At 41.1% G+C, this 57671-nt stretch carries 60 protein-coding genes, 1 pseudogene and 1 riboswitch (2 of these 62 cut by a window edge); of the genes and pseudogenes, 41 read left to right on the top strand and 20 right to left on the bottom strand.

Annotated elements, in window-relative coordinates:
* Together ade and ACXAEO_RS19135 are read right to left on the bottom strand one after the other, a co-directional pair.
* Positions 1-1051, bottom strand: partial view of an adenine deaminase gene (gene ade, locus ACXAEO_RS19140; protein ID WP_474883729.1) — the 5' portion only. The gene continues 680 nt to the left of window position 1, outside the view; the window shows 1051 of its 1731 coding nt (coding positions 1-1051); its start codon is at positions 1049-1051; its stop codon lies off the left edge, out of view.
* A gap of 75 nt (positions 1052-1126) precedes the next feature.
* Positions 1127-1228: riboswitch (purine riboswitch) on the bottom strand.
* 102 nt (positions 1229-1330) lie between these two features.
* Positions 1331-1558: a DUF1128 domain-containing protein gene (locus ACXAEO_RS19135; protein WP_474883726.1), complete on the bottom strand. Its 228-nt coding sequence runs from the start codon at positions 1556-1558 to the stop codon at positions 1331-1333.
* 307 nt (positions 1559-1865) lie between these two features.
* Between ACXAEO_RS19135 and ACXAEO_RS19130 the strand changes: the two genes are divergently transcribed.
* From ACXAEO_RS19130 to ACXAEO_RS19120, 3 genes are read left to right on the top strand one after another with little or no spacing between them, the layout of a single operon-like run.
* Complete coding sequence (locus tag ACXAEO_RS19130) at positions 1866-2333, top strand: low molecular weight protein-tyrosine-phosphatase (protein WP_474883724.1); 468 nt, start codon at positions 1866-1868, stop codon at positions 2331-2333.
* A gap of 41 nt (positions 2334-2374) precedes the next feature.
* Entirely contained in the window at positions 2375-2722 is a 348-nt protein-coding gene (locus tag ACXAEO_RS19125; RefSeq protein ID WP_474883722.1) for a YtxH domain-containing protein, read from the top strand.
* A gap of 16 nt (positions 2723-2738) precedes the next feature.
* Positions 2739-3578 carry a YihY/virulence factor BrkB family protein gene (locus ACXAEO_RS19120; RefSeq protein WP_474883720.1) on the top strand — a complete coding sequence of 280 codons (840 nt, stop codon included), beginning with the start codon at positions 2739-2741 and terminating at the stop codon, positions 3576-3578.
* Between the two features lie 228 nt (positions 3579-3806).
* On the opposite strand, the gene ACXAEO_RS19115 is transcribed toward ACXAEO_RS19120, so the two are convergent.
* Positions 3807-5702, bottom strand: coding sequence for a heavy metal translocating P-type ATPase (locus ACXAEO_RS19115; protein ID WP_474884292.1), 1896 nt, complete (start codon positions 5700-5702; stop codon positions 3807-3809).
* Between the two features lie 240 nt (positions 5703-5942).
* Positions 5943-6089: a BH0509 family protein gene (locus ACXAEO_RS19110; RefSeq protein ID WP_474883718.1), complete on the bottom strand. Its 147-nt coding sequence runs from the start codon at positions 6087-6089 to the stop codon at positions 5943-5945.
* A gap of 280 nt (positions 6090-6369) precedes the next feature.
* On the opposite strand from ACXAEO_RS19110, the gene ACXAEO_RS19105 reads away from it, so the two are divergent.
* Positions 6370-6753 (top strand): OsmC family protein, encoded by a 384-nt coding sequence (locus ACXAEO_RS19105; RefSeq protein ID WP_474883717.1) that lies wholly within the window; start codon positions 6370-6372, stop codon positions 6751-6753.
* Positions 6754-6804: 51 nt separating this feature from the next.
* Here the strand turns inward: ACXAEO_RS19105 and ACXAEO_RS19100 are convergent, their stop codons facing one another.
* Entirely contained in the window at positions 6805-7221 is a 417-nt protein-coding gene (locus ACXAEO_RS19100; protein WP_474883715.1) for a pyridoxamine 5'-phosphate oxidase family protein, read from the bottom strand.
* A gap of 521 nt (positions 7222-7742) precedes the next feature.
* Between ACXAEO_RS19100 and ACXAEO_RS19095 the strand changes: the two genes are divergently transcribed.
* Positions 7743-8555, top strand: a complete 813-nt coding sequence (locus ACXAEO_RS19095; RefSeq protein WP_474883713.1) for a YfkD family protein — start codon at positions 7743-7745, stop codon at positions 8553-8555.
* Positions 8556-8602: 47 nt separating this feature from the next.
* On the opposite strand, the gene yfkAB is transcribed toward ACXAEO_RS19095, so the two are convergent.
* A complete protein-coding gene (gene yfkAB, locus ACXAEO_RS19090; protein ID WP_474883712.1) occupies positions 8603-9727 on the bottom strand; it encodes a radical SAM/CxCxxxxC motif protein YfkAB in 1125 nt (374 codons plus the stop codon).
* A 219-nt stretch (positions 9728-9946) separates the two neighbouring features.
* On the opposite strand from yfkAB, the gene ACXAEO_RS19085 reads away from it, so the two are divergent.
* The 4 genes from ACXAEO_RS19085 (at position 9947) to rlmD (ending at position 14390) form a co-directional block, all read left to right on the top strand.
* Positions 9947-10129 carry an SE1561 family protein gene (locus ACXAEO_RS19085; protein WP_474883711.1) on the top strand — a complete coding sequence of 61 codons (183 nt, stop codon included), beginning with the start codon at positions 9947-9949 and terminating at the stop codon, positions 10127-10129.
* A 218-nt stretch (positions 10130-10347) separates the two neighbouring features.
* Positions 10348-11877 carry a fumarate hydratase gene (locus tag ACXAEO_RS19080; protein WP_474883710.1) on the top strand — a complete coding sequence of 510 codons (1530 nt, stop codon included), beginning with the start codon at positions 10348-10350 and terminating at the stop codon, positions 11875-11877.
* Between the two features lie 145 nt (positions 11878-12022).
* The gene (gene pdaA, locus ACXAEO_RS19075) at positions 12023-12841 is read left to right on the top strand and encodes a delta-lactam-biosynthetic de-N-acetylase (protein WP_474883708.1); all 819 of its coding nucleotides are present in this window, start codon (positions 12023-12025) and stop codon (positions 12839-12841) included.
* Positions 12842-13004: 163 nt separating this feature from the next.
* The gene (gene rlmD / locus ACXAEO_RS19070; protein WP_474883705.1) at positions 13005-14390 is read left to right on the top strand and encodes a 23S rRNA (uracil(1939)-C(5))-methyltransferase RlmD; all 1386 of its coding nucleotides are present in this window, start codon (positions 13005-13007) and stop codon (positions 14388-14390) included.
* Positions 14391-14512: 122 nt separating this feature from the next.
* On the opposite strand, the gene ACXAEO_RS19065 is transcribed toward rlmD, so the two are convergent.
* A complete protein-coding gene (locus ACXAEO_RS19065) occupies positions 14513-15175 on the bottom strand; it encodes a TetR/AcrR family transcriptional regulator (protein WP_474883703.1) in 663 nt (220 codons plus the stop codon).
* A 244-nt stretch (positions 15176-15419) separates the two neighbouring features.
* Between ACXAEO_RS19065 and ACXAEO_RS19060 the strand changes: the two genes are divergently transcribed.
* Positions 15420-16202 carry an SDR family NAD(P)-dependent oxidoreductase gene (locus tag ACXAEO_RS19060; protein ID WP_474883701.1) on the top strand — a complete coding sequence of 261 codons (783 nt, stop codon included), beginning with the start codon at positions 15420-15422 and terminating at the stop codon, positions 16200-16202.
* Positions 16203-16774: 572 nt separating this feature from the next.
* Here ACXAEO_RS19060 and ACXAEO_RS19055 read toward each other — a convergent pair.
* The 5 genes from ACXAEO_RS19055 to ACXAEO_RS19035 form a co-directional block, all read right to left on the bottom strand.
* Positions 16775-16969, bottom strand: coding sequence for a YfhD family protein (locus ACXAEO_RS19055; RefSeq protein ID WP_474883699.1), 195 nt, complete (start codon positions 16967-16969; stop codon positions 16775-16777).
* A 92-nt stretch (positions 16970-17061) separates the two neighbouring features.
* Positions 17062-17190 (bottom strand): YfhE family protein, encoded by a 129-nt coding sequence (locus ACXAEO_RS19050; RefSeq protein ID WP_474883697.1) that lies wholly within the window; start codon positions 17188-17190, stop codon positions 17062-17064.
* 191 nt (positions 17191-17381) lie between these two features.
* Positions 17382-17939: a GNAT family N-acetyltransferase gene (locus tag ACXAEO_RS19045; RefSeq protein ID WP_474883695.1), complete on the bottom strand. Its 558-nt coding sequence runs from the start codon at positions 17937-17939 to the stop codon at positions 17382-17384.
* Between the two features lie 262 nt (positions 17940-18201).
* Entirely contained in the window at positions 18202-19329 is a 1128-nt protein-coding gene (locus tag ACXAEO_RS19040) for an amidohydrolase (RefSeq protein WP_474883693.1), read from the bottom strand.
* Between the two features lie 25 nt (positions 19330-19354).
* The gene (locus ACXAEO_RS19035) at positions 19355-20230 is read right to left on the bottom strand and encodes a TIGR01777 family oxidoreductase (protein WP_474883692.1); all 876 of its coding nucleotides are present in this window, start codon (positions 20228-20230) and stop codon (positions 19355-19357) included.
* Between the two features lie 166 nt (positions 20231-20396).
* On the opposite strand from ACXAEO_RS19035, the gene recX reads away from it, so the two are divergent.
* Positions 20397-21206, top strand: a complete 810-nt coding sequence (recX, locus tag ACXAEO_RS19030) for a recombination regulator RecX (protein WP_474883690.1) — start codon at positions 20397-20399, stop codon at positions 21204-21206.
* 48 nt (positions 21207-21254) lie between these two features.
* Here recX and ACXAEO_RS19025 read toward each other — a convergent pair whose 3' ends face one another.
* A complete protein-coding gene (locus ACXAEO_RS19025; protein ID WP_474883688.1) occupies positions 21255-21911 on the bottom strand; it encodes an SDR family NAD(P)-dependent oxidoreductase in 657 nt (218 codons plus the stop codon).
* A gap of 135 nt (positions 21912-22046) precedes the next feature.
* On the opposite strand from ACXAEO_RS19025, the gene ACXAEO_RS19020 reads away from it, so the two are divergent.
* Complete coding sequence (locus tag ACXAEO_RS19020) at positions 22047-22361, top strand: YfhH family protein (RefSeq protein WP_474883686.1); 315 nt, start codon at positions 22047-22049, stop codon at positions 22359-22361.
* A gap of 125 nt (positions 22362-22486) precedes the next feature.
* On the opposite strand, the gene ACXAEO_RS19015 is transcribed toward ACXAEO_RS19020, so the two are convergent.
* Together ACXAEO_RS19015 and ACXAEO_RS19010 are read right to left on the bottom strand one after the other, a co-directional pair.
* Positions 22487-22648 (bottom strand): YpzG family protein, encoded by a 162-nt coding sequence (locus ACXAEO_RS19015; protein ID WP_474883684.1) that lies wholly within the window; start codon positions 22646-22648, stop codon positions 22487-22489.
* A gap of 29 nt (positions 22649-22677) precedes the next feature.
* On the bottom strand, positions 22678-22836 hold the full coding sequence (locus ACXAEO_RS19010; RefSeq protein ID WP_474883682.1) for a small, acid-soluble spore protein K: 159 nt from the start codon (positions 22834-22836) through the stop codon (positions 22678-22680).
* 135 nt (positions 22837-22971) lie between these two features.
* Between ACXAEO_RS19010 and ACXAEO_RS19005 the strand changes: the two genes are divergently transcribed.
* Positions 22972-23241, top strand: coding sequence for a YfhJ family protein (locus ACXAEO_RS19005; RefSeq protein ID WP_474883680.1), 270 nt, complete (start codon positions 22972-22974; stop codon positions 23239-23241).
* Between the two features lie 110 nt (positions 23242-23351).
* On the opposite strand, the gene ACXAEO_RS19000 is transcribed toward ACXAEO_RS19005, so the two are convergent.
* Complete coding sequence (locus tag ACXAEO_RS19000; RefSeq protein WP_474883678.1) at positions 23352-24332, bottom strand: metal-dependent hydrolase; 981 nt, start codon at positions 24330-24332, stop codon at positions 23352-23354.
* Between the two features lie 227 nt (positions 24333-24559).
* Between ACXAEO_RS19000 and mutY the strand changes: the two genes are divergently transcribed.
* Entirely contained in the window at positions 24560-25663 is a 1104-nt protein-coding gene (gene mutY / locus ACXAEO_RS18995) for an A/G-specific adenine glycosylase (protein ID WP_474883676.1), read from the top strand.
* A gap of 44 nt (positions 25664-25707) precedes the next feature.
* On the opposite strand, the gene ACXAEO_RS18990 is transcribed toward mutY, so the two are convergent.
* On the bottom strand, positions 25708-25932 hold the full coding sequence (locus tag ACXAEO_RS18990; protein ID WP_474883675.1) for a hypothetical protein: 225 nt from the start codon (positions 25930-25932) through the stop codon (positions 25708-25710).
* 149 nt (positions 25933-26081) lie between these two features.
* Between ACXAEO_RS18990 and fabL the strand changes: the two genes are divergently transcribed.
* From fabL to paaX, 24 genes and pseudogenes are all read left to right on the top strand, one after another.
* Positions 26082-26831, top strand: a complete 750-nt coding sequence (fabL, locus tag ACXAEO_RS18985; protein WP_474883673.1) for an enoyl-[acyl-carrier-protein] reductase FabL — start codon at positions 26082-26084, stop codon at positions 26829-26831.
* 62 nt (positions 26832-26893) lie between these two features.
* Complete coding sequence (locus ACXAEO_RS18980) at positions 26894-27085, top strand: gamma-type small acid-soluble spore protein (protein WP_474883671.1); 192 nt, start codon at positions 26894-26896, stop codon at positions 27083-27085.
* A gap of 183 nt (positions 27086-27268) precedes the next feature.
* On the top strand, positions 27269-27514 hold the full coding sequence (locus tag ACXAEO_RS18975; protein ID WP_474883670.1) for a YgaB family protein: 246 nt from the start codon (positions 27269-27271) through the stop codon (positions 27512-27514).
* A gap of 257 nt (positions 27515-27771) precedes the next feature.
* On the top strand, positions 27772-28305 hold the full coding sequence (ntdP, locus tag ACXAEO_RS18970; protein ID WP_474883668.1) for a nucleoside tri-diphosphate phosphatase: 534 nt from the start codon (positions 27772-27774) through the stop codon (positions 28303-28305).
* Between the two features lie 158 nt (positions 28306-28463).
* Positions 28464-30215, top strand: coding sequence for an ABC transporter ATP-binding protein (locus ACXAEO_RS18965; protein WP_474884290.1), 1752 nt, complete (start codon positions 28464-28466; stop codon positions 30213-30215).
* Positions 30216-30732: 517 nt separating this feature from the next.
* Complete coding sequence (locus ACXAEO_RS18960) at positions 30733-31749, top strand: ABC transporter ATP-binding protein (protein ID WP_474883666.1); 1017 nt, start codon at positions 30733-30735, stop codon at positions 31747-31749.
* Complete coding sequence (locus ACXAEO_RS18955; protein ID WP_474883664.1) at positions 31724-32692, top strand: ABC transporter ATP-binding protein; 969 nt, start codon at positions 31724-31726, stop codon at positions 32690-32692. Before ACXAEO_RS18960 ends, ACXAEO_RS18955 begins: the two co-directional genes overlap by 26 nt.
* Before the next feature lie 59 nt (positions 32693-32751).
* A complete protein-coding gene (locus ACXAEO_RS18950) occupies positions 32752-34335 on the top strand; it encodes an ABC transporter substrate-binding protein (RefSeq protein WP_474883662.1) in 1584 nt (527 codons plus the stop codon).
* Between the two features lie 216 nt (positions 34336-34551).
* Entirely contained in the window at positions 34552-35556 is a 1005-nt protein-coding gene (locus ACXAEO_RS18945; protein ID WP_474883660.1) for an ABC transporter permease, read from the top strand.
* An 11-nt stretch (positions 35557-35567) separates the two neighbouring features.
* Positions 35568-36465: pseudogene (gene nikC / locus ACXAEO_RS18940) on the top strand (nickel transporter permease).
* Positions 36466-36591: 126 nt separating this feature from the next.
* On the top strand, positions 36592-38469 hold the full coding sequence (locus ACXAEO_RS18935) for an S-layer homology domain-containing protein (protein WP_474883657.1): 1878 nt from the start codon (positions 36592-36594) through the stop codon (positions 38467-38469).
* Between the two features lie 342 nt (positions 38470-38811).
* Positions 38812-40137 (top strand): phenylacetate--CoA ligase PaaK, encoded by a 1326-nt coding sequence (paaK, locus tag ACXAEO_RS18930; RefSeq protein WP_474883655.1) that lies wholly within the window; start codon positions 38812-38814, stop codon positions 40135-40137.
* 89 nt (positions 40138-40226) lie between these two features.
* Complete coding sequence (paaA, locus tag ACXAEO_RS18925) at positions 40227-41183, top strand: 1,2-phenylacetyl-CoA epoxidase subunit PaaA (RefSeq protein ID WP_474883653.1); 957 nt, start codon at positions 40227-40229, stop codon at positions 41181-41183.
* Between the two features lie 23 nt (positions 41184-41206).
* Positions 41207-41560 carry a 1,2-phenylacetyl-CoA epoxidase subunit PaaB gene (paaB, locus tag ACXAEO_RS18920; protein WP_474883651.1) on the top strand — a complete coding sequence of 118 codons (354 nt, stop codon included), beginning with the start codon at positions 41207-41209 and terminating at the stop codon, positions 41558-41560.
* Positions 41557-42369: a 1,2-phenylacetyl-CoA epoxidase subunit PaaC gene (paaC, locus tag ACXAEO_RS18915; protein ID WP_474883649.1), complete on the top strand. Its 813-nt coding sequence runs from the start codon at positions 41557-41559 to the stop codon at positions 42367-42369. Before paaB ends, paaC begins: the two co-directional genes overlap by 4 nt.
* 25 nt (positions 42370-42394) lie before the next feature.
* Positions 42395-42895, top strand: a complete 501-nt coding sequence (gene paaD, locus ACXAEO_RS18910; protein ID WP_474883647.1) for a 1,2-phenylacetyl-CoA epoxidase subunit PaaD — start codon at positions 42395-42397, stop codon at positions 42893-42895.
* Between the two features lie 15 nt (positions 42896-42910).
* Entirely contained in the window at positions 42911-43216 is a 306-nt protein-coding gene (locus ACXAEO_RS18905; RefSeq protein WP_474883645.1) for an EthD family reductase, read from the top strand.
* Entirely contained in the window at positions 43213-43989 is a 777-nt protein-coding gene (locus ACXAEO_RS18900; protein WP_474883643.1) for an enoyl-CoA hydratase/isomerase family protein, read from the top strand. The genes ACXAEO_RS18905 and ACXAEO_RS18900 overlap by 4 nt, the downstream gene beginning before the upstream one ends.
* A 12-nt stretch (positions 43990-44001) precedes the next feature.
* On the top strand, positions 44002-44775 hold the full coding sequence (locus ACXAEO_RS18895) for an enoyl-CoA hydratase-related protein (protein ID WP_474883641.1): 774 nt from the start codon (positions 44002-44004) through the stop codon (positions 44773-44775).
* Positions 44776-44792: 17 nt separating this feature from the next.
* Positions 44793-46310: an aldehyde dehydrogenase family protein gene (locus tag ACXAEO_RS18890; protein ID WP_474883640.1), complete on the top strand. Its 1518-nt coding sequence runs from the start codon at positions 44793-44795 to the stop codon at positions 46308-46310.
* A gap of 205 nt (positions 46311-46515) precedes the next feature.
* Positions 46516-47391, top strand: a complete 876-nt coding sequence (locus ACXAEO_RS18885) for a 3-hydroxyacyl-CoA dehydrogenase (RefSeq protein ID WP_474883638.1) — start codon at positions 46516-46518, stop codon at positions 47389-47391.
* Positions 47388-48593, top strand: coding sequence for an acetyl-CoA C-acyltransferase (locus tag ACXAEO_RS18880; protein ID WP_474883635.1), 1206 nt, complete (start codon positions 47388-47390; stop codon positions 48591-48593). The genes ACXAEO_RS18885 and ACXAEO_RS18880 overlap by 4 nt, the downstream gene beginning before the upstream one ends.
* An 86-nt stretch (positions 48594-48679) precedes the next feature.
* Positions 48680-49456: an enoyl-CoA hydratase-related protein gene (locus ACXAEO_RS18875; protein WP_474883633.1), complete on the top strand. Its 777-nt coding sequence runs from the start codon at positions 48680-48682 to the stop codon at positions 49454-49456.
* A gap of 101 nt (positions 49457-49557) precedes the next feature.
* Positions 49558-50454, top strand: coding sequence for a phenylacetic acid degradation operon negative regulatory protein PaaX (gene paaX / locus ACXAEO_RS18870; protein ID WP_474883630.1), 897 nt, complete (start codon positions 49558-49560; stop codon positions 50452-50454).
* 21 nt (positions 50455-50475) lie between these two features.
* Here paaX and ACXAEO_RS18865 read toward each other — a convergent pair whose 3' ends face one another.
* On the bottom strand, positions 50476-50991 hold the full coding sequence (locus tag ACXAEO_RS18865; protein WP_474883628.1) for a gamma carbonic anhydrase family protein: 516 nt from the start codon (positions 50989-50991) through the stop codon (positions 50476-50478).
* Positions 50992-51071: 80 nt separating this feature from the next.
* On the opposite strand from ACXAEO_RS18865, the gene ACXAEO_RS18860 reads away from it, so the two are divergent.
* The 3 genes from ACXAEO_RS18860 (at position 51072) to ACXAEO_RS18850 (ending at position 54282) form a co-directional block, all read left to right on the top strand.
* Positions 51072-52034 carry an NAD(P)H-dependent flavin oxidoreductase gene (locus ACXAEO_RS18860; protein ID WP_474883626.1) on the top strand — a complete coding sequence of 321 codons (963 nt, stop codon included), beginning with the start codon at positions 51072-51074 and terminating at the stop codon, positions 52032-52034.
* A 345-nt stretch (positions 52035-52379) separates the two neighbouring features.
* On the top strand, positions 52380-52727 hold the full coding sequence (locus tag ACXAEO_RS18855; RefSeq protein WP_474883624.1) for a DUF485 domain-containing protein: 348 nt from the start codon (positions 52380-52382) through the stop codon (positions 52725-52727).
* Positions 52728-52731: 4 nt separating this feature from the next.
* Complete coding sequence (locus tag ACXAEO_RS18850) at positions 52732-54282, top strand: solute symporter family protein (RefSeq protein ID WP_474883621.1); 1551 nt, start codon at positions 52732-52734, stop codon at positions 54280-54282.
* A 156-nt stretch (positions 54283-54438) separates the two neighbouring features.
* On the opposite strand, the gene ACXAEO_RS18845 is transcribed toward ACXAEO_RS18850, so the two are convergent.
* On the bottom strand, positions 54439-55527 hold the full coding sequence (locus ACXAEO_RS18845; protein WP_474883618.1) for an FUSC family protein: 1089 nt from the start codon (positions 55525-55527) through the stop codon (positions 54439-54441).
* Positions 55528-55706: 179 nt separating this feature from the next.
* On the bottom strand, positions 55707-57671 hold the final stretch of the coding sequence (locus ACXAEO_RS18840) for a glutamate synthase-related protein (protein WP_474883616.1). It continues 2505 nt past the right edge of the window; the window shows 1965 of its 4470 coding nt (coding positions 2506-4470); the start codon falls outside the window, past its right edge — the gene reads right to left on this strand; its stop codon occupies positions 55707-55709.

Below are 57671 nucleotides of genomic sequence, written 5' to 3'. Positions count from 1 at the left end.
CTGCTGCAAGGTTCCCGTCTTTGTACACTTGATGGATACTGACAGACTCTAAATTATCTAAAAGTAAAAAGTCTGCTTTGTAGCCGGGAGCAATGGCTCCTTTTCCTTTTAGTTGATAGCATTCCGCCGCGTTTAACGTAGCCATTTGAATGGCTAATAACGGATCAAGTCCTTCTTGAATGGCTAGACGCACATTATGATCGATGGAGCCTTCAAGCAGTAAGTCATCAAGGTGTTTATCATCTGTACAAAATAAGCAGCGGCGGGCATTTCGTTCGTTTACGGCTGGAAGAAGTGCTTTTAAATCTTTAGCAACAGAGCCTTCCCGAAGTAAGACATACATTCCTCTTTTCAAGCGTTCCAATGCTTCTTCTGCGGTCGTACATTCATGGTCGGTCGAGATGCCGGCAGTACGGTATATGTTAATGCCGGTTTCATCCAACCCGGCACCATGACCGTCAATGGCTTTTTGGAAGGAAGCGGCGTCTGTGAGTTTACGAATCATGTCAGGAGAAGTATCTCGTACAGAAGGGAAGTCCATCACTTCTGCTAAGCCGAGAACTCTCGGATGCTTATAAAATGGTTTTAAATCTTCGGCGTGCAAAACAGCCCCAGCGTTTTCGAATGGAGTGGCTGGTACACTTGACGGAAGCATCACCATCACATCGAGCGGGAGCTGGTCGGAATTTTCGAGCATAAACTGTAGACCTTTACTACCTGCGACGTTGGCAATTTCATGCGGATCGGTAATGACTGTCGTGACGCCGTGGGGAACAACCAGTTTGGCAAATTCTAAAGGGGTCACGAGAGAAGATTCAATGTGTACATGGCTGTCGATGAAAGCAGGTGACAAATACCGGCCTTGTGCATCGATGACGGTGTTTCCTTCAAATTGTCCAATTCCAACAATCGTTCCGTCTACAATGGCAACATCACCTTCTGTAATCACAAGGTTAAATACATCAATAATTTTCGCATTTTTAATGACGAGGTCAGCTGAAATTTGATTGCCGGCAGCTTTAATTTGGCGGCATAGTGTAGTTGTGTTCATGTTGTCTACTCCTTTCGAAAAATAAAGAAGTAGCTAGACTAAAAAAAGAGAAGAACGTATGGAAGAAAATAAACGTGTGGCATGTTCAACTCTCGTAGTCCAACTATTTACGGCAGTTTGGTAGAGACTCTTGGACCATATTTCCAAGATTATACGAGCGTGTTTTCTTTATTTTGATTTATTCTAAAGGTCAGACTTCTTTTCGTCAATCTTTTTTTCATGACTTCAATGAACAAAAAAATCGCCTCTATTCCTTTCAAGGAGATGGAGGCGATTTTTTTATGCTTGTTTACGCAAGCTTCCTAATTCTTCAGCGATGGCTTGCATTTCATTCGGGCTGAATGACGTTTTTTTCATAACTAAATCATAAATGTCACGCAGTTCTTCATACATTTCTTCATCGAAGTGGGAAGGCTTAATAGCGCCGAAATTCAACACTTTCAGTTTTTCTTTAATTGCTTCAATCATAAATTCAACATTTTCAGTCGTTTTTTGGGATAAATCCACTTGTTTCAGTCCCTCCGCTTGTTTTTAAGAATAAGAATGTATTGAGTACAAGGATGTTTGACTTACGGTGGAGAAGGTATTTTTTATGCTTTTTCTATCCTTCATGAACGGGCAATAAGACTCCTTTTCAAAACTTGGAGTAATGAGAGCCGTTTAAGTGGGAGATAAAGGGAACCTTCTGCCAATGGAAGTTTCCTTTATTATATCATGTTTTGTCGGAAAGAGAATCAGCGGGCAAAGGGGTGGCTTTCCATTTTTCTCATGATTTGTATATAATGTTTGTAAAATTAGTTAAAGGAGAACAAGCATGATCAAAGTATTATTTGTTTGTTTAGGGAATATTTGCCGTTCCCCGATGGCCGAAGCGATTTTCCGTCAATTGGTGAAGGAAAAAGGTTTGGAGGAGCATATAATCATTGATTCAGCCGGGACAGGGGATTGGCATATCGGGCACCCTCCTCATCAAGGAACACGTGACATGTTAACGAAGCATCAAATTAGTTTTGAGGGAATGAAAGCTCGCCAAGTTCAAGAACATGATTTAACAGCATTTGATTATATTATCGCTATGGATGCTGAAAATGTAGGGAATTTACGGAAGATGGCTGGATTCAGTCAAACTGGTTACGTAGGAAGGCTGCTAGACTTTGTTCCAGAAGAGGCATTAAGCGACGTCCCAGATCCTTACTTTACCGGAAACTTTGATCAAGTGTATGAGTTGGTGACAAAAGGGTGCGAAAACTTGCTTGAGGATATTGTAAGCAAGCATTTTTAAATGGTGAACGGAGACAGCAGCTGAAAAAGGAGGAGAGTACAATGGAGAAGAGAAGCAGGCTATGGGATGGGATTATCATTGGCGCTTTAGTAGGAGCGGCGGTTTCTATGTTGGATAAACAGACGAGAGAATCGGTCATGGAAGGAGGCCGAAAGCTTGGCAGCCAAGTAGTGAAGACTGTTAAGAACCCGAAAGAAACGCAGGAAGCCATTAAAGAAAAGTTAAGTGAATTTAAAGCGACAGTTGAGCATCTTTCGGAGGATGTATCGTTTTTAGCTGGAAAAGTAGATGAAATTCGGGAATTAACACCGCAAGTTGTGGATATTGTAAAAGAAACGAAAGAGGTCTTTGCGGCGGAAGAGTCCGATGAACACATGCCCCATTCTTGAAAGGCGGAGATAATATATGGAGAATATTGAGCGAACACATTCGTCTTCATGGTGGAAAGAATTAGCAATGAGGTTTCAGCAGGATGAAATTCCAAGCCGTGCCGCAGAGCTCGCTTACTATTTTCTTTTGTCTCTCTTTCCATTTCTAATTTTTTTAGTGACGCTCATTGGTTTTTTTCCGTTAGAGACTGAAGATGTCTTAAACTTACTTCGTGAATTTGCTCCGGAACAAACGATGAAAATGATTGAGACCAACTTACAGGTCATTATTGGTTCGCATAATGAAGGTCTCTTATCGTTTGGAATCATCGCCACCATCTGGTCAGCCTCCAATGGCATCAATGCGATCGTCAGGGCGTTCAATCGTGCCTATAATGTAGAAGAAAGTCGATCGTTTCTCGTTGCCAGGGGGGTGGCCATGCTGTTGACGATCGGGATGATTTTTGTAATAATTACCGCTTTACTTTTACCTGTGTTCGGGAAAATGATCGGATTGTATTTGTTTTCAACATTTGGGCTATCGGAAACCTTTTTAGCGATTTGGTCTGCTTCACGGTGGATTGTAAGTGCGCTCATTTTATTTATTGTGTTTACCGGGTTGTATTATTTTGCTCCGAATAAGCGATTAAAGGTAAGGGAAGTGACGAGAGGTTCTGCTTTTGCAACATTTGGCTGGATAGTGGCTTCGCTTATATTTTCGTATTATGTCGGGAATTTTGGGAATTATACCGCCACATATGGCAGTTTAGGGGGCATTATTGTCTTGCTGTTATGGCTTTACATTTCAGGTATGATCATTATTATTGGGGGAGAAGTGAATGCTATTTACCGTCAAAAGCATCTTTCCCGTTTATAAGTTGTAACACATATTACCAGGCAACAGATAGTGGCGGAATAGCCATACTAATGATGTAATCGAATATTTTTAGAGGAGGATTACATCATGGCCAAACATACGAAAAAAGGCGGTAGCCATAATAAGCAAAACAGTAAACAAAGCCCAAACCACAAAACAAGCAACAGCCAAAATGGACAAAACGGGTACCATTAAAAACAGCTCAGGATTTTTCCTGAGCTGTTTTTATTATTTTAAGAGGCGAAGACTATTTAAAATAACTAATATCGTACTGCCTTCATGTCCTATTACTCCAAAAGGGAGGTCGAGAAATTGCAAGAAGTTGGAACAAATCAGAAAGATGATAACCGCAATTGAGAATATAACATTTTGTTTAATAATTTGGTTCATTCGTTTGGATAGTTCCATGGCTTCGGCAATTTTGGATAAGTCGTTTTTCATGAGCACAACATCTGCTGTTTCTAAAGCGACATCGGTTCCTTCCCCCATGGCAATTCCTACATGGGCGGTAGCAAGAGCGGGTGCGTCGTTAATCCCATCTCCGACCATTCCGACGGTGCCAAACTGTTTTTGTAAGTCTTTTACTTTGCTTACTTTTTCTTCTGGAAGACATTCAGCAACATAGTGGTCGACATGGCACTCTTTGGCGATGGCTTCGGCAGTTTTTTCCCCATCCCCGGTCAGCATGACAGTATATACACCTAACTGTTTTAATCTTTCAAGAGCAGAAGCGGTTTCTTCGCGAACGATGTCCTTTAAGGCGAGGAGTCCAATGATTCCTGTTTCATCTTTGGCAAATACAATCGTTTTTCCTTCTTCAGCAAGGGAAGTCGCCACAGACTCATGAAAAGCAAGCGCTTCGTCTTTTCCAACAAATTCAGCTTTTCCGACCTTCCATTCCTCGTTCCCGACAGAGCCGATAACTCCCCAACCAGGCACGTCTTCTAAATAATCAGGAACCGTTAGTACGCAGCCTGTTTTTTGTGCGTATTGGACAATAGCCTGTGCTAATGGATGGTTGGATTGACGTTCGATGGAGGCAATCTTTTGTAAAAACTCTGTTTCCTCCATATTAGGACGTACAACGACATTCGTCACCTGTGGCTTTCCTTTTGTTAATGTTCCTGTCTTATCAAGGGCAATGGCTTGTAAGTGAGTTAACCGTTCTAAATGCATGCCACCTTTAAATAAAATGCCTTTTCGTGCTCCGTTAGAAATAGCCGATAAAGAAGCAGGCATAATGGATGCAACCAGTGCACAAGGTGAAGCGACAACGAGTAAGATCATCGCTCGGTAAAAGGTTTCAGTCCACGTCCATCCAAGTGCATAATGAGGAAGGAACATCATCACAAGTACTGCAATTAAGACAATTTTTACATATAAGCCTTCAAACTTTTCGATAAAAAGCTGGGAAGGAGATTTTTCACTTTGAGCACTTTGAACAAGTTGGATGATTTTTTGAAAGAGCGTTTCTTCGGAATTCTTGGTGATTTCGACTGTAATGGCACCTTTTAAATTGACGGTGCCTGCAAATACTTCTTCCTTTGCTGATTTAAATACAGGGACAGATTCTCCTGTAATAGTAGATTGATCAATCGTCGTTTCGCCTGTCACAATGATCCCATCAGCAGGAAGGCGTTCACCTGGTTTGACGAGAATCGAATCTCCGATGGACAATTGAGAGACGTGTACAATTTCTTCTTGCCCGTTGTGAATGCGAGTCGCTTCTTCAGGCTGAAGTTCCATCAATGAAGTGATTTCACGATGGCTTTTGTTCATGGTATACGTTTCAAGGGCACCGCTTAAAGCGAAAATAAAAATGAGCATAGCGCCTTCTGTCCAATAACCAATAATAGCGGAACCGATAGCAGCGAAAATCATGAGCATTTCGACATTTAATTCTTTATTTTCAATCGTTTCTTCAATGCCTTCTTTTGCTTTCGCATATCCCCCAATAACATAGGCGAGGATAAATAAGGATACAGATAGAATAGATTCCTGATTGGAGGAGGTGACCCATCCAACTAAAATAAGCAGTCCGCACACTAAAGCAGCTATTAATTCTCCATGAGTAGAAAGAACATTCATAAAAGATGGTCTTTCAGCTTCTTTTCTTTTGACCATTACATTGGCTTCCAATATTACCACTCCTTTTCATGTAATTGATAATTAGAATCACAATCATTACCCCTAAAAAAGCACGAAAGCTGCCATCTAAATAGATAGCAGCATGTTTCGGTGTTCATATAGTTAATTTAGTATATTATAGCATAGCTGACGAATCTTTGGAAAAATTATGTTTAGTTCATGGTATGAAAAGGTGTTTTCTTTGTGACTAGAAAAGCGGGGAAGGAAGGAGATTTATTACTCGATAATTTCTTCATGATAATAGTAGACCGCATTATAAATGTGCTCAATATCCGCATCCGTCATGTACATAAATGTTTGCTGGTCTACCTCTTTTACCTTTGAAATGAATTCCACCATGTTTTTTCGTTCTTGTCGACTCATTTTAAACAGCTCCTCTCATTTTTTCTTCTGTTTTAATACAGTTTATTATTGTTAGTTGTATTATATAACAGATTTCGGATTTTGTGTGTAGTTTTTTTTAAAAATAGGCAAAAAAATGAAAAAGGCATCCATACCGAAGGAAATGTTGTTATGAATGACGGAGTACAACAAACCTTTTTCACGTTAAAAAAGACCACAAGTACATAAGAAGGGCATGGTCAGTTTTATCATTTGTATGAGGGGAAAGGTTGTGCTATAACAAAGAAAAGGGGTGAGGAAAATGGAATTTAAAATGAAGCCTGAAACAGGATTCACGGCTCAACTTCCATATGGGGAGCTACATATTGCTGGAGACGAACAATACGGTTTTCGTCCATATCAGCTAATGGTTTCATCCATTGCAGTGTGCAGTGGAGGTGTTTTACGAAAAATTTTACAGAAAAAACGACTAGAAGTCGAAGATATGACCATTCAAACTGATGTGGTGCGCAATGAAGAGGAGGCAAACCGCATTGAAAAAATTCACATCCATTATGTCATTAAGGGGAAAAACCTCCCTGCACCTAAAATTGAGCAGTCAATGGAGCTTGCACGAAAAAACTGTCCAATGGTTCAATCTGTTATCGGCAGCATTGAAGTAACGGAAAGTTTTGAGCTTGTGTAAACAGCAAAGCCGGGAGAAATGTCCCGGCTTTTTTCATGATAGACCTGTCTTTTACTGAAGAATTTGTGGTTCGCTTCCTGCTTTTTCATAATAACGAATCGCTTCAGGGGTCATTTCAAGCAGGACATAATTCGGATCATCCGGTCCATTTATCCATTCTTTTAAGTGGTCATTCCAAAACTTCGTTTTTAATGCCTCATTATCGGAAATGTGGGCTTCTGCTTCGATTTCCACATAGGAATCATTCCATCCTTTTCCTTCATCACCAAGTAATACGTGAACGTGTGGGTTTTTTTGGATGTCTTCCACTTTATGAGTTTCTTGGTTCGTTGCGGCGTATAACACTAAATCTTCATGAAAAAACATCATGAATCGTGAATAAGGGCGATTGTTTTGAATGGTCGCCAATGTTCCAATTTTATGGTTGTCCAATACCGTTAAAATTTGATCTTTTAGTTGCTGTGACATATTAATCCCCCTTTTTACGGTCTGTTTTTAATCTTTCTGATTAAGAAGTATTTTAAACATCAAAATGAAAGTAAAGAATGGATAGTCAAGGAAGGAGATACTTATAAGTAAAAGAAAGCTAGTTGATTTGATGTAAAATGTATCCATGGACTCTATACACCACGTTAAGTTTCCTTTATTGATTTACATGTTTTTGTCGTCTAGTGACACATCGAGGGGTTTATCAACATAAAAAGGGAAAACACCCGTGCTCTGCAAGAAACAGAACACGGGTGTTTTCGTGAAGTAAGTATAAAAAGCGGCCCTCCTTTTCGATGTGGTTCGTTAACGGTTTTGTGCTCCTCCTTTCTTTCTGTCAAGATGTAATAACACTATATGGGCGTATGAAGGGTATTATACCTATTTTTTGACAACGCTTTCATTTTTGATGGAAATTAAACTTGTCCGCTGAAAAGAACGGATAAATAAAGCAGGTTTTGAAAAAACTATACGTGATGATTTGAATGGAAAGGAGCCTTCCTATGCTTCGGAAGATGTCATGGTTAATTATTGTTCTTTATTCTTTAAGTATCACGCCTTTTCAAGCATATGCCGCTGAAACGCCTCAGCAGCAACCGTCTTCTCAGGTCAAAATTCCGACCTCGACTTTAAATATTTCAAAAGAAAATACGTATCCGAACGCAACGCATGATATGCCGTATTTAGAGCCAAGCGAATTGGCGAAAGAACTAATAGACACATCCAACGTGAAAATTGAAAATCCAGATTTAATTCGCATCCTAAATGAATCGACCATTTCTAAGTCCATTTTAGGTCTTGGGTCTAGAGCCACCATTTTTTTAGGGCATTGGCCTTTAAATTACGAATCGGGAGAAACGAGTACGAATTGGGAATATCAGCGGATTAATGCCAATCTATTTGATAATCGTGGCGGTAAAATGCCATATCAAATCCGCTATAAGCAAGAGGAACAGAAGCAAATTAAAGGCGGATTAACAGCAAAAGTGCCAAACCCGGAGCACGTCAAGCAAATGATGCTATTAAAAGCGATGGCTAAAACAAATTTGCCATTAGCGTTTACGACAGTGATTGGAGCAGGAACGAAAAAGGATCAAGTGTATAATGTTCCTCCTAAAAAGGTCGGGTATTTGTATGGGTATGCGCCGGCAGTTAGTGAAAAAGGGAAAGTGACGTATGGGGAAGTTTATCTTGTCTTAAAAGGAACAAAGCGAATGATTGTCGTGAAAAATGTCACCTCTCAAGGAATCGGTGCTTGGATTCCCGTACAAGATTATGTATCATTCGGTTTTGCGGTGTATGATCATCATCGGTAAAAATAGTACAGACCCGTTCGGCTGTTGCCAAACGGGTCTGTTTGTCATTATAGCGATAATTTAGACGTCTTTTTAGTGAAGTCTTCCGTAGGGTAATAGCTGTTTTTTACTAAAATGTTTGGTCCAAGGCATTGAACAGCTGGGCAATGACAGCTTAATTCCGCAGCAAGAGAAGATTGCTGCCAAGTGTCGAAAGCTTGCTGAAGGGTACTAGTTTGAATATTGCCAAGCGGAGGCGTGTCTCCAAAGTCGGTGACAATAATATCTCCGTTGAAAATATTTACATTTAAGCGAGAGCGTCCATCTGGATCGTTACGAACGGTTACATTCTTACTTGTGTATAAACGTTTCAGCAAAGCTAAATCTTCTTCATTATTGTTACAAGGGTAAAACGGAAGGGTTCCAAACAGCATCCATACATTTTCATTGCGAATGTCCAAAAGCTGATGAATTGCGGAACGCATTTCCTCCAATGACAACGTTTCAAGGCTGCTAGCAAAATCGCTTGGGTACATCGGATGAACTTCGTGGCGCTGGCATTCCATCTCATGAACAATTTGATGATGAATATGTTTGATATACGGGAGGGTGCGTTTATTTAACATCGTTTCAGCTGATACAATGACACCTGCTCGAGATAATGCTTTACTATTTTCAATCATGCGCTCAAAATACTTCGCCCGTTGTTCATACGTTGGCTTGCGTTCCATCATCGCAAATCCGCCTTCTACAAAATCATCCATTGTGCCCCAGTTATGGGAGATGTGCAAAACATCTAAATATGGAGCAATCAGTTCATAGCGATTTAAGTCCAATGTAAGGTTTGAATTGATTTGCGTACGAATTCCTCGTTCTCGGGCATACTTTAAAAGAGGAAGAACGTAATTTTTGACCGACGTCATCGAAAGCATCGGTTCTCCTCCAGTAATACTCATGGAGCGAAGGGTAGGCACTTCTTCCAATCGCTTAATAAGCAATTCTAAAGGCAGAGCATTAGGGTCTTTTGGCTGTAACGTATAGCCAACAGCACAATGCTCACATCGCATATTGCAAAGCGTAGTTGTGGTAAATTCGACATTTGTTAATGTCGGTTTGCCGTATTGTTTTATGTCTAAATAAGCTTCCCATGGATCATAGGAAGTGGTAATAGGTTGAAGAGTGATATTATTCATAGAAGACTCCTTATTAAAAAAATGAAAGCCACCGCCTATTATGAAATTTATTGAAGGAAGTTGTCAATTATGAAATCATTCGTTACGATAAAATAGAATGTGATTTCGGGGGAAAATATGCGAAGTCCATGCTGTTATACAGCCATTATCTTTTTACGTGGATTATCTGATTATCGAGGATGATTGTTACCGTGAAAAGCAAGAAAGGAGAGAATACGTGTGGGCAATGCTGTTCAAGATAAAGATTCGCAGCTGGATTATTTAAAACAGCGTTTAAATATGTTTTTGGATGTTCTTGATGCAATTGAGCCAGAACATACAGAACTGGAAGATGTTGATCGTCTTATCCAAATGATCGATGATTTGGAAATGAAATGTGAACAATTTAAGAAACAATCTTAAACGAAAGTATCGTTTAACGAACAGATTGTGAATTGAGGTGGATGCGACTGTCTGAGACGAGGATTTTTCCTTTCCAGGCAGTTTCATCCTTTTTATTTTGCCTTTCGCTTAAAAATGCAAAGGAGTATAATATTGACTGTAAACGATTTACTATTCGTAACAGATGAGTGGAAAAAGAGAATAACGATACCATCAAGGGGATTGGAAGGAGACTGGAAATGGACAAGTTAAGGGAAAGTATGTATGAATTAATTGTTGAAACGTCTACAAAATTGCCGAAAGATGTTAGACGAGCGATTGCTCAAGCAAAAGCAAAAGAAAATGCGGGAACACGAGCGGCAATGTCTTTAGCGACGATTACAAATAATATTACGATGGCAGACGAAAACATTTCACCAATCTGTCAAGATACAGGCTTGCCAACTTTTAAAATTAAAACACCGGTTGGGGTCAATCAATTAGAGATTAAAGAAGCAATTTATTGGGCTATTGAAGAGGCAACCAAGCATGGAAAACTTCGCCCTAATTCTGTTGATTCTTTGACAGGTACGAACAGCGGCGACAATCTCGGAGCAGGAACACCAGTTATTAAATTCGAGCAATGGGAAAAAGATTATATTGATGCGCGTCTCATTTTAAAAGGAGGCGGCTGTGAAAATAAAAATATTCAATACAGCTTGCCGTGTGAGCTTGAAGGTCTTGGGAAAGCAGGTCGAGACTTAGATGGCATCCGCAAGTGTATTTTACATTCTGTTTATCAAGCACAAGGACAAGGATGCAGCGCTGGTTTTATCGGTGTCGGCATCGGAGGCGACCGTACATCAGGATATGAGCTAGCAAAAGAACAATTGTTCAGAAGCGTTGATGATGTTAATCCGAATGAATTGCTTCAAGAGCTGGAAGAGTATGTGATGGAAAATGCTAACAAGCTTGGAATTGGTACAATGGGCTTTGGTGGGGAAACGACGTTGCTTGGCTGTAAAGTGGGCGTAATCAACCGTATTCCAGCAAGCTTTTTCGTTTCAGTTGCTTATAATTGCTGGGCTTTCCGCCGTTTAGGGGTGAAGGTGGATGCACATACAGGGGCTGTCCAAGAGTGGTTATATCAAGATGGAGAGTTAATTGACTTCTCGAAGGAAAAGGACGTAGACACACCTTCAGAAGCCGAGGAAGTGGTGTTGCAAGCACCTATTACAGAAGAGCAAATCCGCAGCTTGAAAGTGGGCGACGTTGTGCGTATTACGGGCATGATGTATACAGGCCGTGATGCCATTCATAAATATTTAAGCGATCATGACTGTCCGGTTGATTTGAATGGCCAAGTGATTTATCACTGTGGACCGGTGATGCTGAAGGATGAGGACGGCAACTGGCACGTGGCAGCAGCAGGACCGACAACAAGTATTCGTGAAGAGCCATACCAAGGCGATATTATGAAAAAATTTGGCATTCGTGCGGTGATTGGAAAAGGTGGCATGGGGCCGAAAACATTGGCTGCCTTACAAGAGCATGGCGGTGTATACTTAAATGCAATTGGCGGAGCCGCTCAATACTATGCAGATTGCATCAAGTCGGTAGAAGGTGTCGATTTCATGGAATTCGGCATTCCAGAAGCTATGTGGCACTTACGAGTAGAAGATTTTAAAGCGGTCGTTACGATGGATTCTCACGGAAACAGCTTGCATCAAGATGTAGATAAATCATCTCTTGAAAAGCTTTCTGAATTTAAAGAGCCTGTTTTTAAATAAAGTAAAAATGTGGAATGTTTCATATGAAACATTCCACATTTTTCTAGTTGTTGAATGAATTTTCTGCATGTGATGGAAAAGAATGCAGGGCATGAATGATTCGTGGAAACAAACACTAAAAGAAAAAACAAAAGAGGTGGTTCCTATGTTTCGACGCATCTCTTCTTTCTGTTTAGCGATGTGGCTTGTTTCTTTCATTTTGCAGCCTGCTGTATTTGCTCATGCCTATTCAAATGAATCAATCAATTGGGGATTTTCAAAAAGTAAAAATCATGAACCTGCATCAGCGGGAAAAGAACTCGATGACCTTTTAGCCAAATATGATTCTTTTTATATTGGCCATACGAAGGAAAAACATATTTATTTAACGTTTGATAATGGTTACGAGAATGGATATACAGAAAAAGTATTAGATGTATTGAAGGAAAAAAAGGTCCCCGCTACGTTTTTTGTAACAGGTCATTATTTAAAGGATCAGCCGGATTTGGTTCAGCGAATGGTAAAGGAAGGGCATATTGTCGGAAATCATTCATGGCATCATCCGGACTTAACGAAGATTAGTGACGATCGTTTGAAAAAAGAACTGCAAAAGGTAAAGGATGAATATAAAGAAATTACAGGCCGTGACGATATGAAATATTTGCGTCCTCCACGAGGGGTTTTCAGTGAAAGAACATTGGCTTTATCTAAACGTGAAGGGTATACGAATGTCTTTTGGTCGCTTGCGTTCGTGGACTGGATTACAAATAAGCAAAAAGGCTGGAGATATTCGTACGATAACATTATGAGACAAATTCATCCTGGCTGTATTTTACTGCTGCATACTGTGTCAAAAGATAATGCAGAAGCGCTTGGGAAAGCGATTGATGATTTGCGCAAGCAAGGATATGAGTTCCACAGCTTAGATGAATATGTATTAAATGAAGCCAAAGTCAATCCGATGTTATTTCATCCAGGCAGATAAGTACAAGGGGATTTAAGAAGAGGAAGGAACTCTTTTTAAATCCCTTTTTCTTAATGGTATAATAAAATGAAGACGGGCGTTTTCTGCTTTACCGAGAGAAAACGCTATGGTAAGGTATGTAGATATGTAAAGTTGAAAAACAAATAAGTCGAGGTTTTAAACAATGAATAAACCAAATTCAGGCATCAAAGCAAAGGAAGGGCAAACCGTCTTGCTGACTATTAAACGGCTTGGCATTAATGGCGAAGGTGTCGGTTATTATAAAAAGCAAGTAGTCTTCGTTCCAGGTGCTTTGCCAAATGAAGAAGTATTTGTCGATATTACGAATGTTCAGCCAAACTTTGCGGAAGGCAAAGTAAAGCGAATTAAAAAGAAGTCTCCTGAACGTATCACACCTGCCTGTCCCATTTACGAACAGTGCGGGGGCTGTCAACTTCAGCATTTAAACTATGAATCGCAGCTGAAGCAAAAACGTGATATTGTCATTCAATCTTTTGAGCGGCACAGTTCACTCAAAGGAACGGATGAAAAAGTACTTTCCACGATTGGCATGGAAGAGCCGTGGAATTATCGAAATAAAGTGCAGTTTCAAGTGGGGCTTCATAATCAAAAAGTCATTGCCGGACTGTATGGATTGAATTCTCATCGTTTAATTGACATTGAAACGTGTCCAATCCAGCATAGTGCTACAAATAAAGTGACAGCGGTTGTAAAAAGCATATTGCAGGATTTGAAAGTTCCTGTCTATGACGAACGGAAGCGAAGTGGCATTGTTCGTACAATTATTTCAAGAGTCGGTTTTCAAACAGGAGAAGTCCAACTGGTATTAGTGACTACTCAAAAAGACATCCCGCGTAAAGAACTGCTTTTAAAGGAAATCCAGAAGCGTCTGCCAGAAGTGACGTCTATTATGCAAAATATTAACGGTCGAAAAACGTCTTTAATTTTCGGTGAGGAAACGGTTCATTTAGCAGGGGAAGAGGTCATCCAAGAAGTGCTTGGAGATCTTTCATTTGAACTATCTGCGCGTGCCTTTTTCCAGCTTAATCCGGTTCAGACAGTCAAGCTTTATGATGAAGTGAAAAAAGCAGCAGGCTTAACTGGGAAGGAAAAAGTAGCCGATGCATATTGCGGTGTAGGGACGATCGGTTTGTGGCTGGCGAAAGATGCGAAAGAAATTAGAGGCATGGATACGATTGCCGAATCCATTGAAGATGCCAAAAAGAATGCCCGCAATCACGGTTATAAGAATGCGCACTACGTTGTCGGGCAAGCGGAACATTGGCTGCCAAAATGGGTGAAGGAAGGGTGGAAGCCCGATGTTGTAGTCGTTGATCCCCCTCGTACCGGCTGTGATAAAGAGCTGTTGAATGCGATCTTAAAAGTAAAACCGGAGAAAGTCGTCTACGTCTCCTGTAACCCGTCTACTCTTGCTAAAGATGTGGACAAGCTTGGAAAATTTTATAAAATAGAAACCATTCAGCCTGTGGATATGTTTCCACACACCGCTCATGTGGAAACGGTGACGAAGCTTGTGCGCAAATTTTAATTGTTTCCAACATGTTCGGAATAAGGTTAATTATGCATAACGAACCAAAAAAATGCTTACAATCCATCAACGGATTGTAAGCATTTTTTTGGTTAAAAGAACACGTCTTCTGACAAACTGTTTCAGGAGGATGGGTACATTTTCGATAATTTCATTCCATTAATTAAAAAGACAATCGACTCAGTAAAGGAATCAATAAAATTAGGGAATACATAATGATAATTGGATAATTGAGTGGCCTCTATTTGAACGTCGCTTGGGTGACAGAGCGGGTATCTGGCGATGATATAGGTGAAAGACATATCAATAAGCTTCATAATATCTTCGCTGCTGAATTCAGGTAAGTTGTGCTGCATAATATGGAAAATTCGGCTGTTTTCAATGGCAAGATAATTTTTGAATTCCACTAAAGTGTCAAGCGATGCATTTTGTTCAATTATTGTGAATAACAGAGAAAAGAGCTTCAAGTAACGGGGGTGCTCATTTAAAATAGTAGCCCAAGTATGGACGAAAGTTTGTGTATCTAATTTTTCTGGTTGAATGAGCAATCTTTCCATTTCATCTACGACCCAAATAATCTCATCCATTAGTACGTAAAGGTATATATCTTCTTTGGAAGAAATGTATTTGTACAAGTTCGCTCTTGTAAAATTGATTTTATTTCCAATTTTTGTGAGGGTAATTTCGTGATAAGGCATTTCGTCAAACAGCTTTGTAGCTGCAGCTTTAATTTGTTCCAATCGAATCTTTTTGTTTTCTTCATTTCTCGCACGTTCAAATGACATCTTCTTCACCTCTTTTAAGACTCGTATTTAGTATAGCATAAATCAACTGAAATAATTAACGGAATGATACTAAAATTAAGGGGGGTTTATTTTAATACTCTTTTATATGTTATAAAAAGATTGACAAGTAACAATATGTTACTTATATTAAGATTGTAAGGAACATATTGTTACTAAAGATGGCGACTCAAAACGTCGGATGAATATATGTAGTAAACAACAATTTAAAGGAGGATGTTCATTTATGAAGAAAACGGCATTAATTACAGGAGCATCAAGCGGGATTGGGAAAGAATTAGCTCGTATTCATGCGGAAAAAGGTGGCAATCTTGTTATCGTGGCAAGACGTGAAGATAAGCTAATAGAATTAAAAAAGGAACTAGAAAGCCAATACAATATCGACGTAATGGTAATTGCGAAGGATTTGACTTCACCAGAGTCGGCAACGGAAATTTATCATGATGTGAATGCAGCGGGAGTAAAGGTCGATTATTTAATTAATAATGCTGGTTTTGGCGGACGAGGAAAATTTCATGAACGAGCTTGGGAGCAGGACTTAGCGATGATTCATTTGAATGTCGTTGTGTTAACAGCATTGACTCGATTATTCTTGCCTGATTTCGTAAAGCGGAACGAAGGGAAAATTTTGAATGTGTCGTCAACTGCTTCCTTAATGCCAGGACCGCTTCAAGCTGTTTATTATGCGACAAAAGCGTACGTTACATCGTTTAGCAATGCCATTGCAGAAGAGCTGCATGATACAAACATTACTGTAACGGCATTGTTGCCGGGAGCGACTGAGTCCGAGTTTGCCAAAACTTCTGGGATGGATCAGACAACGTTATTTGCGAATACAAGCAGCGCGAAAGAGGTAGCAACAGAAGGGTATAATGGGATGATTGAAGGAAAACTGAATGTGATCGCAGGTGTGACGTTTAGTCAACGAATGATAATGGGAATGGCGCCGATGCTGCCTAAAAAAATGTTGCTCAAACAAATTCGTCAAATGCAAGAAGTTAACGAATAAAGAAAGCTACCGTCAGTAAGAATATGCCGGTCGATTAGCGAACAGAAGACTTGAAGAAGGAAAAATTCCGATTCTTCAAGTTTTTTTATTGTTTAAAATGGCAGGTGAAAATTGTGATGAAGCTGAAGAACAATACGACAAAGTTTTACAATATTTTAACAGAGGCATTATGCTAACTCAGAAAACAACGTATATAATGGTATCTATAAAAGGGAGTAGTTCAAAAAGAAATGGTCAAAGGTTGCGTTGTTCATGAAGTTGTTATGAGTCATTATTTATACACAGGATAATGGAGCATTCAATCCTTTATTAATAGGATATCAACAGTGTTATCCACATTATCCACAAATTACCGGTATTATTTCTGAAAATTTCATAAATATTAGAGTAGTTGTTATAAAAGGATTCTACTCATTTATGCACATTATCCACATAACTGTGGATAAACCTGTGTATATATTTCATTTTTATAAAAAGTTTGAATATAGGAAAAAAGATGTTCGAAAATGGAATAAACGGGCAAAACAGCGTATCCATGTTTGCCCGTTTATTTATTGAAATGCGTAGTGTACTTATCGTCTGCTTTTATTCATTTGGTTGACGCGAACGCCAGCCGCCTGAGCTCTTGCCATAGCCTCCAAATCCTCATTATCGGCTTTTTCCATTGAAAATTCTACGTCATGTCCATCCGATTTTAAATTTTTTGGCACTTGAGGCAATGAAGCTTTATTGTTGTCACGAGATTTTCCTCCGCGAGATCTGCCCATTCGAAACCCCTCCTGAAAAACATCATTTGAACAATTGTTCTTTTCTATTGTGCGTTGAAAGAAAGGGGGTATGTATGAGAGATATTGTCAGCTTAATGACGTGCATGCTTTGGAGTGTAGCCACCAGCTTGGTCTGCCATTTTAAAATCACGTGCATATGATACTTCTTGAGAACTGCTTAAGTTACTTTTAACTTTGTCACGTTTTTTCTTGTCTGCCATGTCGTATCCCTCCAATTTAAATCCTCGTATTTCCTTTCATGTTTTATTTTGACCAAAACGTTTCCATTTCAAACAAATGCTGATGTGAGATATCTTATTTTCTGAGGGAAAACGGTGAGAAGGTGAGGGGAAAAGCATAAAAAATATCCACAACCTGCCTGTTTCACATAGTTGTGGATACCCATTTTGGATTATGCTTCCTTAAGATGCTCTTCTTGAAGTTCCTGACCGTTTCGTAAAATATATAGTGTGTATAGGTCTTTGGAGATTTCATATAAATTATAAATGTCGCCTCCCTGGTTAATTTCTTCGTAAAGGCCTTTGCTCGTTTCATTTGCTAACGTGACATAAGGAAGTTTTTCTGCTGCTTTCATGGAACGAACATTCACTTTACGAATGCGCATAAAAATTCGTTCAATCCCAAGCTCATAAAACAATTCATTAAAAAACGCTTCTTTTGCTATTTTATTATAACCTTTTCCGTGGTACGGCTTTCCAAGCCATGTGCCAAGAAATCCGGCATTATCTTGTACGTCAAATAAATTAATAGTCCCGATGGGGTTGCCCCATTCATCTGTAATCGTGCGTGAAATTACTTCACCGTGCTCTTCTGCTTCTAATGTTTGTTTCGTCATAAATAAAAATTCCTCATAAGAATAGGCTTTATGACGCACAAAAGGGAAGACGTCCGGATGCACCATTAGTTCGTATAAAGCCTGGCAGTCATGTAAATCACGTTTTTTTAACATAATGTCCCCTCCTAATCGAGGGCAGACCACGACTGTTGGCCCCCCACCCTCGAAATTTTTTATAAAAGATTAAAAAATTTCGGGGTGGGAATCGAACCCACTAGAACCAGTTATTACTGGTGGCGCACCATTTGCCTTCCCATTCAAAATCAACAGCATCTATTTGAATGTTTTATCCAATTGTAAGCAACTTTTAAATGAAAATTAAATCTTACCCTACGTATAATACTAAAAAAAAGTTAAAAAAGAAATAGGTAATTTGTTAATTTTTTTTGAATAATATTTCCCCATTAATCATCGTCAACACCGGTTTTGCTAAATAGTGGAACGGGTGGTGGCTCCATACCACAACATCAGCATCCTTGCCTTTTTCCAAACTGCCGACTCGATCATCAACCCGTAAATTTCTAGCAGCCGTAATCGTAATGCCTTCAAGTGCTTTTTGTTCATCAAGCCCTTCCCGTACGGCAATCGATGCACAAACATTTAAATACTGAATCGGGGTGTAGGGGTGGTCTGTTGTGATGGATACTTCCACACCGTGGTCACAGAGAGCTTGGTAGGTTTTCCAGCTTTTATTTTTCAGCTCAATTTTGGAACGGCGTGTTAATGTCGGTCCGACACAAACTTTTAAGTTTTTCCCGCTTAGTTCTTCCGCAATTAAATGCCCTTCTGTACAATGCTCAATTCGAATGTCTAAATCAAATTCTTCGGCAAAACGAATAGCGGAAATGATGTCATCCGCACGGTGCGCGTGAATTCGAACCGGTATTTCCTTCTTCAATGCTTGAATAATGGGCTTTACGCGCAAATCATCTACGTTATCACAATATTTAGCCCCGTAAAATGCTTCCCGCAGCATGCCCATAATCCCCATACGGGTGATGGACTCTTTGTTGCCGTTACTGTGAATACGTTTTGGATTCTCTCCGAAGGCAATCTTAAGTCCTGCTGTTTCTTGGATAATCATATTGGCAATGTTTTTCCCGGTGGTTTTAATAACAGAGGTTGTGCCTCCGATGACATTTGCACTTCCGGGCATAATGTGTACCGTTGTAATCCCGTATTGAACAGCGTCTCGAAATCCAGGGTCAAGAGGATGAACTCCATCCATCGCGCGAATGTGCGGGGTGAGTGGTTCAATCGTTTCATTAGCATCGTTCCCCGCCCAACCTGTGCCTTCATCATAGAGACCAAGATGTGTGTGAACATCGATGAATCCAGGGAAAAGATATTGATTTGTGCAGTCAATGATTTTCATGTCATTGGATGGGAAGATGAAAGGACTAATTTCTTTAATTTTCCCGTCTTCAACAAGCAAATCATGCTGAGGCAACATAGAGGAAGTAACGGGATAAATGGTAGCGTTTTTAAATAAAACCTTTTTCATGCTAAGCTCCTATCTGCAGTATCGGTTATGTTAAGTTTTGCAATGCTTCCTCTAGTTTATCATATGAAAATGTGTAGCGGTGTTCGCCTAATTTTTGCGGAAAAACTCGTTGTCCTTCTAAAATTAATACACTCATTTCTCCTAAAAGAATTTTAAGTGCAAACTCCGGTACCGGAAGCCAATGCGGGCGATGGGTCACTTTTGCGATAGCTTGACCGAATTGTTTCATCGTTACAGGGTGAGGAGCGGTAACGTTGACCGGTCCTTCTATGTCTTCATGCTCGATAATAAAAGCTATGATGCGTACCACGTCTTCAATGTGAACCCATGATACCCACTGTTCGCCAGAGCCTACCGTTCCTCCTGCAAATAGTTGGTAAGGCAGCACCATTTTCGGAAGAGCTCCTTCTTCTTTTCCAAGAATGATTCCGAAGCGAGTGAGAACAGTTCGAACGTTATAATGCTTTGCTTTGAAGGCTTCTGCTTCCCATAATTGGACGGTGGAAGCAAGGAAATCGTCAGCGGTGGGCGGGGATGGTTCTGTGAAAGACTCGTGAAGAGAAGTGCCATAAAAGCCGACCGCACTTGCATTTATAAATAGTTTGCATGAACTATCCTTTATCATGTCCACCAGCTTTTGGGTAGTCGATATACGGCTTTCCACAATGGCTTTTTTTCTTTCTTCTGTCCAGCGCCCGCTATTTAAAGAGACACCAGCCAAATTAATGACAACATCTGCTTGCTGGACATAATGCCCGGCTTCTTTCCAGTCAATGTAATGAAGAGATTCGGAAGAGGGTCGAGGATGCCTTGTAATAATCCATATGTCATGTTGCTCCGAAAAAAAGGATGTTAACGCTTTTCCGACAAAACCTGTCCCGCCTGCAATCACTATTTTCATATGAGAACCCTCCTGTTATCGTCTGTTTTCAAATGTTTACACAAAGAAGCTAAACGTTGAAACATCTATTTAGTTTGGTATATTGTTAATGAAGAAAAAGCGCTCGTCAGGGCAACGTAACAAGACTGACGAGAGGAAATTATTTGTATGAAATGGGATGGTAGAAATGCCAATTATTACAAAAGTGACTACACAAACTAAAAATCAAGAACGGTATAATGTGTACCTTGATTATGGACAAGGTGAAGACTTTGCATTTAGTGTTGATGAATATGTGCTCGTGAAATTTCAGCTCAAAAAAGGGAAGGAATTAGACGATTTTGAGTTGGCTGAAATTCAATATGCTGATGAAGTGAAGAAGGCGTATAATTTAGCGTTGAATTATTTATCGTATCGAATGCGCTCGAAGAAAGAAGTATATGCGTATTTAAAGTTAAAGGGCAATGGAGATGCGGTTATTCAAGAGGTCATTCATAAGCTGGATGAGCAACGTTATATTGATGACCTTGAATTTGCGAAAGCATACGCTCGAACTCAAATGAACACAACGATAAAGGGGCCGAACGTCATTCGGCAAGAACTGAAAGAAAAAGGAGTCGCAGAAGAGTATATTAATGTTAGTTTACTGGATTTCTCCTTCGATGAGCAACTTCAAACTGCCATTAAAGTGGCGGAGAAAGTGAAAGGGAAGAGCGGAAAGCTCTCTGCAGTGGCATTGAAACAAAAAATTGAACAAACTCTTCAGCAAAAAGGCTATCCTTTCTCCATTATTCAGCAATTGTTTCAAGTATGGACATTGGAGAAGGAAGATGAAGAAGAATGGGAAGCGTTAAAGTACCAAGGGTTAAAGGCGCATCGCCGCTATGAAAAGTATAGTGGGTGGGAATATGAAAGAAGAATGAAACAAGCCCTCTATCGAAAAGGCTTTTCTATCGAACAGATTGAAAGGTTATTGGAGGAGCTGTCAGAGCAATAGGAAAAGGAGTTAGGGGAGGCATAATCGCAATGCGTCCCCTTAACTTTATTAAATTATGATGTCCTTTTTTTCATGTTGTTGTTCATAAATGATTTGAGCAATGTCTTTGGCTGATTTTAAGCGACTCTTGTCTTTTATATGATCGCTCTCGTCCCAAAATGGGGTATCCATTCCACCCATATATGCTCCAATTACTGATAAGGATGTATGCTCGTATTCTTTTTGGAGGCTCTCTGTAAAGCCTCGTACAGCAAATTTACTTGCTACATAGACGGATTCATTCACTTTTCCTCGTAATCCAGCTGTAGAAATGATGTTAATAATTTGTCCATTTGGTCGTGATAAGAGGTGATGAATGAGCGCTTGTGTCACGAAAATGGTTCCTTTTACATTGCTGTCAATCATTTCATGGATTTGTTCTTCTGTTAATTCGTCAAATGAGCCGAAGTGACCAATTCCTGCATTATTAATAAGCACATCAACAGTGTGAGACGATAAGAGTTGCTCAATCTCTTTTTTTGGTTGGCGGATATCAAGCGCGCACAGAGAGGCAGTGCCACCATTTTGCGCAATGGCTTGTTTCGTTTCTTCTAGCTTAGACAGCGTCCTTCCGGCTAAAATCACGTGGTAATGATCGTTTGAATAAAGAAGGGCTAACTCTTTGCCCAATCCTGTACCGGCTCCAGTGATTAATACGGTTTTCATAGTAAATCCCCCTTTGTATGAGCTATGTATTATTGTGGTAGATAATGGACAGAACATGCAACACTTTTGTTTTGACAGGTGTTTTCGTATACTAATATAAGAAAAAGCTATATGGATGGAAAGGGGAAGCTTACTATGGAGGAAAAGCGGTACAGCGATAAAAGCGAATGGGAGTTAAAACAAGAAATTGGGGCTCTTCAAGAAAAGGCGCGAAAAGCAGAACAAATGGGGATGATTAATGAATTTGCTGTGCTGGAGCGAAAGATTCTTTTGGCGAAGTCGTATTTGTTAAATCCAGATGACTATAAATCCGGTGAAGTATACGAAATTGAAGGGGACCCGGGAACATATTTTAAAATTGATTATATGAACGGTGTATTTGCATGGGGGTTTCGATTGGGCGGAGATATGAAAGAAGAAGCGCTCCCTATTTCGATGCTTAAAAAATAAGAGGTTTTATACCGTATTCAAAAAGGGGTGTCACCAAACCGGAAGATTTGATGACCCCCTTTCATGATACATTTCAGCACAGATGGCTAATCCGGATTTACGGTAAATGTGCTATCCAAAAAGCGTTAAGAGCGCTTTCGGGTTTGATTTTCTAAAATGATTAAATCTTGTGTTTGTTGTGTTTGTCCGTTTACTTGCGCATGTGCATGCTTCGGGTTTGCCCATGGCTGCTGAAAAGGGGTAGAATGACGATTGTCAAAAAACTTTTTATGTTTGTTTTGGCCCAAACGAAACACCTCCAGCGTAATTTGCTTTTCTAGTCACTGTTGCGTTGATTAGAAGCGCGCATTCTTTCTTGTGGGTGTGTATTAATCGTTCCATTCGCTCGCTTAGAAGCGAATTCTGCTTTCGCTCTTGGTTCACCTTCGAATTTTTGGCTGCCTTGGTTTGAGAAACCCCGTGCTTTATTTCTCAATGTGATCCTCTCCTTCGTAAGAGGTAGTATTGGATGGTGGCATGCGCTTTTTTGCCACGCATGATTAGTATGGATTAAAAGTGGATGGGTATGTGTCAGATAGGAGAAACAATATTGGTAAATGAGGTGGAAAATATGGAGGATAGATTTAAACAACTGACAGATATACTGTTAGAGAAGAATGAAAAACTGTCTTATGCTCAAGCTCGTACATGGATTGAGCTAATGTGGGAGGATTTTGAGAGCACGTATGCAAAAGCCGGGCGTACATACAGAGGACCAGAGATGACGGAACAAATTGTGAGACGTTGGATTGACCAATATGGGCCTATTTTGCATGAAATGAAAAGTGAAAATCCTAAATACAAACATTTGATTAATCGAGATGACCATCTAACTCATTAAAAAAGAAAGAGGCTGTGTGAAAAAGGAAAATCACCTCTTTTCACACAGCCCTGCAACATGGACCGTTACGTAAATCCAAGAATAATAAGGGTTTGAATCAACGGTCCTTTTTAGTTTGGTAAATAATCCAGTTTTTTACGAAGTTTTTGTTCACTAAAAATCCAGCCAGTATAGGAGCAGATAATATTCAACTCATAATCGAGTTGAACGACGGCGACGAACGGATAATAATCTTTGCTTCGATAACGTAAATCGATAAAACGGACCTCGATGTGATCGTTATATTCTTCAATTTCCCAACGGTAAACAGGGGAAAAAGAAAGGAAAGCGGACAAGTTGTGATCGGTTTTGGCAGCGTCGATAATATCGGATTCGGGAATAGGAACTTTATCAAACTGGTCATATACCATAATTTTATTATTCACGGCGCGCCCCACATAAAAATGATTTTTTGCTGTGATGGCTAAATGCCAATGAGAAAAGCGCAATGTTGGTGAAATAATTAGGCTTGTCACATGCGGAATTTTGGCGTGGACGGCTTTCGCCACGTTTCGCTGCATGCGAAAGCGCAGTGCATAATAGCCAATCAAAATAACATAAATGACCACAAAGGTGTAGCCAGGGTGAGCACCAAGCGTCCAAAGAATAATGCCTGCAATATGGATAAAGAAAATAAAAGGGTCGAATGTATTAATAACCCCTAATGCAATCCACTTTTTCGTAAATGGGCGAAGTGCCTGTGTTCCGTATGCATTGAAGATGTCGACAAACACATGAAGGGCAACCGCGATGAACGTCCAAATCCATAAATGTAAAAGATTGGCGGTTGGAAAAAAGAATGAGACCACTAGAATAATGAATAACGGCCATAGTAAGACGGCTGGGATGGAATGAGTAATCCCTCGATGATTCCGAATGTAGGTGGCGTTATTCTGCAATTTCAAAATGGTATCTAAGTCGGGTGCAAGAGAGCCGGCAATGGCACCGACCATAATGGCTTGCGCGGTAGTGGGATGTGCTGCTGCAACAGGATCCAGTGTAGCGAGTCCACCCAATGCAATTCCCATTGTGATGTGAGTACCAGTATCCAAGGACACGACCTCCTTTTTATTATGTTTATGCCTATTTTGGCAATCGTTGTAAACGAATAATTACGTACACGGCCATATTCTGTGCGTACATTCACCATGTTATGATGAGCAAATGCCTTTTTATTTAATTAAACCATCTACTATAGTTTATCCTGCTGAAACCGCAGTAAAACTGTGTGGATGTAAGAGATATTTTATATTTATAGTAATACCTCGGAGGATATAACGTGAAACAAAGTAAAGATATTGTAAATCATTTTAACATAAAACAGTTTCAACACGACTTGATTTCCTGGTTTGAGCGGGAACAGCGCATTTTGCCGTGGAGAGAAAATCAAGACCCTTACAAGGTATGGGTATCTGAAGTGATGCTTCAGCAAACGAGAGTGGATACGGTTATCCCGTATTTCAACAACTTTATCGAGAAGTTTCCCTCCATTGATAGCTTGGCGGAAGCGGATGAAGATAAAGTGCTAAAAGCATGGGAAGGTCTCGGTTATTATTCCCGTGTTCGCAATCTGCAAGCAGCAGTTAAAGAAGTGAAGGAACAATATGGGGGCAAAGTACCAAATACGGCTGCCGAAATTTCCAAGCTAAAGGGTGTGGGACCATATACGACCGGGGCTGTACTTAGCATCGCATATGGAGTGCCAGAGCCGGCAGTAGATGGAAATGTGATGAGGGTGTTATCCCGAATTCTCTCCATTTGGGATGATATCGCGAAACCGAAAACGAGAAAACTGTTTGAGGAAGTCGTCCGTCTCATTATCTCTAAAGAAAATCCGTCTTATTTCAATCAAGGGCTAATGGAGCTTGGGGCGATGATCTGTACGCCAACATCTCCTTCCTGTCTTTTATGTCCTGTCCGTGATCATTGCCGTGCTTTTGAAGAAGGGGTACAGACAGAACTGCCAGTCAAATCGAAAAAGAAATCATCTAAAAGCGTTCAAATTACAGCGGCTGTCTTGACAGATGAACATGGAAAAGTACTTATTCGAAAACGCCCTAGTCAAGGCTTGTTGGCGAATTTATGGGAGTTTCCAAATGTCGAAATAGTGGAAGGGGCTGGCTCTGAACAGGATCAATTTTTAGCGCACTTGTGGGCAACCCATCATATTAATGCTTCTCTACAAGCGCCATTTGGCTCCATTCAGCATGTTTTTTCTCATCTTGTCTGGAACATTCAGACTTATAAAGGAAGTTTGCATTCAAGCGTTGAAGAAACGGCTGGAGTCAAGGCTGTCACGTTTGAGGAATTGCAAGACTACGCATTTCCAGTGTCACATCAAAATATTTTAAAAGCCTTTAAAGAAGCGGAAAGCAAAGAGTGATATTCACTTTTTGCTTTCCGCTTTTCGGCTGTCATGATAAAAGGTTAATCGTAAGAAATCTCCGTTCCATGAGTGTAATCAGCTTCTTGGCGCTTCATTCCGCCTCTTGCTTCAATTTCTTTTACAATTTCGCGGTGAATGGTTTGTCCTTCTGCATTTAAATACGGAACCATTTGCTGGAGCGAATGGTGGAAATATTGTAACTCACTATTTTTCCATTCTTTTTTAGACGTCATGGACAATTCCGTCATATCACGACCTACGTACATGTGCCGTTCACCTCTGTTTTAAGATAATTGTTCAGAAGTCAGTCAACGCCTTTTGATTATGCTGTTAGGTGTTAGACTGACTTTATTTTGGCAAAAAAACGTGTTTCCTATACAATACAAGTAAAGATCAATCTGAAGGAGTGAAGGCAGTGGCACAAAAAGTAGCCCTTGTTACAGGAAGCAGCAGAGGAATTGGAAAGGAAACAGCTTTGCGTCTAGCAGCAGAAGGGTATGATCTCGTTATTAATTATGCTCGCAGTAAAGCGGCGGCAGAAGAAACAGCAAAAGAAATCGAAGCTCTTGGCCGACAAGTGTTGCTTGTAAGAGCAAACGTAGGGAAAGTGGATAAAATCAAAGAAATGTTTGCTCAAATTGATGAGGTGTTCGGCCGATTAGATGTATTTGTAAGCAATGCGGCTTCTGGAGTGCTACGTCCCGCAATGGAACTAGAAGAATCCCATTGGGATTGGACGATGGATATTAATAGTAAAGCATTCCTTTTTTGCGCTCAGGAGGCAGCGAAGTTAATGGAAAAAGCAGGAGGGGGCAAAATTGTAACAATTAGCTCACTCGGCTCTATTCGTTATTTGGAAAATTATACAACTGTCGGGGTGTCAAAGGCAGCTTTGGAAGCGTTAACCCGTTATTTGGCAATTGAGCTTGCTGCTAAAAATATTGTCGTCAATGCGGTGTCTGGCGGAGCCGTGGATACGGATGCACTGAAGCATTTTCCAAACCGAGATCAATTGCTGGAAGATGCAAAAGCAAATACACCTGCAGGGCGCATGGTTGAAACAGCTGATTTAGCGAATGCAGTAATGTTTTTAATTTCGGATGCTGCAAGCATGATTCGTGGGCAAACGATTATTGTTGATGGCGGCCGCTCATTGATGATGTAATAAAAAATATGGGATAGTTTTTCAACCTCCAGGGCAGATTAATTTCGTGGAGGTGATTAACGATGGCAAACAACTACAAAAACCAAGCGAACAAAACGGCTTCTGGTACAAACGTACAGCACGTGAAACAACAAAACAGTCAACCTGCTGGCCAATATGGCACAGAATTTGCTTCTGAAACAGATGTGCAACATGTAAAACAGCAAAATGCACAAGCAGAAGCGAAAAAAGGACAAAACTCTGGTCAATATTAAGACGTATTGCCAGTAAAAGAAGGTACTCCCTCATTCGTAGGGAGTACCTTTTCTCATGAAAATAGCTGAGCTGACAAAACTAGTTGAAAGTTTACATATATCGTCAAAGGATTCGAAGGATGGAAGCAAGAATTGAGTAAGGTAAAGATATGGCACGGAACGTGTGCGAGGAGGGAATGGAAGATGAGTCAATTCGATCTATTAGTAGGCCAGCAGTTAGAGACAATGGATCAGCTGCTTTTTTTGCAATCAGAAATTGAGCGGTGCCAGGAAATTGAACGGGAGCTTCAAAAATTACAGGCCGAAACGGAACTGCAGCATGTCCGAGACGAAATCATCTCGATGAAAACGCAATTAAGGGAAATTCAGCAAACCTTTGAAGAACAAACGTCCCAAATCATTAAAGCCTATCAAGCGACGGTATCTTAGAAAACATTATTTTAGAGCACGTTTTTTGAAGGGATGTCTTCCAAAATAGAATAAAAAAATCAGCCATCTTCTTCAAAAGGTGGCTATTTTGTTTTAAATTAAGTCTTAAATCGCTATAATAATATAAATAAGCAAAAAAAACTACGTATATACTGAGGTTTAGTTTATGACGGGATCAAGAAGAATATAGTCTAAAAGCGCGACGTCCTTTACGTCGGAGGTTTAGAAAGCGCTTAAGGAAAGTAGGGGAATAAAAAATGGGCTTTCCCATCGAAGGAGAAACGATTCAAATACATAGTTATAAACATAATGGGAAGATACACCGTATATGGGATGCCACGACAATTTTGAAAGGTTCCAAAAGTATGGTGATTGGGGGGAATGATCGGACGATTGTTACGGAGTCAGATGGAAGGACATGGGTCACGCGTGAACCGGCTATCTGTTATTTCCACTCGAACTATTGGTTTAATGTGATCGGTATGCTAAGAGAAGATGGCATTTACTATTACTGCAACATTAGTTCGCCGTTCACTCACGATGAAGAAGCATTAAAATATATTGACTATGATTTAGATATTAAAGTTTTTCCAGACATGACGTATGTTCTTCTCGATGAAGACGAGTATGAACGCCATCGTAAGCAAATGAATTATCCAGATGTGATTGATCGTATTTTACATGAAAATGTAGAAACATTAAAAAATTGGATTCGGCAGCGTAAAGGGCCGTTCGCTCCAGAATTTATCGACACATGGTATGAGCGGTATTTGACTTACCGAAATCCATAAAAGGGACAAAAAACCTGTTCAATAGACAGGTTTTTTCCATGACCGAAGCGGAATAAACTCTCGCGTTCATGGCTCTATTTTCAACAGTCAATGGACCTCAACGTTTTCGACAAGCCGGTTAGACTGTTCTTCAGTTTTTAATAAAGGAGGAAGAAAATCTGGGTATTATAAGACGTTACCTACAGTTCGTAAATCCGTATAAATGGCAAATCGTTGGAACGGTTATAATTGGAGTGCTCAAATTTGGGATTCCACTTTTAATTCCAATTTTATTGAAATATGTCATTGACGATATCGTCAATAATGACACTCTCTCTTCTGCAGCAAAATCAAAAGAATTGGCAATCATTATGGGCGTCATGTTTGTTGTGTTTGCTGTGTTACGACCGCCGATTGAGTATTACCGGCAATATTATGCCCAATGGGTTGGAAGCAAAGTGCTATATGATATTCGTGCCAAATTATTCGATCATCTTCAAAAATTGAGTTTGCGCTATTATTCCAATACACGTGCTGGAGAAGTTATTTCTCGAATTGTCAATGATGTAGAGCAGACGAAATCGTTTGTTATTACAGGCTTAATGAACGTTTGGCTTGATATGATTACTATTTTTATCGCCATTGCAATTATGTTCACGATGGACGTGACGTTAACCATTGCTTCGATTATTTTATTTCCGGTCTATGCTTTTTCGGTGAAATATTTTTACGGCCGCTTGCGCCATTTGACGCGTGTCCGTTCTCAGGCGCTTGCGGAAGTGCAAGGTCATTTGCATGAAAGAGTACAAGGAATTTCTGTCATTAAAAGTTTTGCGATTGAGGAGCAGGAACAAGCACGCTTTGATCAGCAGAATCGTCATTTCTTACAAAAAGCACTGGAGCATACAAGTTGGAATGCAAAGACGTTTGCAGTCGTTAATACTGTTACTGATATTGCTCCGTTGCTCGTCATCGGGTATGCAGCTTGGGAAGTCATTCAAGGTGATTTGACGGTTGGAACGATGATCGCCTTCATCGCTTATATTGACCGCCTTTATAATCCGCTGCGTCGATTGGTAAATTCTTCGACCACCCTGACCCAATCCTTTGCCTCGATGGACCGGGTATTTGAATTCATTGATGAAAAATACGATATTACCGATAAGCGTGATGCCATTGAGTGCCATGAGTTGAGAGGGGAAGTAAAGTTCGAACAAGTATCGTTTGCGTATGAAGAAGAAGAAACGTCTGTCCTCAAAGAGATTGACCTTCACATCTCACCAGGTGAATCGGTAGCCTTTGTTGGGATGAGCGGGGGCGGAAAGTCTACCCTTATTAGTCTCATTCCGCGTTTTTACGATGTCACAAAAGGAAGAATCTTGATGGATGGACACGACATTCGTGACTATCGAGTCAGAAGCTTACGAGACAAAATTGGTCTTGTTCTCCAAGACACAGTGTTGTTTAGTGAATCGGTGAAGGAGAACATTCTGATGGGCAAGCCGAATGCGACAGATGAAGAAGTGATAGCGGCCGCCAAAGCAGCCAATGCTCATGACTTTATTTTGAACTTGCCAGAAGGATATGATACGAAGGTTGGCGAGCGAGGGGTTAAATTATCGGGAGGCCAAAAGCAGCGTGTGGCGATTGCCAGAGTGTTTTTAAAAAATCCGCCTGTTTTAATCTTTGATGAAGCAACCTCCGCGCTTGATTTAGAGAGCGAACACCTTATTCAGGAAGCATTAGAAAAGCTGGCGAAAAACCGTACGACATTTATCGTTGCCCACCGTTTATCGACCATTACGCATGTAGACCGAATTGTGTTAGTAGAACACGGGAAGATTGTCGAAATGGGGACACATGAAGAGTTGATGAACAAAAAAGGTCATTATTATCAATTATTTACTGTCCAGCAGTTAGATACAGAGTAAAAGTTACCACTAAGCGAAATTGAACCAAATTCATTTCAATGCCTGCTTGACCTTTCATCGGTCAAGCAGGCATTTTTCACGTTACTTGAAATGTAAGGTTCTGGGTGGTGTATCGTCTATAATGCCAACATCAACGAACTGGGAACATTTGTTATGAAGGGGGCTAGAGGTGGGAACGAAAAACTTTCCTGTAATATTGTTTAGCTCTTTTCTATGAAAAACAGGAAGGTGATACATTATATTCAAAAGATAAATTTTACCAACGACTGAAGAGCGGATTGAAAAAAGACAGTACAGTAATGTGTTAATAGCTAAAAATGTAAGCGTTTTATATTTATTTAAAACCTGTATACACCAGGTTTTTAGGGAGGATTAAGTGTCGTTGTCGTAATATGTCGATGAAAAAAATGGAACTTTTTCTGCCAATCCTCTTTAACTTTTTTAGAATAGAATGTATACTCTAAAAATGTAAAATATTCTAATTATTTATAAAAAAGTCATTTTAGGATGTGGGAATATGACAAAAAAGAGGGTACTGGATGTAGTTGGTTTAAATACATCCTTTTTTACAGATGAAGGGGAAATACCAGCTGTTGATCATGTAGATTTTCATATAAATGAAGGCGAGATTTTAGGCATCGTCGGAGAATCAGGGTGTGGAAAAAGTGTTACGTCACTTTCCATTATGAGGCTCATTCCGAGTCCGCCGGGGAAAATCACTTCGGGCCACATTTATTTTAAAGGCGAAGATTTAGTACAAGCATCCGAAAAAAGAATGCGTGAAATTAGAGGGAATGATATTGCGATGATTTTCCAAGAGCCAATGACATCCCTCAATCCGCTTTTTACAATCGGAAATCAATTAACAGAAGCGATTCGTATACATAGAAAATGGGACAAGAAAAAAGCGAAAGATCACGTCATCAACATGCTGAAACTCGTCGGTTTGCCAAGACCGGAGGAATTATATAAAGAGTATCCGCATCAGTTATCTGGAGGGATGCGTCAGCGTGTGATGATCGCGATGGCGCTCCTTTGCGACCCGCAAGTGCTCATTGCCGATGAACCGACAACGGCGTTAGATGTGACGATTCAAGCTCAAATTTTACAGCTGATGAAAGAATTAAATGAAAAACTGAATACGGCTATCATGCTTATTACACATGACTTAGGCGTAGTGGCTGAAGTGTGTAATCGCGTGACGGTTATGTATGCAGGAAAAGTAGTCGAAGAAGCGGATGTGCAAACGATTTTTAAAAATCCAAAGCACCCATATACGAGAGGGCTTATTCAGTCGGTTCCGGATAAACGCCATAAGAAGGACCATCTTTACTCAATTCCAGGGAACGTGCCGAAGCCTGGATCGATTAAAAAAGGATGCCGATTTGCGGGACGTTGTGAACATGCAGGGAAACGATGTTTGGAAGAAGATCCTCTCCTTTACGAAGTAGATGGCACGAAGCATCGTGTACGCTGCTTCTTACATACAGAAGAGGGGGTTGGGACGAATGACGGAATCGCTGTTACAAGTTAAAGGTCTGAAAAAGCACTTTCCCATTAAAGGAGGACTTTTCAGTAAACAAATAGGGGCCGTCAAGGCGGTAGACGGCTTAAGCTTTGAAGTGAAAAAGGGAGAGACACTTGGAATTGTCGGTGAAAGCGGATGCGGAAAATCGACGACGGGACGACTGTTGCTTCGGTTAATCGAGCCGACAGAAGGACAAGTCATGTTTGAAGAAAAAGAGGTTACGAGTTTATCAAATAGTGAGATGCGCAAATTGCGCAGGGAAATGCAAATGGTCTTTCAAGATCCCTTCGCCTCGCTTAATCCGCGTCATACGATTGAGAAAATATTAGAAGAGCCACTCATTGTACACGGCATAGGCAATAAAGAAGAACGTAAACAGAGAGTCCGCGATATGCTGAAGGTGGTCGGGCTAAGTAGTTACCATGCAAGTCGTTATCCTCACCAATTCAGCGGAGGGCAAAGACAGCGAATCGGCATTGCGAGAGCTTTAATGACTAATCCGAAGCTCATTATCGCCGACGAACCGGTGTCAGCTCTGGATGTGTCGATTCAATCCCAAGTATTAAATCTGCTAGAGGATTTGCAGAAGGAATTTCAATTAACGTATATTTTTATCTCGCATGATTTAGGCGTTGTTCGACATATTTGCGATCGTGTCGGAGTAATGTATTTAGGGCAAATGGTCGAGCTGTCTGAAAGTGAAAAGATATACGAAAAGCCACTTCATCCTTACACAGAAGCGCTGCTTTCGGCGGTTCCTGTACCAGACCCGGACTTTACGCGTGAACCGATTATTCTTGAAGGTGATTTGCCAAGTCCATCCAACCCACCGGTTGGCTGTCCGTTCCATACACGCTGTGGCAAGTGCATGGATGTATGTCGAACGACACGTCCTGAGTTAAAAGAGGTTGAACCGAATCATTTTGTTGCCTGTCATCTTTATGAGTGAAACGAAAGAACGGCAGACGGCATTAATGATAGATAAATAATATAAGAGGGGGATTTTAAGTGAAGAGAAAATGGTATGCTTTAGCACTCGTTTTTGTATTAACGCTTTCCATGGCTCTAGTTGGTTGCAGCAAGTCAGAATCAACAGGCGGTGAAGAGCAAGCAGGCTCCACTCAGCAAGACACACTCGTATTTGGACGCGGTGGAGACGCGGTTTCATTGGACCCTGCAACAGCCACAGATGGAGAATCTTTTAAAGTAACGAAAAACTTATTCAATACGTTAATTGAGTTTGGTGAACAAGATACAGAATTAAATCCTGGACTTGCGAAAGAATGGTCTGTTTCTGAAGATGGTTTGACTTACACATTGAAGCTTCAAGAAGGTGTTAAATTCCACGATGGTACGGACTTTAATGCAGAAGCGGTTGTGTTCAACTTTAATCGCTGGAAAGCAGGCAACAAAGAACAGTTCTACTATTACAACTCTCAATTTGGTGATGTCATTCAAGAAGTAAAAGCAGTTGATCCGGCTACGGTAGAATTCAAATTAAGCCGTCCGTTAGCTCCGTTTTTCAAAAATTTAGCGATGTCCCCATTTGCGATTTCTTCACCGGCAGCGGTTGAGAAATATGGTGAAAAATATAATGAGAATCCTGTCGGTACAGGAGCGTTTAAGTTTAAAGAATGGAAGCGTAACGACCGTATCGTCATCGAAAAGAACGAAGATTTCTGGATTGACGGTCTGCCGAAGTTAAATCAAGTTATCTTCACAGTGATTCCTGAAAACTCTGCTCGTTTAAATGCTTTAAAAACAGGTGAAGTGGATTTAATCGATGGTGTGAACTTTACAGATGTTCCTGGAATTGAAAGTGATTCAAACTTGCAAACATTCTTCCGTCCATCTTTAAACGTCGCGTATTTAGGATTAACGAATACAAGAGGCCCATTAGAGGATAAGAAAGTACGTCAAGCATTAAACCATGCGGTAGATAAATCAGCACTTGTCGATGCATTCTTTGCGGGTGAAGCAACTCCAGCTAAAAACCCGATGCCTGAAGTAGTAGAAGGCTATAATGACAGCATTGAAGATTATCCGTTTGATTTAGAAAAAGCAAAACAATTGTTAGCGGAAGCTGGCTATCCAGACGGTTTTGAAATGGAATTATGGGCAATGCCTGTACCTCGTCCATATATGCCAGACGGACAGAAAGTAGCAGAAGCGCTTCAAGCAAACTTTGAGAAAATCGGCGTTAAAGCAAAAATTGTCACATATGAGTGGGCTACTTATTTAGATAAAGCACGTGCAGGAGAAGCGGATGCGTTCTTGCTTGGCTGGACAGGCGATAACGGTGATGCGGATAACTTCTTATATGTATTGCTTGATAAAGACTCTATTGGAAGCAACAACTACGCTTATTACCAAAACGAAGAAGTTCATAACTTATTAATTCAGGCACAAACAGAAGTAGACCCTGAAAAACGAAATGAACTATACAAACAAGCACAAGTAATTATTAAAGACGATGCTCCTTGGATACCGCTTGTTCACTCTAAGCCAGCATTAGGCGGTAAAGCAAACATCACTGGATTTAAAGCACATCCAACTGGTTCTGATGAATTGGCAACAGTTGAGTTTCAATAATTTAGACAGACCTGCATAATGGAGGCAAATTATTGAGATGAAAGAGGGAGGCTGATGAGGGAGAGTGGTTTCCCTCAACATTCCCCTTTAAAAAGGCCCCGTCATGAAAATCCGGTAAAATCAAGGGATTCTGTGACGGGGTTTTTCATTAGGTAGGTTTGCCCGTTAATTTAAGATGGGACAGCTCTTTTACTATCGCATGAAAGAAGTGATTATATGTTCTCTTACATTGTACGAAGGATTTTAATGCTGATACCGGTATTGCTTGGCTTATCACTTGTTGTCTTTTTTATGATTCGCGCCATTCCAGGCAACCCGGCCCAAGTAATTTTAGGACAGCTGGCAACGAAAGAAGCCATTGAAGCACTCACGAAAGAGCTAGGGTTGGATCAGCCCTGGTATACTCAATATTTTCATTATTTAAGTGGATTGCTGACAGGTGACTTAGGGGATTCCCTTCGCACAAAATCACCGATTATTGAAGAAATGGTTCCATATTTAGCTGCGACATTGGAGTTAGCGGTTGTCGCTTTATTCATTGCTGTATTTATCGGAGTTAATGCGGGGATTATTAGTGCATGGTTTCAAAATTCATGGTTTGATTATGCCGCCATGCTTTTAGCGTTAATTGGCGTGTCTATGCCGATCTTTTGGCTCGGCTTAATGGAGCAGTGGGTATTTTCCATTCAGTTGGAGGCTCTGCCGACTTCCGGAAGAGAAGATGTGCGCAATCCAGTTGAAGCGATTACGAACCTTTATCTTATCGATACACTCATTCAAGGAAGAACCGATCAATTTATGCAAGTACTGCAGCATTTAATACTGCCAAGCTTTGCATTGGCAACTATTCCAATGGCTATCATTGCCCGTATTACTCGTTCGAGCATGCTTGAAGTAATGCGCTCTGACTATATTCGTACAGCAAGAGCGAAAGGGTTGAGAATGTTTTGGGTCGTGTACAAGCATTCCTTAAAAAATGCTGTTATCCCGATTATTACAATTATCGGTTTACAATTAGGGCTTTTGCTTGGCGGTGCCATTTTGACGGAGACCATTTTCAGCTGGCCAGGAATTGGGCGTTACATATACGAAGCGATTGGCTTCCGTGATTATCCTGTTATTCAGTCAGGTATTTTAGTCATTGCCGTTATTTTCGTCTTAATTAATTTAATTGTCGACATTCTTTATGCGGCGATTGATCCGCGTATTAAATATAACTAGGGGGAACGCTCATGGCAGAATTAGCAAGAAATGATGCACCGTTAAATTCCACCGCCCAGCAAGATATGGCCGTTTCACCATGGAAAGAGGCGTGGAAAGGATTTCGGAAGAACAAACTGGCACTTGTGGGTGCTTGTCTTGTGTTATTTTTCATCGTATTAGCCATTTTCGCACCGCTTATTGCCCCGCAAGGCATTAACGAACAAGATTTAGCGAAAAGACTACAGCCGCCTTCGAGTGAGCACTGGTTTGGAACGGATGATTTTGGCCGTGACATTTTATCTCGTGTAATTTACGGGGCAAGAATTTCCTTATGGGTTGGATTTTTCTCTGTTCTAGGTTCGGTTGTTGTAGGGACGATTCTTGGGATTGTTGCCGGTTATTATGGTAAATGGGTGGATACGTTAATCTCCCGTATTTTTGATATTATGCTGGCGTTTCCAAGTATTTTGCTGGCGATTGGAGTAGTAGCGGTATTAGGACCATCTTTACAAAATGCACTCATTGCTATTGCCATCATTAACATTCCAAATTTCGGGCGTTTAATCCGTTCAAAAGTATTAAGCGTCAAGCAAGAAGAGTACATTATGGCGGCAAAGGCTATTGGAATGAGTGATGCGCGAATTTTATTTTCGCACATTTTGCCAAACAGTATGACACCGATTATTGTTCAAGGAACGCTCGCGATTGCCACAGCGATTATTGAAGCAGCAGCACTTGGATTTTTAGGGCTCGGTGCGCTCGCCGAATCCTGAATGGGGGAAAATGTTGGCCGACTCAAAGCAATTTTTAGTACAAGCCCCTTGGACGATGATTTTCCCAGGCTTGGCTATTATGCTTGTCGTACTTGGATTCAACTTAATGGGCGACGGCCTTCGAGATGCATTGGATCCACGAATGAAAAGTTAAGGAAATACCGACATGGACCTTGGGAAAAGGTCCATTTTTTATGCGCCTTGTTCAAAAATTCTTTATGATCAAATAACTAGAAAATATAATAAATAGTGTGTTGGTATAAAAAGGAGGAGAGGGCGAATGGCAAAAGGATGGCACATGCTTGTCATCGTAGTGATGGTATTTCTATCGGCGAGTTTGTATAACAGAGAGGCGTTAGCCGCATCTGAGGGGAAAATCGGCGTCATTTTTTCAAAAGCAAGCGAAGATTACGCTCTCATCTCAAGACCAGAAGGGGTATACAACAACCGGAAGGTCGATGCAAAAGAAATATGGTCTCCTATTTTAGAAAAAGAGGAGAAACTGTATGCCCTCCTGCAGGAGAAAGGTTTCCATGTGGAGAAGGTGACCGACCAAGATTTGAAAAGTGCTTCTGTGCTTAGGCAGTATGAAACGCTCGTGTTTCCGCATACCGTTCTTATGTCAAAGGAGCAGAGGGCGAGTGTGAAAGAGTACATTCGTAACGGAGGCGGTGCCTTGTTTATTTATGGAACCGCCCGCAATGAAGCGACGAAAGTACCGAGGGAAGGTCAATTGGATTTTTCTCCGCTCATTTATGATACGAAAACGTGGATTTGGGAGTGGGACAATTTAACGGAAGTGTTTCAAGCTGGTTTCATCAACGACGTTGTCGTGAAAAATACGACATTAACACAAGCGAGTACTCATCCGATTATCCAAAACACGCTGAAAGCTTTAGGACAATCGAAGCTCTCTATCCATAACAACCGAGAAGGCGGCGAATGGATTGAAGTACTTCAGCCTTATAAGGGAGCAAACGTAACCCCATTGCTGACGTATGAAAGCATCGGGTTCTCGAAAAAACCCGAACATGCTGCAAAAGGAACGAATGCCTCGTATGCGATTGAATATGGGAAAGGTCGTGTCGTTTGGTTCGGTTTTCGAGCATTTGATTATGTCGGCATTCCATATCCGCTTACATATGAGAATAAGATGTATGATGGATTACAAGGGGAAGAGGAGATGGAGGCGCTTTTGGAACAATCCCTTCTTTGGACAGCGGCGTCTCATTCCACCAATCAGCCTGTTAATCGCCGAGTAGCCATTTCTTTATCTGATGTAAAAGCCTATGCACGACCTACTGAGTATGCAGTTTACGGAACAGCAACAGTCCAGAATACGGGCAATGTACCGTCAAGAGGAACGATGGTAGTAGAAGTGATAGCACCGAATGGAAAATCATTGGCGTCTTATAAAAAGCATTTAGTCGGCTTAACGCCAGATACGTCTTCTTATTCGAAATATCCGGAGAAATTTCATCTTAGTTTGCCGAAAAATCCGACGGATGGGCGTTATGAATTAAAAGTCACATACCGTTTCGGAAGTGAAGGGCAAGAGGTACTGCAAACAGATGCCACGAAAATGTATTTAAACATTCAAGGCAACCAAACGAAAAGCATTGTGAGCACCGGAACATTTAAGGACGTTCCGTGGACGCATTGGGCGGCAAAGGACATTTATAATTTGTCGTACCTTGGTATTATTACCGGTTATCCCGATGGTACGTTCCGACCGAATTATAAAATTACGAGATTGCAAGGAGCCCAAATGCTAGCGAGAGCGCTCAATGCTTCGTTAAGTTCTTCGGCAACATTGAATGCCTCTGACTTGAAGGCAGGGGCCTATGGCTATGAAGCCGCCGCGTATGTGGTTAATAAAGGAATATTAGACTTGAAAAACGGGCAATTCCGTCCAAATGATTATTTAAATCGCGGAGATATGGCCAAAGCGCTTGTGACCGCTTTTCGTTTGAAAGGCGATACGAAAGAGGCATTCCAAGATGTATCAGCACAGTCTCCGCTGAGAGAGTTTATCCATATACTAGCAGCTAATGATGTGACAACCGGTTATCCCGATGGTACGTTCCGTCCAAATGAATTTGTCACCCGTGTGCAGTTTTCGGCGTTTGTTGATCGGGCTCTCCATGTAATAGAATAATTAAAATATAAGACGATGAAAGTATACCGTTTTCTTTCTGTGAAAGGAGACGGTATTTTTTATGGCCAAAAAGAATGATAGACGGCATTTTTTTATTAAGTAACATAGAGTGGAGATAGTTAATATAAGGGGTTCTGGCGGCTCAAAAACGTTTATATTAAAATGTCTGAAAATATTTACAATTAATGGTGTATGTGCTATTTTAAATGTATAAAATATAACGTTTTTTTAAAAATTAATAAAAATTCGTTATAAAAAAGACTAACCTTCAAAAAGAACATGGTAGACATTCATCTTTGTAGGCGCTTCACGTGTTGCGGTGAACGAGAGGAGATTAAAAAGATGATCATGCATGAGGTTGAAACGTATTCACGGGAAAAATTAGAAGAGATGCAGCTCACACGTTTAAAAGAAACAGTAAAAAGAGTGTATGACAAAGTGCCCTTTTACAAGGAGATGTTTAAGAAATTAAATGTAAGCGCTGACAGTGTTCGGACACTGAATGATATTCAAAAGCTTCCGTTTACGAAGAAAACAGACTTACGTGACAATTACCCGTTCAATTTATTTGCGGCAGACATGAAAGAGATTGTTCGGTTACATGCTTCGTCTGGTACAAGTGGCAAGCCGACAGTAGTTGGGTATACCAAAAACGATATCGACCACTGGGCAGAAATTGTGGCGCGTGCCATTGCGCTAGCAGGAGGAGAGCCTGGCGGAGTGTTTCATAATGCATACGGATACGGCTTGTTTACTGGTGGATTAGGCTTGCATTATGGGTCAGAAAAACTTGGGATGGCGACTGTCCCGATTTCTGGAGGAAATACGGAACGGCAAATGACGATTATTGAAGATTTTCAACCGAGTGTTATTGCAGGGACGCCTTCCTATGTGCTGAAAATTGGGGAAGAAATGGAGGCGATGGGGAAAAATCCGAGAAACAGTTCGTTAAAGTTCGGGATATTTGGAGCGGAGCCGTGGTCGGAAGAAATGCGGAAAGTCCTAGAAGAGAAATTTAGTATTAAGGCATGTGACATTTACGGATTAAGCGAAGTCATGGGACCTGGTGTAGCAATGGAATGTCATGAAGCGCAAGATGGCTTACATATAGCGGATGACCATTTTATCGTGGAAGTAATTAACCCCGACACGCTTGAACCGGTGGCAGAGGGAGAAGAAGGCGAGTTAGTGTTTACAAGTTTAACGAAAGAGGCATTTCCGGTCATTCGTTATCGCACAGGAGATATTGCGTCCATTACGACCGAAGCCTGTCGATGTGGGAGGACGACAACAAGGATGTCCCGTGTAAAAGGACGAATTGATGATATGCTCATTATAAGAGGGGTAAATGTTTTTCCATCTGAAATTGAACATTATTTAATTCAAGTTGAAGAACTTGTTCCTCATTACCAAGTTCGTTTGCGCCGCGAGGGTTCGTTAGATACGCTTGAACTTCATGTTGAAATTAAAGAAGAGATATACCGATTGGTTAATGGTAATATGGAGCACGAGCATATTCGCCAAGTGATGAAAAAAGTGCAGCATTCTATGAAAAATAACTGTTTAGTAAGCATGAAGGTCAACGTGCTTGCTCCAAGAAGCATTCCACGGTCGGAAGGGAAAGCTGTTCGCATTATTGATGAACGAAAGGCAGAGCTTACAATATAAAATATTAAATTTTTAGAATTTATTTGCTTTTCTATATAACATTAATTTATAATAACGTTATAAAATTGTTATAAAAGGAGGGGAAGACGATGTCTAATCTCATACAAACAATAACTGAAGAAGAAAAAATGGAGCAATTTATTCAGCGAATTGAAGCAGGTGAGAAAATCGAAGCCGATGATTGGATGCCTGATGAATATAGAATGGCCCTTGTAAAATTAATCTCCATGCATGGAATTAGCGAAATAATGGGAGCGCTTCCAGAGAAAGAGTGGGTACCGAAAGCACCGTCTCTTCGCCGCAAGCTTGGCATTATGGCGAAAGTACAGGATGAGATGGGGCATGGGCAACTGCTGCTTCGCGTAGCAGAAGATCTTCTAAAACCATACGGGAAAAACCGTGGTGATTTAATGGAAGACTTATTTAAAGGTGATTTGAAGTTTCATAATGTGTTTCATATGGAGACGAAAACATGGGGAGATGCAGGGTTAATTGGCTGGCTTGTAGACGGAGCCGCCATTATCACGCAAACGAATATGTTAGGGGCTTCTTACGGACCATACGCGAGAGCGCTCCAGCGCATTTGTGCAGAGGAAGTGTTTCATGCCCAGCACGGTGAAGCGATTATTATGGCGTTAGCCGAAGGAACCGAAGAGCAAAAGGCCATGATTCAAGAGGCATTAAATCGCTGGTGGGATGCGCTGCTTATGTTCTTTGGTCCTGCGAGCAGTGACACGACAGGCACATCCAAACAAGACGTTACGATTAAATATAAAATTCGTACAAAGACAAATGAGCAGCTCAGGCAGGATTTTTTCACAAAATATATCCCGAGGATTTTATCACTCGGTTTAACGATTCCGGACCCTGACCTTCGCTATGATGAAGAACAGAAGCAATGGGTATATAGACAGCCGGATTGGAATGAATTTAAAAAAATTATTAAAAATCAAGGTCCACGTTCTCAAGCACGTTTAAATCTCCGCAAAACATCGTATGAAAATAACGCTTGGGTAAGAGAGGCTTTGAGTGCAGCTATTAGATAACAAGCAGAAGGGGGGATGGGCAGATGGAAACCAACCATCAAACTTTTTATCAAGAGTATGAAGTATTCAGTAAACGTACACCAAGCTCTTCGTTTCAGCATCAATTCAGTTTGCTTGCACCGAATGCAGATATGGCGCTCATTATGGCACAGGAAAATTTTATGCGCCGTGAACCGGTTGCGGATATATGGATCGTCAAAAGAGATGATATTCGCGGGTTATCATTAGAGGAAAAACAGATTTTACAGCGACTCGATAATAAAGAGTACCGAACGACGAAAGGCTACGGATATTTAAAAAAGAAATGGCGTCATTACGAACAGCAAATGCTGGATGAAAAAGAGATTTTGTCATGGGCAGGGGGAGATAACAAATGAGTGAAGCGGCAAACACAATGAGCCCGGAATATAAAGAGGCATTAACAGAGCTGCTTCTTCAATTAGCAGACGATGATTTCCTTTTTGCGTATCGCGGCTCTGAATGGCTCGGGTTAGCACCTCATATTGAAGAAGATGTAGCGTCTTCTTCGATTAGCCAAGACAGCATGGGACATGCGGCAATGTTTTATAGCTTGTTAGAGGAACTTGGATTAGGCAAAGCGGATGACTTAGCCCATGCTCGTCCTGCGTCCGAAAGAAAGAATAGTATTTTAGTAGAGCGTGTCAACGGACCTGGTCATTATATGGAGGATCCTCAATACGATTGGGCCTATACGGTTGTAAGAAACTATTTTTATACGCAAGCGAAGAAAGTGAAAATTGACTCGTTAAAGCAAAGTACGTACGGTCCGCTTGCTGAGATTGCTGTCAAAGTGAATATGGAGCTGTATTATCATCTTCTGCACTGGAAAACATGGTTCGTTCAGCTTTTAAGTACGACAGAGGAAGCGAAGGAACGAATGCTGGAGGCAATGGAGAACGTGATGAGCGACTTTGCTGATATGTTTTCATTCGGTAAATATGGAGAGCAAATGAAGGCGCTTGGTTTAATCGAGGAAGAGCTTGTTTTGCAGGAAAGATGGGTAGCCTCTTTAGCTCCTGTATTTGAATCATTACATGTAGAACTTCCTAAGCTGACGAGCACTGTAAGCCAAAATGGCCGCAACGGAGAACATACGGAAGACTTGCAGTCGGCTCTTGTGACGTTGAGCGAAGTATACAATATCGATCCTGTTGCTCCTTGGTAATTAATTAGAAAAAGAGGTGTGAAAAATGATAGCACCCTTGCAGGTCACAAAAGAAGCAGTAGTGGCTATGTTGGAAACAGTGAAAGATCCTGAAATCGATACAGTAAGCATTATAGACCTTGGGATGGTCGAAGCGATTTCGATTAAGGAACTGGATGTGCACATTAAAATTTTGCCTACATTTCTAGGCTGCCCGGCGCTAGAAATTATTCGAAATAATATCGTCCGTGCGGTAAAAGGAATTCCTGATACGGAGGAAGTGAAAGTAGAGTTTATCACCTCTCCTCCGTGGACGTCAGACCGCATTACCGAAAAGGGAAGTGAAGGGTTAAAAGCATTTGGAATTGCCCCACCTCCAAGACAGATGAAAGAAGACGGCTCTTGGCATGTCGACTGTCCGTATTGCGGTTCGACTTATGTCACACTGGAAAATATTTTCGGTCCAACGGCATGTAGAAGCATTTTGTACTGTAAAAGCTGTAAAAATCCATTTGAGGCAATGAAGCCTATTTCAAATCTAATGTAAAGCGGGGAAAAAAACATGGTGAAAATGATAGCTTTATACAAACATCCTGAAAATAAAGAGGCATTTGACGAGCATTATTTCAATGTACATGCGCCCATTACAGAAAAAATTCCAGGTCTTCGCAAAATGGAGGTTACGAAAATTGTCGGCTCTCCAATGGGTGGGGAGGGAGAATATTATTTAATGTGTGAAATGTATTATGACGATCATGAGGCGCTGAAGCAAGGCATGCGTTCAGCAGAAGGAAAAGCATCAGGCAAAGATTTAATGGGATTTGCTGGTGAGTTAGTCACATTAATGATTGGTGAAGAAGTGAAATGACCGTGTTCCAATTCATTGAAACATCGATTGTGGAAAGAATTGGGATAATTGAACTGAATCGCCCGAAACAATATAATGCATTAAATCGCACGATGGTGCGGGAAATTGCCGAAGCAATGGAATCGTTCGACCAGCATGATGAGGTAGTGACCATTCTGCTCACAGGCAAAGGTCGCGCATTTTCAGCAGGGGCTGATATTGACGAAATGATGGATGATGATTCAATTCATCTAGAGCTTCTCAATCAATTTGCCGACTGGGATCGTCTTGCTTTCATTAAGAAGCCGATTATCGGGGCTGTGAAAGGATTTGTTTTTGGCGGCGGATTTGAACTAGCGCTATGCTGTGACATGGTCATTGCGGCAAGCGGCACAGAATTCTCGTTTCCGGAGGTAGGCATCGGTGTGATGCCAGGAGCGGGTGGAACGCAGCGTTTAACAAAGCTTGTCGGCAGAACGAAGGCGATGGAATGGCTGTTAACAGGAGATCGTATTCCCGTTGAGAAGGCGATGGAACATGGAATTGTTAATCGAATCGTGGCGCCCGAATTGCTTATGGAAGAAGCGCTGAAGTTTGCCGGAAAATTAGCAAAACAGCCTCCTCTTTCTATGCGCCTTATTAAAGATTCCGTCAACAAAGCTGTTGATTATTCTTTATATGAAGGCATGCAGTATGAGCGAAAGAATTTTTATCTATTATTCTCCTCACAAGATCAAAAAGAAGGAATGCAGGCTTTCACACAAAGGCGAAAACCGAATTTCAAAGGGAGATAAGGAGGAGAAGCGATGTTTGAAACTGTCCGTTACGACGTCAAAGATGGGGTGGCGTGGCTGCGATTGAACAGGCCTGATAAACTGAACGCTTTTATCGCTCAGATGAACCGTGAAATTAAAGAAGCGGTGAAAGAGGCTTCGCTGGACGAAGCGGTTCGCTCAATTGTCATAACAGGAGAAGGACGTGCTTTTTGTTCCGGTCAGGATTTATCGGAAGTGAGCGATGACATGGATCACGGTGAAGTTCTCCGAGAGCACTATGGTCCAATGATGAAACAAATTATGCAGTGTGAGAAACCGATTATAGCAGCTGTAAATGGTGTAGCCGCAGGAGCTGGATTTAGTTTGGCGCTTGCGTGTGACTTTCGGTTAGCTTCTGAAAAATCAAGCTTCATTAATGCATTCATTCACGTCGGCTTAATTCCTGATTCGGGAAATCTTTATTTCCTTCCTAGATTAATTGGACATGCGAAGGCAGCGGAACTTGCTATGTTAGGGGAGAAGATGTCAGCGGAAGAAGCGCTGCAACTGGGTCTAGTGACAAAAGTAATCTCGGTTGACCAATGGGGAACTGAAATTGAAAGCTTTGCTCTTCGTTTGGCAGCTATGCCAACGAAAGCTATCGGTTTAATTAAACGTTCTTTACATTTAGCAAATGACCTCCCTTTTAATGAATTTTTGGAGCGAGAAGCAGAAGGGCAGCGCATTGCAGGGTTAACAACAGACCATCGTGAAGGTGTAAGCGCCTTCTTAGAGAAAAGAAGACCAACTTTTACAGGAAAATAAAAGGAGTGGGAGAGACTATGTCAACAGTTCAAGAAGTGAAAGCGGGACAGCTTGCTATGAAGCGTGAATTTTATCATCTAATTATTAATGGTGAAAAGGTTGAAAGCAGCAGCGGAACGACGTTTAAAACATATAATCCTGCGACCGGTGAAGTCGTTGCAGAAGTCGCGAAGGCAACACAAGAAGATACAGAAAAAGCGATTCAAGCAGCTCGCCATGCATTTGATTACGGAAAGTGGAAGAAGTTCCCTGTTAATAAGCGTTCGCGTACATTAAATAAAATTGCCTCCATTATGCGTGCTAGATTTAATGAATTAGTAGAATTAGAGATTTTAGATACAGGAAAATCTCTTCATGCGGCACAAGGTCAAGTGATGCAAGCGATTGAAGACTTTGAGTTTTATGCAAGTGCCATTGTAGCCCATCGCGGCGAGGTTAATAACGTACCTGGACAATTCCAAAACTATACGGAAAAAGAGCCGGTAGGGGTTTGTGCTCAAATTATCCCTTGGAACTATCCATTGATGATGGCGGCGTGGAAAATTGCCCCAGCTATTGCCGTAGGTTGTTCAGTCGTTGTCAAACCAGCGTCTTTAACCCCACTTACAGCGATTATTTTAGGAGAAATTTGCCTCGAAGCTGGCGTACCGGAAGGGGTCGTCAATATCGTTCCAGGTTCAGGGTCAGAAGTCGGCAACTACCTTGTCGAACATAAGCAAGTCGACAAAGTGGCATTCACTGGTTCGACGCCAATCGGAAAAAACATTATGGAAAAAGCTTCACAAACATTGAAGCGTGTCACACTGGAACTTGGCGGGAAGTCCCCGAACATCGTCTTTGAAGATGCAGATATTGATGCGGCAGTAGATGGGTCTTTATTTGGTATTTTCTATAACACAGGTCAATCGTGTGAAGCGCGTTCTCGCTTATACGTACATGAAGATATTTACGATGAGTTTGTCAGTAAGTTTGTAGAAAAAACAAAGAAATTAAAATTAGGAAATCCTTTTGATAAAGAAACGCATGTTGGTGCAATTATCGATCAAGGTCAACTGGATGTGATCGACGGTTATGTGAAATCGGCGATAGAAGACGGGGCAGAAATTTTAACAGGCGGTCAAGCAGCTAAAGTGGAAGGATTTGAACATGGTTTTTGGTATGAGCCGACCATCATTGCCAATGTAAACCACGATATGAAAGTCGTCAAAGAAGAAATTTTTGGCCCAGTGGTTGTCATGATGAAATTTAAAGACGAAAAAGAAGCCATTAAGCTTGCCAATGACACAGAATTCGGATTAGGTTCTGCTGTTTGGTCAAAAGATGGAGCCCGAGCTACTCGTGTCGCTAATCAAATTCAAGCGGGTATCGTCATGGTAAACTGCCCATTTTCTGCGTTCCCAGGCACACCGTTTGGCGGTTATAAGCAGTCTGGCTTTGGACGTGAACTATGCATTGAAACACTTGATTTATATACGGAAACGAAAAGCATCATCTCTTATTATGGAAGCCGTCCGCTAAATCCATTCGGCTTGTAATGGCATGATGGGGCTGACGAATGCGCCCTAACACTTGTAAAAATGATGGTTTTTCTTTTTGATTCAAAGTGGAACCGTTATCAAAACTGTTGATATCATCAGATTTTCATAACGGTCCATTTTGCTGAGGTTGTCTGAAAAGAGATGATGTTGCCCTTTTCAGACAACCTTTTTGTCTAAGTATGTGTCTAAAAGGAGGAGAACAATGATTAACAACATTGTAGTAATAGGCTCAGGTGTGATGGGAAAAGGCATCGCCTATGTGGGAGCTGTCGGGGGTTATTCGGTCACTTTAGTGGATGTGAATGAAGTGGCTTTAGGAAATGCCCAAAATGAGCTTAACGGCCTTTTTGAAAAAGGAGTGGCACGCGGCAAGCTATCTGTGGAAACCGTACAATCGGCTCAAAATCGTTTAACCTATTCTTCTAGCTTGCAAGAGGCTGCTAGCAACGCTGACTTAGTCATTGAAGCAGTTCCGGAGAAAGTGGAAATTAAAAAACAAGTATTTGAAACATTAGAAGAACACGCCCCCGCTCATTGTTATTTTGCGACGAATACATCGACGATGAGTCCAACAGAGATTGCTTCATACGCCAAACGTCCTGAAAAGACGATTGCTATGCATTTTTTTAATCCAGTACATAAAATGCCGCTTGTAGAAATCATTCGCGGATTGGAAACAAGTGATGAAACGGCACAAATCATTAAAGAAACAGCAGAGAAAATGGGAAAAGAGACAGTGGTCATCAATGAATTTCCTGGTTTTGTGACGAGCCGCATTAGCGCATTAGTTGGAAATGAAGCTTTTTATATGCTGCAAGAAGGTCTAGGGACACCTGAAGAAATTGATAAAGCGATTAAGTTAGGACTGAACTATCCGATGGGTCCGTTTGAGTTAGTTGATTTAGTTGGATTGGACGCTCGTTTGAATAACTTAAAGTATCTACATGAAAAGTTAGGCGAAAAATATCGCCCAGCTCCGCTGCTAGAGCAATACGTAAAAGCAGGCCGTCTTGGCCGCAAGACGGGCAAAGGTGTGTATGATTACACAAATAAAGAAAAAGAGGCGATGAAAAAATGAAAGAAGTAGTCATTGTAGATGCGGTTCGAACACCAATTGGCCGATATAATGGAGCATTAAAAAGTATCCGTCCAGACGATTTAGGGGCCATCGTCATTAAGGCGCTGATTGAACGGAATCCTAATTTGCCGGCTGCGGATATTGAAGAAGTAATTTTTGGGAATGCGAACCAAGCGGGAGAAGATAACCGAAATGTGGCGAGAATGTCGGCTCTACTAGCGGGTCTTCCGGTTGAAGTAGCGGGAACGACGGTGAATCGGTTGTGCGGATCAGGGTTAGATGCGGTCATGTATGCAGCAAGAGCCATTGCTGTAGGGGAAGGAGAGATTTACATTGCTGGGGGCACTGAAAGTATGACACGTGCGCCTTTTGTGATGGCTAAACCGGATAAAGAGTTTCCTCGCGGCAGTATGGAATTACAAGACACGACGATTGGCTGGCGTTTTACGAACAAAAAGCTTGAAGAGATGTACGGAGTGGATACGATGCCAAAAACGGCGGAAAATGTAGCGGAGCGTTTTAATGTGTCGCGCATGGACCAAGACGAATTTGCATTAGAGAGTCAGAGGCGAGCGCAAATGGCCATGGATGAACAGCGCTTTGTTGAAGAAATCGTGCCAGTTGTCTACAAAGATCGAAAAGGAAATGAAATCGTCGTTGATACAGACGAACATCCCCGCCCTGATACAACGTTGGAGAAGCTCGGAAAATTAAAGCCATTGTTTGCTGGCGGAACGGTTACAGCTGGCAATGCCTCAGGTGTGAACGATGGAGCAGCGGCGTTACTAATCATGAGTGCTGAGAAAGCAAAAGAGTTAGGATTAACACCATTAGTGAAATATGTCGTTGGTGCGACAGCAGGACTTGAACCAGCCATTATGGGACTTGGCCCGATTTTTGCGACGAGAAAAGCGTTGAAGCGTGCTAATTTAACGATAGAAGATATCGGGTTAATTGAATTAAACGAAGCATTTGCTTCCCAAGCATTAGAATGCATTCGCCAGCTGGAGTTGGATCAAACAAAAGTCAATGTGAATGGAGGGGCGATTGCATTTGGTCATCCACTTGGAGCGAGCGGAGCCCGTATTTTAACAACCCTTATTCATGAAATGAAAAAGCGGGATACACAATACGGACTTGCGACAATGTGTGTCGGTGTTGGGCAAGGGATTGCAACCATTGTTGAGAATGTAAAGGCATAACGAAGAGGCAGAAAAGGTCCTTATTTAGTGCAGCTAAGTAAGGACTGTTTGCTGAAAACACATATGGTGAAAAGGAGTGCAGGAGAATGTCATCCATTTTATATGAAGTGCGAGACCAAATAGGGTATGTCACAATTAATCGACCTGACGTGCTTAATTGTTTTAATTATGAGACGCTACAGCAACTGCAAGAGGTTGTGACCGCCATTCATCATGATTCGGAAGTAAGAGTCACTATTTTTACAGGAGCAGGAGAAAAAGCGTTCAGCGCAGGGGCCGATTTGAAAGAGCGCAAAACATTGACGGAAACAGAAGTGAGAAGAAATGTGAAAGCGATTAGGGATGTCTTTAACAGCATCGCCTCTTTGCCACAGCCGACTATTGCGGCAGTAAACGGCTATGCTTTTGGAGGCGGGTTTGAGTTAATGCTTGCATGTGATTTTTCCATTGCGGTAGAAGAAGCAAAAATGGGGCTGACAGAAACGAGCTGGGCCATCATCCCAGGAGCAGGCGGGACGCAGCGTTTACCGCGTTTAGTTGGAGAAGCAAAGGCGAAAGAGCTTATTTTTACTGCGCGAAAAATTTCTGCGACTCATGCGTATGAATTAGGCATTTTAACGAAGGTCGTCAACAGAGAGAACTTAATGATAGCTTGTGAAGATTTTGCCTGCGAGATGATGAGAAATGGTCCCATTGCTTTAAAACAAGCGAAATACGCCATTACAAATGGGATGAATGTGGACTTACAGACAGGTTTGTCTATCGAAGCGAAGGCTTATGAACTCACAATTCCAACAGAAGACCGTTTGGAAGCGTTAACAGCTTTTAGTGAGCGCCGTTTTCCAAATTTTAAAGGAAAATAATAGTTGCGATTATTGAGAAAAGTTAGATATGATAGTATTAAATCTTTAGTGCGTTACTGTAAACATGAGCAGGCGGTGCAAACAGAAAGAGTGATTGAGAAGTGAGTGCAAATACACAATCAATGATTTTTACGATTTATGGAGACTATATTCGTCACTACGGCAACAAAATTTGGATTGGCAGCTTAATTCGTCTATTGAAAGAATTTGGGCATAACGAGCAAGCGGTGCGCGTAGCCGTTTCCCGCATGTTAAAACAAGGCTGGGTCCAGTCTGAAAAACAAGGGAATAAGAGCTATTATTTTCTCACAGACCGTGGTGTTAACCGAATTGAGGAAGCGGCGCGAAGAATTTTCAAGCTGAATCCGCATGAGTGGGATGGTAAGTGGAGAATTTTAATGTATACCATTCCAGAGGAAAAAAGACAAATTCGAGATGAGTTTAGAAAAGAACTTTTATGGAGCGGATTCGGAAGCTTTGCCAATGGCTGCTGGATTTCTCCAAACAGCTTAGACAAAGAAGTGCAGCTTTTAATTGATAAATACGATATTGAATCGTATGTCGATTTCTTTTTAGCTGATTACAAAGGTCCGCAGAAAGATTTAGCCTTAGTTGAAAAAAGCTGGCCTCTTACAGATATTGAAGAAAAATACGAGCAATTTATTTCTTTGTACAGCAAAAAATATATTATCCACCAAAGTATTATTCAGCGAGGTCAGATGACAGATGCTGAATGTTTTGTGGAACGAACGAATCTCGTTCACGAATATCGTAAGTTTTTGTTCATTGATCCAGGTCTGCCGAAGGAGCTGCTTCCTTCCCGATGGAGCGGCAATCATGCGGCATTGCTATTCAGTCAATATTATAAACTGCTGGCAGAGCCTGCGAACCGTTTTTTTGAGGAGGTATTTCAGGCAGATAACGATTTAAGAAGAAAAGATGAATCGTACGATGCATCTGACCATCCTTTAATTAGCGAACAAATAAAAAATTCCTAGAGGAAAGCCTCCAGGAATTTTTTATTTATCGAGGATGTTTTTGAATTCATATCCTTTTTGGACATAGGAATCGATAGACAACTGAATTAATTCCAAATCTTTGTCAGTCACCTCACGGACGACTTTACCTGGAGACCCCATTACGAGTGAACGCGGAGGAATTTTTTTACCGGATGGAATGAGAGTATTGGCTCCTATAATGCATTCTTCTCCAATTTCGGCTCCATCAAGGATTGTCGAACCCATGCCGATAATGGAGCGTTGGCCAATTGTACAGCCATGCAAAATTACATTGTGTCCAATTGTTACCTCGTCTTCAACCGTTACGGGACATCCTTCATATAAATGGATTGTTGAGTTATCTTGAATGCTACAGCGGTTGCCAATTTTGATAGCGCCTTCATCTGCCCGTAAAACAGAGTTGAACCAAATGGTCGATTCCTTTCCAATGGTGACATCTCCAATTAAATAGGCACCAGGTGCAACAAAGACGCTTTCGTGAATGGCAGGGCTTTTTCCGTTATGAGAAATTAGCATACAGGTTCCTCCTTTTTATTAGTCGCAATTGTTTTTATATTGTTTCTATTATAACATTATTAGTAGTAGGAGGGGAAAAAATGAAATATTTATGTGAGCAATTGCAAATTATGTATCCAATCATCCAAGGGGGGATGGGGAATATCAGTAATGCTGTGTTAACGGCTGCCGTATCAGAAGCAGGGGGGCTAGGTACAATTGGCTGTGGAACGATGACACCAGAAGAAGTAGAAAATATTATTCTAGAAACCAAAAATCGGACGAATAAGCCATTTGCTTTAAATATTGCTCTTACCGTTTCGCCATTTGTTAAAGAGATGCTTGCACTCGTTATCAAGCATGATATCCCAATCGTGTCGCTTTCAGCGGGCAATCCGGCACCCATTATTCCGACTCTTCACGAACATGGAGTGAAGGTAATGGTGGTAGTGGCATCGGTTAAGCATGCACAAAAAGCGGCAGCGGCAGGTGCGGACGTATTGGTAGCAGAAGGGTATGAAGCAGCAGGGATTAATTCGAACTTAGAAATCACGACATTTACACTCATTCCGCAAATTGTCCGGCATGTGAATATTCCAGTCGTAGCAGCGGGTGGTATTGGTGATGGAAGAGGCCTAGCGGCCGCACTCATGCTTGGCGCAAGTGGGGTGCAAATGGGAACGCGTCTTATCGCGACAAGAGAAGCACCATTCCACCATGTTTATAAACAAGGGCTTGTCGAAGCGATTGATACAGATACAATGATCGTCGGGCGCTCTGTGGGGCGTGTGAGAAGAGTGCTCAATGTACCGTATGCGAGTAAAATGCTAGAAATGGAGAAAGAAGGCTTGACGCTTGAAGAATACAATGAGTTGACGTCGGAAAAACAGCACGTAACAGGAGCTATGCTAGGGAATTTAGAGAAAGGCTTTGTCAATAGCGGACAAGTTGCCGGATTGATTTCGGACATTCCATCTGTTCAAGAATTGCTAGATGGTATGATGGATGAAGCAAGGAAGAAAGTTGACCAAACAGCTTCTCAGTTGAATACACTAAATTATTAAATGTAGATAAACGGAAGATTCGCAGCCTTGTTTTGCGAGTCTTTTTTATTATAGGGAAATATCTTTTATAAAAAAGTAGAGAGAAAATATTTTTACAGAAATATGTGAATTTTATTTACAATTTTAAGGTCATGTGGTAATTTTAGTTAAAAATAATACAATTTTTACATATTCCGTTTTTAAAACGATTTATTATTTTTTAGTTATATAAATGCAAATAAAGGAGGTGATAACTAAAAAACATCGAATTTTATTAAGGTGCTGTCTAGTTGATAGATTAAGGGAGAACAAAAATAACAAATATTTTTTTTATTTCTATATTTGTTATAAAAAGGGGGAGTATGTATGGAGATGAATATTCATCAGTCTCAAGGCCGAAATGTAAACAAAGAAAAGATGACGTACACGTCGTTAGTTCAAACGGATGATTTTCAAGAACTGCTGAAAAGGAAAAAAGCGTTTATTTTGCCTATGACCTTGTTTTTCTTCGGCTTCTATTTTTTGTTGCCGCTGTTAGCTGCTTACACGAAAGTATTGACTTATGAGGTGATTGGAAGCATCTCTTTAGCGTGGATATATGCACTGTTACAATTTGTACTCGTATGGGTTTGCGGTATCATTTACATCAAAAAGTCTGAAAAGTATGATAAATTAGCAGATACTATTTTGGTGAACTATAAGGAGGAATTATAGTAAGATGAGTACATTCGCGTTAATGTTATTTCTAGGTATTATCTTTCTCACGCTGACGATTACATACCTTTCCTCCAAAAAAACGAAGAATGCCAGCGATTTTTATACAGCAGGCGGTGGACTCACTGCGTGGCAAAATGGGTTGGCGGTAGCAGGGGATTTTATGTCAGCCGCTTCATTTCTTGGTATTACGGGAGCCATTGCTTTAGTCGGGTTTGATGGATTTTACATGAGCATTGGAAACTTAGTTGCCTTTTTATTTTTGCTGTATCTTGTTGCTGAACCGCTTCGTAATCTAGGAAAATATACAATGGCTGATATGATCACAGCTCGTTTCAATTCAAAAAAAGTTCGGGGAATGGCAGCTCTTAACACATTGGTCATCTCCATCTTTTACATGATCGCTCAACTTGTCGGAGCTGGTGGATTAATTAAATTGCTTCTTGGAATTGATTATGCGTGGTCAGTATTGCTTGTTGGAGTGCTAATGACCATTTACGTTATTTTCGGCGGGATGACTGCAACGAGTTGGGTGCAAATTACGAAAGCGGTCTTGTTGCTTGTCGGTTCTTTCATTTTAACCTTCATTGTATTTGCCAAGTTTAATTTCAATGTAATGCACATGTTTGAGCATGTTAAGTCTGTAACACCTTTAGGAGATGAATTTTTGAATCCTGGGAATAAATACAAAAACGGACTGGACATGATTTCTTTTAATATGGCACTTGTATTGGGAGCAGCTGGGTTACCTCATCTTCTTGTTCGATTCTTCACTGTAAAGGACGCCTCTACTGCCCGTAAATCTGTTGTGTATTCCACTTGGTTTATCGGTGCTTTTTTCATCATGACTATCTTTTTAGGATTTGGAGCAGCTGCATTCGTCGGTTTTAATAACATTGTGGCAGCGAATCCTGCGGGGAACATGGCCGCGCCATTACTAGCCTTGACGGTGGGGGGAGACGTTTTATTCGCGTTTGTTTCTGCTGTTGCGTTTGCAACAATTCTCGCTGTTGTTTCAGGTCTTGTGCTTACATCTGCTTCGGCTTTTGCGCATGATATATACGGAGAAATCATTAAAGGTGGGAATGTGACTGAAAAGCAGCAAGTGCTTGTGGCCCGTGTTGCTTCGATTGGTGTAGCGGTCATCTCCATTTTACTTGCTTTGTTCGCTCAAAAGCTAAATGTGGCCTTTTTATCTGTATTAGCACTTGGAATTGCAGCTAGTGCTAATTTGCCGGTTATTTTATGCACAATTTATTGGAAGCGCTTTAATTCTGTTGGGGCCATTACAGGTATGGTGTTTGGGCTTGTCAGTTCTGTGACGCTTGTCCTTTTAAGTCCAAATGTGTGGAATCCGATTCCGGGAGCCGCCATTTTCACCGGAGATCCTATTTTTCCGATGATTAACCCTACTATTTACACAGTACCACTTGGTTTTCTCGGTGCTTACCTAGGAACGGTATTGTCTAAAGAAAAAGCGAATGAAGAAAGTTTTGCTGAAGTGCTGTTCAAATCCAATACAGGATATGGCATCAGTGCGGCGAAAGATCATTGATTGTCATACAGGGGACTACTTTTTTATGAAGTGTTGTTTAATAACATGCTAGATGAGTCTTTTGATGATAAATAGCAAAAAGGCGGCTGATATAAAGGCCGCCTTTTTATAGTGTGAATTATTTTTGGGGAAAGGAGAAATTGAAAAAAGCTGTTTCTATTCGTTCTCTTGTTCCTCTTGAATATCAAATTCATTCACTTCTTTATGATAGCTATGGAAGCTGTCAATAAGTTTGTCGAGGTGCTCTAATTGGGAGCTGTACTCAACAATTGCTGCGACGAGAGGGAAGAGGTGATAAACCATTTTGTTTTCTTCTTCATCTTCAAATAACTTATGTTTCATGAAATCATTAATGAGTGCCCGTTTGCTACTATACACTTCATTGACCATCGTTTCCGAGCATTGTGCTTTAATTTTTCGAACAAATTTCAGCATAATTTGTTCATGATAATTTAATAGACAATCCACCTCTGATTTAATTAGGTTTTGGAATGTCTGCGGCATATGATGCATGTCGTGTTCCAAACGGTGTAACAGCTTTAATGTTTCCAGCGCTCGTGTCGTTGTTACAATCATTTGACGAAAAAGAACGAGCTTTCGCGATTTAACGAAAATCTTATTCTTTTTATACGTCCGTTCTTCTTTATAGAGCGCAAATAGTTGCTCCATTTTCTGTACTTTTTCTTTAATCTTCTCAATATCTTCTTTCAATAACGTATGTTCAGAAGCTTGACGAATATTCATTCGTGTCCACTTAATAATCTCCTCGGTTGTATGAACAATTTTATAATAAAGCTTTGTTTCATATTTAGGAGGAAGAAACACGAGGTTGACGACAAACGCCGATAAAACGCCCAGCATGATAGTCAAAAAGCGGATGATGGCAAACTCGACGAATTGTTCACTCGTGTTTTCCATGATCGCAATTACTGTGACAAGTGCTAAGCCAATCGTATTTTCGATTTTTAACTTCAAATTAATCGCAATGACAATGACGGCTGTTAACCCGATGATGAACGGATTGTTGCCAAAAATTAAGACAAATATAATAGCTAAAACGGCTCCAATTACGTTTGATTGGAATTGTTCCAGTGCTGATAAATAAGAACGATAAATAGATGGCTGAATAGCAAATATAGCAGCAATCCCGGCGAAAACTGGAGAAGGCAAGTTCAGCTGCTGTGCTAATAAAATCGCAAGGGTGATGGCAATTCCCGTTTTTAAAATGCGGGCACCTAGTTTCATGTAAGGTCAAAATTCCTTTCCTCTAAAATAATCTTTAGTTAATTATTATCCCATTAAATTTAAAGTAAACAATAACATAATATACAAGGTTTAAGGTTTGATATCAAGAGAATAAAAAAGAAAAATCCCGCGAAATTGCGGGATTTTTCGAGTGTTCTCGACTACTTGAACGAGATGGATCATTCTGTTGAAACAGAAGGGTCTGCTTGTTCTTTCGTTGGAATGACTTGAAGAAAGTGCTGTTCCGGCTGCTGTAAGAATGTGTCGATGTCCTTCGCTTCTTCTTCTTGACCATGTGCTTGCAGCGCGTTTCGATAAATCGTTAAAAGTTCGGTTACATCACTTTTTCCTTTTTCATTTAATGGTAGAATGTTTACTTTCGCTCCTTTTGCAATTCGGCGCTGTAATGTTTCTTTTGTTAAGCCTAGTTTCGGCTGATGTCGCAAATATACGACACCGCCTGTCATACCTGCACAAATCCAAGGGCCTGGGTCGCCTAATACGAGTCCTCTTCCATTTGTCATGTATTCGAACGCAAAGCCTTTAATATTGGCGTTCCCACCAATATTGCCGTACTCTTTTTCTGGAATAGCACGCTGGATCTTTCCACCAATGATCATGTCTGCACCAGACAGGCGGATACCAGCTCTTGCATCAGCGTCGCCTTGCACAGCAAGCAGCCCTTTTTGGGCACCATATCCAAAGCCTTTTCCGACTGAACCGTTATAAAAGTTTCCGTCAGCTCCTTTTGATTTAAAGACAAAAATATTTCCGCCAATGGATGTTTTACCTGTTCCGTCTTGAGCTCCGCCCGTTACTTCAATATCAATGCCAGTACTATTGTAAGCGCCTAGTCCGTTTCCTGGAATGGAGCCCTTTTTGTACTGTAATTTAATGGTTGGAAGAGTACGGTAAGAGCCGTCCAAACGGTTGCGGACACGGTGGCAGGATACGCGGCTTCCGAGAATACGCTGTTCAGACGTCACAGCTTCATATTCGCGTGATTTTCCTAAGTTAGTAACATCAAAATCTAAATATTCTGCTCCGACAGCTGCGCTTAGTCGCGGTTGTTCGCTGCTTGCGGCAATTTCATGCTGAGCAAAAGGCTGGATATCTAATATTTTCAGTAAAGGTGTTAAATCCATTCGTTCTTTGCCGCGTGCTTGGGTAAGCAAATCAGAACGTCCGACAATATCTTGTAGGCGTTCAAACCCGAGGTGTGCTGTCAATATTTTTAGTTCTTCACCAAAGGCGGTAAATAAGTTCATTAATCCTTGAACAGCTCCGTCAAGCTGACGAGGGACAAATCGGCGAAGTCCATGCTCTTTGGCTTGTGCTTCTGATTCGATTTGTGTCGCAATTCCAACATGGCAAGTATCTAGATGACAGCCGCGACAGGTCGTGCAGCCAATTGCAATCATCGAAAGGGTACCGAAGCCAACTCGGTTTGCTCCTAACAGCATTACTTTAACAACATCAAGCGCACTTTTAATCCCGCCATCTGCCCAAATCTCGACTTGTTGACGAAGTCCGGCTTCTAATAGTGCATTATGGGCAGCTTTTACTCCAATTTCAACTGGCAGTCCTACATATTGCAGGGCATGAATCCGTGCAGCCCCAGTTCCGCCGTCAAACCCGCTTAATGTAATGATATCAGCTCCGGCTTTAGCGATCCCGACAGCGATTGTCCCGATATTTGGTACGACTGGTACTTTGACTGCCACTCTGGCCTGGTCATTGGCCGTTTTAAGCTCTGCTATCATTTGAGCTAAATCTTCAATAGAGTAGATGTCATGGTTATTAGACGGCGAAATTAAATCAGACCCAATTGTCGCATTTCGTGCTTCAGCGATCTTGGCTGTTACTTTAGAAGCCGGCAAGTGTCCGCCTTCTCCTGGTTTTGCCCCTTGCCCTATCTTGATTTCTAATAGATTAGAAGAATTCAACAGCTCTGCGTTTACTCCGAAACGTCCCGAAGCCACTTGTTGCCCTCTTGTGCGGGGGTATTTGCCGAGCATATCTTTAATTTCTCCGCCTTCTCCATTTAAGCTGACCATATTCAAGCGATTAGCCGCTTCGGCGTACGCGCGGAAGGCAATTTCATTTTGAGAACCGAATGACATGGAGGCAATGACAAACGGCAA

It is taken from the genome of Bacillus sp. ABA4_010 (assembly GCF_056159105.1).
Note: the sequence above shows the minus strand (reverse complement) of the source record. Positions and strands in the feature narration are given on the sequence as shown.

What these genes read in the sequence shown, in the direction of transcription:
- ACXAEO_RS19130 (WP_474883724.1), top strand. Translation starts at nt 1,866, where the DNA reads ATGATCAAAGTATTATTTGTTTGTTTAGGGAATATTTGCCGTTCCCCG.
- ACXAEO_RS19125 (WP_474883722.1), top strand. Translation starts at nt 2,375, where the DNA reads ATGGAGAAGAGAAGCAGGCTATGGGATGGGATTATCATTGGCGCTTTA.
- ACXAEO_RS19120 (WP_474883720.1), top strand. Translation starts at nt 2,739, where the DNA reads ATGGAGAATATTGAGCGAACACATTCGTCTTCATGGTGGAAAGAATTA.
- ACXAEO_RS19115 (WP_474884292.1), bottom strand. Translation starts at nt 5,702, where the DNA reads ATGGTCAAAAGAAAAGAAGCTGAAAGACCATCTTTTATGAATGTTCTT.
- ACXAEO_RS19110 (WP_474883718.1), bottom strand. Translation starts at nt 6,089, where the DNA reads ATGAGTCGACAAGAACGAAAAAACATGGTGGAATTCATTTCAAAGGTA.
- ACXAEO_RS19105 (WP_474883717.1), top strand. Translation starts at nt 6,370, where the DNA reads ATGGAATTTAAAATGAAGCCTGAAACAGGATTCACGGCTCAACTTCCA.
- ACXAEO_RS19100 (WP_474883715.1), bottom strand. Translation starts at nt 7,221, where the DNA reads ATGTCACAGCAACTAAAAGATCAAATTTTAACGGTATTGGACAACCAT.
- ACXAEO_RS19095 (WP_474883713.1), top strand. Translation starts at nt 7,743, where the DNA reads ATGCTTCGGAAGATGTCATGGTTAATTATTGTTCTTTATTCTTTAAGT.
- yfkAB (WP_474883712.1), bottom strand. Translation starts at nt 9,727, where the DNA reads ATGAATAATATCACTCTTCAACCTATTACCACTTCCTATGATCCATGG.
- ACXAEO_RS19080 (WP_474883710.1), top strand. Translation starts at nt 10,348, where the DNA reads ATGGACAAGTTAAGGGAAAGTATGTATGAATTAATTGTTGAAACGTCT.
- pdaA (WP_474883708.1), top strand. Translation starts at nt 12,023, where the DNA reads ATGTTTCGACGCATCTCTTCTTTCTGTTTAGCGATGTGGCTTGTTTCT.
- rlmD (WP_474883705.1), top strand. Translation starts at nt 13,005, where the DNA reads ATGAATAAACCAAATTCAGGCATCAAAGCAAAGGAAGGGCAAACCGTC.
- ACXAEO_RS19065 (WP_474883703.1), bottom strand. Translation starts at nt 15,175, where the DNA reads ATGTCATTTGAACGTGCGAGAAATGAAGAAAACAAAAAGATTCGATTG.
- ACXAEO_RS19060 (WP_474883701.1), top strand. Translation starts at nt 15,420, where the DNA reads ATGAAGAAAACGGCATTAATTACAGGAGCATCAAGCGGGATTGGGAAA.
- ACXAEO_RS19055 (WP_474883699.1), bottom strand. Translation starts at nt 16,969, where the DNA reads ATGGGCAGATCTCGCGGAGGAAAATCTCGTGACAACAATAAAGCTTCA.
- ACXAEO_RS19050 (WP_474883697.1), bottom strand. Translation starts at nt 17,190, where the DNA reads ATGGCAGACAAGAAAAAACGTGACAAAGTTAAAAGTAACTTAAGCAGT.
- ACXAEO_RS19045 (WP_474883695.1), bottom strand. Translation starts at nt 17,939, where the DNA reads ATGTTAAAAAAACGTGATTTACATGACTGCCAGGCTTTATACGAACTA.
- ACXAEO_RS19040 (WP_474883693.1), bottom strand. Translation starts at nt 19,329, where the DNA reads ATGAAAAAGGTTTTATTTAAAAACGCTACCATTTATCCCGTTACTTCC.
- ACXAEO_RS19035 (WP_474883692.1), bottom strand. Translation starts at nt 20,230, where the DNA reads ATGAAAATAGTGATTGCAGGCGGGACAGGTTTTGTCGGAAAAGCGTTA.
- recX (WP_474883690.1), top strand. Translation starts at nt 20,397, where the DNA reads ATGCCAATTATTACAAAAGTGACTACACAAACTAAAAATCAAGAACGG.
- ACXAEO_RS19025 (WP_474883688.1), bottom strand. Translation starts at nt 21,911, where the DNA reads ATGAAAACCGTATTAATCACTGGAGCCGGTACAGGATTGGGCAAAGAG.
- ACXAEO_RS19020 (WP_474883686.1), top strand. Translation starts at nt 22,047, where the DNA reads ATGGAGGAAAAGCGGTACAGCGATAAAAGCGAATGGGAGTTAAAACAA.
- ACXAEO_RS19005 (WP_474883680.1), top strand. Translation starts at nt 22,972, where the DNA reads ATGGAGGATAGATTTAAACAACTGACAGATATACTGTTAGAGAAGAAT.
- ACXAEO_RS18990 (WP_474883675.1), bottom strand. Translation starts at nt 25,932, where the DNA reads ATGTACGTAGGTCGTGATATGACGGAATTGTCCATGACGTCTAAAAAA.
- ACXAEO_RS18980 (WP_474883671.1), top strand. Translation starts at nt 26,894, where the DNA reads ATGGCAAACAACTACAAAAACCAAGCGAACAAAACGGCTTCTGGTACA.
- ACXAEO_RS18975 (WP_474883670.1), top strand. Translation starts at nt 27,269, where the DNA reads ATGAGTCAATTCGATCTATTAGTAGGCCAGCAGTTAGAGACAATGGAT.
- ntdP (WP_474883668.1), top strand. Translation starts at nt 27,772, where the DNA reads ATGGGCTTTCCCATCGAAGGAGAAACGATTCAAATACATAGTTATAAA.
- ACXAEO_RS18960 (WP_474883666.1), top strand. Translation starts at nt 30,733, where the DNA reads ATGACAAAAAAGAGGGTACTGGATGTAGTTGGTTTAAATACATCCTTT.
- ACXAEO_RS18955 (WP_474883664.1), top strand. Translation starts at nt 31,724, where the DNA reads ATGACGGAATCGCTGTTACAAGTTAAAGGTCTGAAAAAGCACTTTCCC.
- ACXAEO_RS18945 (WP_474883660.1), top strand. Translation starts at nt 34,552, where the DNA reads ATGTTCTCTTACATTGTACGAAGGATTTTAATGCTGATACCGGTATTG.
- ACXAEO_RS18935 (WP_474883657.1), top strand. Translation starts at nt 36,592, where the DNA reads ATGGCAAAAGGATGGCACATGCTTGTCATCGTAGTGATGGTATTTCTA.
- paaK (WP_474883655.1), top strand. Translation starts at nt 38,812, where the DNA reads ATGATCATGCATGAGGTTGAAACGTATTCACGGGAAAAATTAGAAGAG.
- paaA (WP_474883653.1), top strand. Translation starts at nt 40,227, where the DNA reads ATGTCTAATCTCATACAAACAATAACTGAAGAAGAAAAAATGGAGCAA.
- paaB (WP_474883651.1), top strand. Translation starts at nt 41,207, where the DNA reads ATGGAAACCAACCATCAAACTTTTTATCAAGAGTATGAAGTATTCAGT.
- paaC (WP_474883649.1), top strand. Translation starts at nt 41,557, where the DNA reads ATGAGTGAAGCGGCAAACACAATGAGCCCGGAATATAAAGAGGCATTA.
- paaD (WP_474883647.1), top strand. Translation starts at nt 42,395, where the DNA reads ATGATAGCACCCTTGCAGGTCACAAAAGAAGCAGTAGTGGCTATGTTG.
- ACXAEO_RS18905 (WP_474883645.1), top strand. Translation starts at nt 42,911, where the DNA reads ATGGTGAAAATGATAGCTTTATACAAACATCCTGAAAATAAAGAGGCA.
- ACXAEO_RS18900 (WP_474883643.1), top strand. Translation starts at nt 43,213, where the DNA reads ATGACCGTGTTCCAATTCATTGAAACATCGATTGTGGAAAGAATTGGG.
- ACXAEO_RS18895 (WP_474883641.1), top strand. Translation starts at nt 44,002, where the DNA reads ATGTTTGAAACTGTCCGTTACGACGTCAAAGATGGGGTGGCGTGGCTG.
- ACXAEO_RS18890 (WP_474883640.1), top strand. Translation starts at nt 44,793, where the DNA reads ATGTCAACAGTTCAAGAAGTGAAAGCGGGACAGCTTGCTATGAAGCGT.
- ACXAEO_RS18885 (WP_474883638.1), top strand. Translation starts at nt 46,516, where the DNA reads ATGATTAACAACATTGTAGTAATAGGCTCAGGTGTGATGGGAAAAGGC.
- ACXAEO_RS18880 (WP_474883635.1), top strand. Translation starts at nt 47,388, where the DNA reads ATGAAAGAAGTAGTCATTGTAGATGCGGTTCGAACACCAATTGGCCGA.
- ACXAEO_RS18875 (WP_474883633.1), top strand. Translation starts at nt 48,680, where the DNA reads ATGTCATCCATTTTATATGAAGTGCGAGACCAAATAGGGTATGTCACA.
- ACXAEO_RS18865 (WP_474883628.1), bottom strand. Translation starts at nt 50,991, where the DNA reads ATGCTAATTTCTCATAACGGAAAAAGCCCTGCCATTCACGAAAGCGTC.
- ACXAEO_RS18860 (WP_474883626.1), top strand. Translation starts at nt 51,072, where the DNA reads ATGAAATATTTATGTGAGCAATTGCAAATTATGTATCCAATCATCCAA.
- ACXAEO_RS18855 (WP_474883624.1), top strand. Translation starts at nt 52,380, where the DNA reads ATGGAGATGAATATTCATCAGTCTCAAGGCCGAAATGTAAACAAAGAA.
- ACXAEO_RS18850 (WP_474883621.1), top strand. Translation starts at nt 52,732, where the DNA reads ATGAGTACATTCGCGTTAATGTTATTTCTAGGTATTATCTTTCTCACG.
- ACXAEO_RS18845 (WP_474883618.1), bottom strand. Translation starts at nt 55,527, where the DNA reads ATGAAACTAGGTGCCCGCATTTTAAAAACGGGAATTGCCATCACCCTT.